The 57,671-nt window shown below is 59.4% G+C and carries 42 protein-coding genes and 3 pseudogenes (2 of these 45 running past the window's edge); 32 read left to right on the top strand and 13 right to left on the bottom strand.

Annotated elements, in window-relative coordinates:
* From rfbA to NCT03_RS11065, 6 genes are all read left to right on the top strand, one after another.
* Window positions 1-316 carry the end of a glucose-1-phosphate thymidylyltransferase RfbA gene (gene rfbA, locus NCT03_RS11090; RefSeq protein WP_250492660.1) on the top strand. The gene continues 578 nt to the left of window position 1, outside the view, so the window shows 316 of its 894 coding nt (coding positions 579-894); the start codon falls outside the window, past its left edge; it ends in the stop codon at window positions 314-316.
* Entirely contained in the window at window positions 301-852 is a 552-nt protein-coding gene (rfbC, locus tag NCT03_RS11085; RefSeq protein ID WP_250492659.1) for a dTDP-4-dehydrorhamnose 3,5-epimerase, read from the top strand. Before rfbA ends, rfbC begins: the two co-directional genes overlap by 16 nt.
* Window positions 849-1,733 carry a dTDP-4-dehydrorhamnose reductase gene (gene rfbD / locus NCT03_RS11080; RefSeq protein WP_250492658.1) on the top strand — a complete coding sequence of 295 codons (885 nt, stop codon included), beginning with the start codon at window positions 849-851 and terminating at the stop codon, window positions 1,731-1,733. The genes rfbC and rfbD overlap by 4 nt, the downstream gene beginning before the upstream one ends.
* A 21-nt stretch (window positions 1,734-1,754) precedes the next feature.
* Window positions 1,755-2,696: a glycosyltransferase family 2 protein gene (locus NCT03_RS11075; RefSeq protein ID WP_250492657.1), complete on the top strand. Its 942-nt coding sequence runs from the start codon at window positions 1,755-1,757 to the stop codon at window positions 2,694-2,696.
* A 235-nt stretch (window positions 2,697-2,931) separates the two neighbouring features.
* Window positions 2,932-6,420 carry a class I SAM-dependent methyltransferase gene (locus NCT03_RS11070; RefSeq protein ID WP_250492656.1) on the top strand — a complete coding sequence of 1,163 codons (3,489 nt, stop codon included), beginning with the start codon at window positions 2,932-2,934 and terminating at the stop codon, window positions 6,418-6,420.
* Window positions 6,421-6,439: 19 nt separating this feature from the next.
* The gene (locus tag NCT03_RS11065; RefSeq protein WP_250492655.1) at window positions 6,440-8,251 is read left to right on the top strand and encodes a glycosyltransferase family 2 protein; all 1,812 of its coding nucleotides are present in this window, start codon (window positions 6,440-6,442) and stop codon (window positions 8,249-8,251) included.
* 18 nt (window positions 8,252-8,269) lie between these two features.
* Here NCT03_RS11065 and NCT03_RS11060 read toward each other — a convergent pair whose 3' ends face one another.
* Window positions 8,270-8,671 (bottom strand): GtrA family protein, encoded by a 402-nt coding sequence (locus NCT03_RS11060; protein ID WP_250492654.1) that lies wholly within the window; start codon window positions 8,669-8,671, stop codon window positions 8,270-8,272.
* Between the two features lie 2 nt (window positions 8,672-8,673).
* On the bottom strand, window positions 8,674-9,621 hold the full coding sequence (locus NCT03_RS11055) for a glycosyltransferase family 2 protein (protein WP_250492653.1): 948 nt from the start codon (window positions 9,619-9,621) through the stop codon (window positions 8,674-8,676).
* A 150-nt stretch (window positions 9,622-9,771) separates the two neighbouring features.
* On the opposite strand from NCT03_RS11055, the gene NCT03_RS11050 reads away from it, so the two are divergent.
* From NCT03_RS11050 to NCT03_RS11030, 5 genes are all read left to right on the top strand, one after another.
* On the top strand, window positions 9,772-11,190 hold the full coding sequence (locus NCT03_RS11050) for a DUF2142 domain-containing protein (protein WP_250492652.1): 1,419 nt from the start codon (window positions 9,772-9,774) through the stop codon (window positions 11,188-11,190).
* Window positions 11,191-11,362: 172 nt separating this feature from the next.
* Entirely contained in the window at window positions 11,363-12,142 is a 780-nt protein-coding gene (locus NCT03_RS11045; protein WP_250492651.1) for an ABC transporter permease, read from the top strand.
* 1 nt (window position 12,143) lies between these two features.
* Entirely contained in the window at window positions 12,144-12,893 is a 750-nt protein-coding gene (locus NCT03_RS11040; RefSeq protein ID WP_250492650.1) for an ABC transporter ATP-binding protein, read from the top strand.
* 201 nt (window positions 12,894-13,094) lie between these two features.
* The gene (locus tag NCT03_RS11035) at window positions 13,095-15,977 is read left to right on the top strand and encodes a rhamnosyltransferase WsaF family glycosyltransferase (protein WP_250492649.1); all 2,883 of its coding nucleotides are present in this window, start codon (window positions 13,095-13,097) and stop codon (window positions 15,975-15,977) included.
* Window positions 15,970-17,151 (top strand): glycosyltransferase, encoded by a 1,182-nt coding sequence (locus tag NCT03_RS11030; protein WP_250492648.1) that lies wholly within the window; start codon window positions 15,970-15,972, stop codon window positions 17,149-17,151. The genes NCT03_RS11035 and NCT03_RS11030 overlap by 8 nt, the downstream gene beginning before the upstream one ends.
* 46 nt (window positions 17,152-17,197) lie before the next feature.
* Here the strand turns inward: NCT03_RS11030 and NCT03_RS11025 are convergent, their stop codons facing one another.
* The 3 genes from NCT03_RS11025 to NCT03_RS11015 all read right to left on the bottom strand — a co-directional run bounded on the left by NCT03_RS11025 (window position 17,198) and on the right by NCT03_RS11015 (window position 20,672).
* Window positions 17,198-18,322, bottom strand: coding sequence for a hypothetical protein (locus NCT03_RS11025; protein WP_250492647.1), 1,125 nt, complete (start codon window positions 18,320-18,322; stop codon window positions 17,198-17,200).
* 96 nt (window positions 18,323-18,418) lie between these two features.
* Window positions 18,419-19,504: a methyltransferase domain-containing protein gene (locus tag NCT03_RS11020; protein WP_250492646.1), complete on the bottom strand. Its 1,086-nt coding sequence runs from the start codon at window positions 19,502-19,504 to the stop codon at window positions 18,419-18,421.
* Window positions 19,505-19,673: 169 nt separating this feature from the next.
* Window positions 19,674-20,672: a glycosyltransferase domain-containing protein gene (locus tag NCT03_RS11015; protein ID WP_250492645.1), complete on the bottom strand. Its 999-nt coding sequence runs from the start codon at window positions 20,670-20,672 to the stop codon at window positions 19,674-19,676.
* A 555-nt stretch (window positions 20,673-21,227) separates the two neighbouring features.
* Here NCT03_RS11015 and NCT03_RS11010 point away from each other — a divergent pair.
* Together NCT03_RS11010 and NCT03_RS11005 are read left to right on the top strand one after the other, a co-directional pair.
* Window positions 21,228-21,445 (top strand): annotated as a pseudogene (locus tag NCT03_RS11010) (IS256 family transposase); the annotation flags it as partial.
* Window positions 21,438-21,704 (top strand): annotated as a pseudogene (locus tag NCT03_RS11005) (integrase core domain-containing protein); the annotation flags it as partial. The pseudogenes NCT03_RS11010 and NCT03_RS11005, both read left to right, overlap by 8 nt.
* Window positions 21,705-21,720: 16 nt before the next feature.
* Here the strand turns inward: NCT03_RS11005 and NCT03_RS11000 are convergent.
* The 3 genes and pseudogenes from NCT03_RS11000 to tnpA all read right to left on the bottom strand — a co-directional run.
* Window positions 21,721-21,993: pseudogene (locus tag NCT03_RS11000) on the bottom strand (IS66 family transposase); the annotation flags it as partial.
* 7 nt (window positions 21,994-22,000) lie between these two features.
* Window positions 22,001-22,378, bottom strand: coding sequence for an IS66 family insertion sequence element accessory protein TnpB (gene tnpB, locus NCT03_RS10995; RefSeq protein WP_250492643.1), 378 nt, complete (start codon window positions 22,376-22,378; stop codon window positions 22,001-22,003).
* A complete protein-coding gene (gene tnpA / locus NCT03_RS34375) occupies window positions 22,359-22,832 on the bottom strand; it encodes an IS66-like element accessory protein TnpA (protein ID WP_502800365.1) in 474 nt (157 codons plus the stop codon). The genes tnpB and tnpA overlap by 20 nt, the downstream gene beginning before the upstream one ends.
* 729 nt (window positions 22,833-23,561) lie before the next feature.
* On the opposite strand from tnpA, the gene NCT03_RS10980 reads away from it, so the two are divergent.
* The 12 genes from NCT03_RS10980 to NCT03_RS10925 all read left to right on the top strand — a co-directional run bounded on the left by NCT03_RS10980 (window position 23,562) and on the right by NCT03_RS10925 (window position 41,124).
* The gene (locus NCT03_RS10980; RefSeq protein ID WP_250492642.1) at window positions 23,562-23,777 is read left to right on the top strand and encodes a hypothetical protein; all 216 of its coding nucleotides are present in this window, start codon (window positions 23,562-23,564) and stop codon (window positions 23,775-23,777) included.
* A gap of 92 nt (window positions 23,778-23,869) precedes the next feature.
* The gene (locus NCT03_RS10975; RefSeq protein ID WP_250492641.1) at window positions 23,870-25,150 is read left to right on the top strand and encodes an integrase domain-containing protein; all 1,281 of its coding nucleotides are present in this window, start codon (window positions 23,870-23,872) and stop codon (window positions 25,148-25,150) included.
* 1,405 nt (window positions 25,151-26,555) lie between these two features.
* Window positions 26,556-27,212 (top strand): hypothetical protein, encoded by a 657-nt coding sequence (locus NCT03_RS10970; RefSeq protein ID WP_250465429.1) that lies wholly within the window; start codon window positions 26,556-26,558, stop codon window positions 27,210-27,212.
* A gap of 792 nt (window positions 27,213-28,004) precedes the next feature.
* A complete protein-coding gene (locus tag NCT03_RS10965; protein ID WP_250492640.1) occupies window positions 28,005-29,039 on the top strand; it encodes a hypothetical protein in 1,035 nt (344 codons plus the stop codon).
* 1,486 nt (window positions 29,040-30,525) lie between these two features.
* Window positions 30,526-31,101 (top strand): nuclease-related domain-containing protein, encoded by a 576-nt coding sequence (locus tag NCT03_RS10960; protein WP_250465427.1) that lies wholly within the window; start codon window positions 30,526-30,528, stop codon window positions 31,099-31,101.
* A gap of 691 nt (window positions 31,102-31,792) precedes the next feature.
* Window positions 31,793-32,266, top strand: a complete 474-nt coding sequence (locus NCT03_RS10955) for a hypothetical protein (RefSeq protein WP_250465425.1) — start codon at window positions 31,793-31,795, stop codon at window positions 32,264-32,266.
* A 763-nt stretch (window positions 32,267-33,029) separates the two neighbouring features.
* Window positions 33,030-33,986 carry a hypothetical protein gene (locus tag NCT03_RS10950; RefSeq protein WP_250465423.1) on the top strand — a complete coding sequence of 319 codons (957 nt, stop codon included), beginning with the start codon at window positions 33,030-33,032 and terminating at the stop codon, window positions 33,984-33,986.
* A gap of 1,123 nt (window positions 33,987-35,109) precedes the next feature.
* Window positions 35,110-35,952, top strand: coding sequence for a glycosyltransferase family 2 protein (locus NCT03_RS10945; RefSeq protein ID WP_250465421.1), 843 nt, complete (start codon window positions 35,110-35,112; stop codon window positions 35,950-35,952).
* Window positions 35,949-36,908 (top strand): UDP-glucose 4-epimerase family protein, encoded by a 960-nt coding sequence (locus tag NCT03_RS10940; RefSeq protein WP_250465419.1) that lies wholly within the window; start codon window positions 35,949-35,951, stop codon window positions 36,906-36,908. The genes NCT03_RS10945 and NCT03_RS10940 overlap by 4 nt, the downstream gene beginning before the upstream one ends.
* 125 nt (window positions 36,909-37,033) lie before the next feature.
* Window positions 37,034-38,083 carry an MraY family glycosyltransferase gene (locus NCT03_RS10935; protein ID WP_250492639.1) on the top strand — a complete coding sequence of 350 codons (1,050 nt, stop codon included), beginning with the start codon at window positions 37,034-37,036 and terminating at the stop codon, window positions 38,081-38,083.
* Window positions 38,080-39,996 (top strand): polysaccharide biosynthesis protein, encoded by a 1,917-nt coding sequence (locus NCT03_RS10930; protein WP_244826062.1) that lies wholly within the window; start codon window positions 38,080-38,082, stop codon window positions 39,994-39,996. The genes NCT03_RS10935 and NCT03_RS10930 overlap by 4 nt, the downstream gene beginning before the upstream one ends.
* A 15-nt stretch (window positions 39,997-40,011) precedes the next feature.
* Window positions 40,012-41,124: a glycosyltransferase family 9 protein gene (locus tag NCT03_RS10925; protein ID WP_250492638.1), complete on the top strand. Its 1,113-nt coding sequence runs from the start codon at window positions 40,012-40,014 to the stop codon at window positions 41,122-41,124.
* Here the strand turns inward: NCT03_RS10925 and NCT03_RS10920 are convergent.
* The 3 genes from NCT03_RS10920 to NCT03_RS10910 form a co-directional block, all read right to left on the bottom strand.
* A complete protein-coding gene (locus tag NCT03_RS10920) occupies window positions 41,048-41,980 on the bottom strand; it encodes a LysR family transcriptional regulator (protein WP_250465414.1) in 933 nt (310 codons plus the stop codon). The two genes, NCT03_RS10925 and NCT03_RS10920, sit on opposite strands and share 77 nt — an antisense overlap.
* A 125-nt stretch (window positions 41,981-42,105) precedes the next feature.
* Window positions 42,106-42,696 (bottom strand): phosphatase PAP2 family protein, encoded by a 591-nt coding sequence (locus NCT03_RS10915; RefSeq protein WP_244826057.1) that lies wholly within the window; start codon window positions 42,694-42,696, stop codon window positions 42,106-42,108.
* 68 nt (window positions 42,697-42,764) lie between these two features.
* Entirely contained in the window at window positions 42,765-43,838 is a 1,074-nt protein-coding gene (locus tag NCT03_RS10910) for a GlxA family transcriptional regulator (protein WP_250465412.1), read from the bottom strand.
* Between the two features lie 297 nt (window positions 43,839-44,135).
* On the opposite strand from NCT03_RS10910, the gene galU reads away from it, so the two are divergent.
* On the top strand, window positions 44,136-45,086 hold the full coding sequence (gene galU, locus NCT03_RS10905; protein WP_250465410.1) for a UTP--glucose-1-phosphate uridylyltransferase GalU: 951 nt from the start codon (window positions 44,136-44,138) through the stop codon (window positions 45,084-45,086).
* 67 nt (window positions 45,087-45,153) lie between these two features.
* Here the strand turns inward: galU and NCT03_RS10900 are convergent, their stop codons facing one another.
* Both NCT03_RS10900 and NCT03_RS10895 read right to left on the bottom strand, forming a co-directional pair.
* Window positions 45,154-45,606: a GDP-mannose mannosyl hydrolase gene (locus tag NCT03_RS10900; protein WP_244826052.1), complete on the bottom strand. Its 453-nt coding sequence runs from the start codon at window positions 45,604-45,606 to the stop codon at window positions 45,154-45,156.
* Between the two features lie 169 nt (window positions 45,607-45,775).
* On the bottom strand, window positions 45,776-47,971 hold the full coding sequence (locus NCT03_RS10895; protein WP_250492637.1) for a hypothetical protein: 2,196 nt from the start codon (window positions 47,969-47,971) through the stop codon (window positions 45,776-45,778).
* Between the two features lie 1,241 nt (window positions 47,972-49,212).
* Here NCT03_RS10895 and NCT03_RS10890 point away from each other — a divergent pair.
* From NCT03_RS10890 to gmd, 6 genes are all read left to right on the top strand, one after another.
* Window positions 49,213-50,226, top strand: coding sequence for a GlxA family transcriptional regulator (locus NCT03_RS10890; protein WP_244826049.1), 1,014 nt, complete (start codon window positions 49,213-49,215; stop codon window positions 50,224-50,226).
* A gap of 164 nt (window positions 50,227-50,390) precedes the next feature.
* Complete coding sequence (locus NCT03_RS10885; protein ID WP_244826048.1) at window positions 50,391-51,920, top strand: mannose-1-phosphate guanylyltransferase/mannose-6-phosphate isomerase; 1,530 nt, start codon at window positions 50,391-50,393, stop codon at window positions 51,918-51,920.
* A gap of 129 nt (window positions 51,921-52,049) precedes the next feature.
* Entirely contained in the window at window positions 52,050-53,429 is a 1,380-nt protein-coding gene (locus NCT03_RS10880) for an undecaprenyl-phosphate glucose phosphotransferase (protein WP_250465406.1), read from the top strand.
* A gap of 50 nt (window positions 53,430-53,479) precedes the next feature.
* Window positions 53,480-54,640 (top strand): polysaccharide biosynthesis/export family protein, encoded by a 1,161-nt coding sequence (locus tag NCT03_RS10875; RefSeq protein WP_244826045.1) that lies wholly within the window; start codon window positions 53,480-53,482, stop codon window positions 54,638-54,640.
* Between the two features lie 69 nt (window positions 54,641-54,709).
* On the top strand, window positions 54,710-56,938 hold the full coding sequence (locus NCT03_RS10870) for a polysaccharide biosynthesis tyrosine autokinase (RefSeq protein ID WP_244826043.1): 2,229 nt from the start codon (window positions 54,710-54,712) through the stop codon (window positions 56,936-56,938).
* An 88-nt stretch (window positions 56,939-57,026) separates the two neighbouring features.
* Window positions 57,027-57,671: the 5' portion of a GDP-mannose 4,6-dehydratase gene (gene gmd / locus NCT03_RS10865; RefSeq protein ID WP_244826041.1), read on the top strand. 474 nt of this gene lie beyond the right edge of the window; the window shows 645 of its 1,119 coding nt (coding positions 1-645); the start codon lies at window positions 57,027-57,029; its stop codon lies beyond the right edge, outside the window.

Here is a 57,671-nt window from a genome sequence, read left to right as displayed (position 1 = left end):
GCGTGGCGAGTACGAAATCACAGACGTAAATTCGCGTTATCTCGCGGACAAAAAGCTCGATGTCGAGATCATGGGACGTGGCTATGCGTGGCTCGACACCGGCACGCACGATTCGCTGATCGAAGCTGCCACGTTCATCGCGACGCTGCAAAAGCGGCAGGGACTCGTGGTGGCTTGTCCTGAAGAGATCGCATATCGCAAGGAATGGATTGGCGAAGAGCAGTTGCTGGCGCTTGCCAAGCCGCTCTCGAAAAACGCTTACGGTCAATATCTGCTCAATCTTCCGAAGGACCAAGTCGCATGGCCATCCAAGTAACTGCTACGGCGCTGCCCGAAGTCAAGATCATCGAACCGAAGGTATTCGGCGATGCACGTGGCTTCTTCTACGAAAGCTTCAATGGCCGTGAGTTCGCGGAACAAGTCGAAGCGGGCGTCGAGTTCGTGCAGGACAATCATTCGCGTTCGGCAAAGGGCGTGCTGCGCGGCTTGCATTATCAGATTCAGCACCCGCAAGGCAAACTCGTGCGCGTGGTCGAAGGCGAAGTGTTCGATGTGGCGGTGGACATCCGCAAGAGTTCGCCGAACTTCGGCAAGTGGGTAGGCGTGAATCTGTCGGAAGAGAATCATCGGCAGTTGTGGGTGCCGCCGGGGTTCGCGCATGGCTTTGTCGTGTTGTCGGAGACGGCCCAATTTCTTTATAAGACTACGGATTATTGGTATCAGGCGCACGAGAGAAGCATCGTCTGGAATGATCTGGAGATTGGTATTGAGTGGCCGATTGACTTTGAGCCGTTGTTGGCGGCGAAGGACGCGGCGGGGAAGGGTTTGAGCGAAGCCGAGGTGTTTGCGTGAGCGCCGATCGACGGACGATTCTTTTGACCGGTGTGAACGGTCAGGTTGGTTTTGAGCTGGCGCGTAGCCTTCAGGGGCTGGGTAAGGTGGTCGCGCTGGACCGCGCGGGCCTCGATCTCAGCGACCTCGGCCAAGTCCGTCGCGTCGTGCGCGATGTAAAGCCGTCGTTGATCGTGAACCCAGCGGCCTACACGGCAGTCGACAAAGCCGAGTCCGATGTCGGCGCTGCGATGCGCATTAACGGCGAGGCGCCCGGCGTGCTTGCGGAAGAAGCAAGGCGCCTTGGCGCGGCGCTTGTTCATTACTCGACCGATTACGTGTTCGATGGAACGAAAGACGGCGCGTATGTCGAAGACGATTCGGTGAACCCGCGGAACGTCTACGGCAAGAGCAAACTGGCTGGTGAGCAGGCTATCGCGGCATCGGGCTGTGATCACCTGATATTCCGGACTAGCTGGGTGTACGGCACACGCGGCAAGAATTTCCTCCTTACCATGTTGAGGCTCGGTGCCGAACGCGATGAATTGAACGTCGTCGCGGATCAGGTCGGTGCGCCAACGTGGTCGGTGACCATCGCGGCGTTGACGGCGAATGTGCTGGCTCAGGCTGTAGGCCAAGGCCAAGATTGGTGGGCACAGAAGTCGGGCGCGTATCACCTGACTGCCGGCGGCTCAACGTCGTGGCATGGCTTTGCGCAGGCAATCTTCGAACTATCGGCGCTCGACAAGAAGCCGAACGTGAAACCCATTCCGGCATCGTCTTATCCAACGCCTGCCGTGCGGCCATCAAATTCGAGATTGTCGGCCATGAAGTTGCGCGAAACCTTTGGAGTCGAAGCACCCGACTGGCGCGACGCGCTTTCGTTGTGCCTCGCCCGTTAGTGCTTCGCGCTGGATGCAGAGATGGCAATCGCGCAATCCGACGGTGATTTTTCTGCGCACGTGAACGTGAACTTGCGCGTCGGTGCGGTAGTGGTTTTCTACCATCCCGACGAAACCTGCATTCGTAATGCGAACGAGTTGGCGAAGCGCATTCGTTGCGTCGTGATCGACAACACGGAGCGTACGGCGCACGACTTCGGCAAACGGCTGGAAGCCGGAATCGATTACCTTCCCAGCGGCAAGAACGAAGGGATCGCCACGGCGCTGAACCGGGGCGTTGCGCGCTTGCTCCAATTAGGTTGTGACATGGCACTGCTGTTCGATCAGGACAGCGCACCTGATGACCACTTGCTGACCGAGCTGCCGCGCGCCATGACGGACATTTTGCGCGCCGATCCTCGCGTGGCGCTCGTCGGCCCCGCATATGTCGATGAACGTCTTGGCGGCGGCGTTCCCACGCCGTTCGTGCGTTTCGGCCTCGGCCGCCTGCTGCGGGTTCCCGCGCTCGGTCCCGCGCCGCTGGACACGGACTTTCTCATCAGTTCGGGTTCGTGCGTGAATCTGCGCTTCTGGCGGCAAATCGGACCGCTCCAAGATGATCTGTTCATTGATTTTGTCGATTTGGAGTGGTGCGTGCGGGCCAAGCGCAGGGGCTTCAGTCTCTACGGAATTCCGTGGGTTCATATGCGCCACTCGCTCGGCGGCGAACCTGTGCGCGTCTTCGGCCGGGCCTATCCGTCGCATAGCGCCACGCGTCACTACTACCTGTTTAGAAATGCGGTGTCGCTCATTCTTCGGCGAGACATTCCCTGGTCCTGGAAGTCCAGTGAACTCGTGAAGATGCCCGTCCGACTGGTCATCTATGCGCTGTTCTTGAGACCGCGCTGGCGCCATGTCTCGATGGCCGTCGCCGGGATCGCGGACGGTGTGCGGGGTAGGCTCGGACCGCTTCGGGCGCGCTGAGCGAAAGTGTCCTTGCTGCGTGTGGGGTCGCGTCGCCTAATTTACACAACTGTTTTGTAGCCGGAAGGGTTCCGGCTACAAATACGACTCAACTTACTTTGGGGATTGAAAAATGGAACGCCGGTCGCAGACGAAGAGTGTCGACCTGTTAAGGCCCGAGTCGTTCTGGTGGCCGGCGCGCATTGTTCGCTCGGCATGGCTGGAACATGCTCCTTTCGCATTCTGGTTAGTAAGCGTGCTGCGACCGAGAACGCTTGTTGAACTGGGCACGCATAACGGCTTCTCGTACGGCGTGTGGTGTCAGGCCGTCGAGCGACTCAACTTGCTGACGCGTTGCTATGCCGTGGACACGTGGCGCGGCGATTCTCACGCTGGAAAGTACGACGATTCCGTTTTCCTGGAGCTCTCCCAATACAACCAGGAAACGTATCCGACTTTTTCGAGTTTGATCCGCTCGACTTTCGATGAGGCTCTCGAACACTTTCAGGACGGCTCCATCGACCTGTTGCATATTGACGGCCTGCACGACTACGACAGCGTGCGTCACGACTTTGAAACCTGGCTTCCGAAGATGTCGAATAAGGGCGTTGTTCTGTTCCATGACACGAACGTCCGCGAACGCGATTTCGGTGTCTGGCAATGCTGGGCCGAACTGAGCCGGCGCTATCCGTCCTTCGAGTTTCTGCATGGATTCGGTCTCGGCGTGCTCGCTGTCGGTACCGAGATTCCGGGTGGGCTGCGCTCGCTGGTCGATGCGAAGGACGTCGCGATCAGCGAGACTCGTGAAGCGTATTCGCGACTGGGCCGTGCCATCACGCTGCAGCAGATGCTGAACGAAACGTGTGCCGCGCTGGACCAGCACGTCGATGAATTGCGCCGGACGACGAGCGCGCTGACCAGCGTGAGCGCCGAACACGATCGGCAGAAGGCCGAACATGACCGGGATAAGGCCGAACTGGCGGATCTCGCCGAGGAGCAGGGCCGTCTGGAACACAGCCTGAACGACGAAACCGAACGCGCCGATGATCTCGAAAGAGAACTGGACATGGAGCGGGACGCCCGCAAGCTCGCGACCGAATCCTACCGGCGCGCGAACGACGATGTGACGGCGCTGCGCGCTTCCACGTCGTGGCGGCTGACTGCGCCCGTCCGGGCCGCGGCTATGTCGATGCGCCGTCCGCGCACCGCGCTGGGACGCGTGGGGCAGCTTTCGGCAATCGTCCTCAGTTCTGTGAATCAGAACGGCTGGCAATCCACGCTTCAGAAGATCATCGATATCTCGCGACAGCGCGGCGTCGCGGGCATGCTTCGCGGAGGATCCGGGCTGGGCACCGCGCTGGTCACGCCGCGGTTCGAATTTAGTTTGCCGCTTCGCCCGGCGCTTGAGCAGCTTTCTTTCCGCGTGCTGATCATCGCCGAGACCAGCATTCCGCAGTGCTTGAAATATCGAGTGACGCAAAAGCAGCGGATGGTCGAGAGCCTTGGCGTGGACTGCTCGGTCGCGAGTTGGACAGATACACAGACGTGCATGGATCTGCTGCAGACGCACTCGATGGTGATTTTCTACCGCGTGCCCGGGTTTCCTGGTCCGATGGCCATGATCGAACAGGCCAGGGTGCTCGGTCTTGTGACGTTCTGGGAAGTCGACGATCTGATCTTCGATGCTGAAAAGTACATCCTGAATTCGAATCTGAAAGACGTCGGTCTCGAAGCAAAACGCGGCGTGCTTTCTGGCGTGCCGCTGTACCGATCGGCCATGCTGGCTTGCGATTACAGCATTGCTTCGACTCAGGGTTTGTCGGAGGCCATGCTTGAGGCCGGCGTGAAGAAGACTTTTGTGATCGAGAATGCACTCGACGCTGAAACGGTCCGCACGGCAAACACGATCAATGCATCCACGCGGCGCAAAAAGGACAAATTCCTGCGTATCGTCTATGGCTCGGGAACCAAGACGCACGATGCGGATTTCCGCGTCGCGGCAGCGGGCATCAAGATGGTGTTGCGGCAGCGGCCTGATGTAAAGCTGCGGATCATCGGTGAACTGGGATTGCCGGAAGATTTCGCGGAAGTCGCGTCGCAGATCGAGCGCCTGCCTTCGTCGAACTATGCAAATTATCTTGGGCGTCTTGCGGAATGTGACGTCAGTATCGCACCGCTCGAAAACAGCATCTTCAACGATGCCAAGTCGAACATCAAATATCTCGAAGCATCGGTCGTGAAGCTGCCGTCCGTTTGCTCGCCCGCCGCCGCATTCAAGACCGCGATCCGTCATGGCGACACCGGATTTCTCGCGGGCACGCCCGCAGCCTGGAGCGAGTCACTGCTCGCCCTGATCGGTGACGCCGGGCTGCGCCGCGACATGGCCGAGCGCGCCTACGATCACGTCATGTCCGACTACTCGCCGCAGGCGATCTCGGAGCGGCAGGTCGCGCCGGTGCTCGCGCCGTACCAGCCGCAGCAGCAACAGAAAAAGCTCCGCGTGCTCGGCGTCAACGTGTATTTTGAGCCACGCAGCTTCGGTGGCGCAACCATCATCGCGGAAGCGATGGCTTCGCGCATCAACGCCACGGCAGACATGGAGTACTTCATGTTCACGTCGCTGCCGACGAGTCAGGTGAAGGCGTACACGCTGGTGCGCTACGAAGCGCATGCGGGCGGGGTGTTTGGCATGGGCCTTCCAGTCGAAGGCGATCCGGCCTACGGGTTTGAAAATCCGAAGTCGGTCAGTTCGTTCCGCGAGGCGGTGCGTGCAGTGCGGCCGGACGTGGTGCATCTGCACAGCATTCAGGGCATCGGCGCGAGCATTGCCGAGGTGTGCCAGGACGAGAAAATCCCGTATGTCGTGACGCTGCACGATGCCTGGTGGATCTGCGGGCGACAGTTCATGATTACTGGCGAACGGCGCTACTGCTTCCAGCGCAAGATCGATCTGAATGTTTGTTCGACCTGCGTCGACGACGCCGGCCTGAATACGTATCGGCAGTTCCGTCTGCACGACATTCTGAAATCTGCGTCCATGCTGCTGGCGCCGAGCGAATTCTTCGTTGGCCTGTACACTGAAAACGGTTTCGATCCGGCGAAGATTGTACTCAACAGGAACGGCATCATGGCTCCCGCCAAATGGGTCGCACACACGCCGACATCGGGGCGGCCGCTGCGCTTCGGCTACGTTGGCGGAGAAACTTCCATCAAAGGATCACAACTGCTGAAAGACGCCTTCAAACGGCTGAATCGATCGGATTACGAACTTACCGTCGTGGACAACGCAAGCAATCTGGGTCTGCGCACGATCGAGGTGCACACGTGGAAAGTGCAGGGCAAATTGCACGTGGTGCCTGCGTATACGCAGCAAACCATCGACGAATTCTTCGGCAGTATCGATGTGCTGCTGTTCCCCACCCAATGCAAAGAGAGCTTCGGCATGACGGTACGCGAAGCGCTCATCCGTGATGTGTGGGTCATCTCGACGGACGCGGGCGGGGCGGTGGAAGACATCGTGCCGGGTGAGAACGGACAGATCATCCCGCTGAACGATGATCCGGCGGAATTAGTGGCAGCGATGACGGCCTTGCTCGACGATCGGCGCAGGTTGGAGGGTTATCAGAACCCGTACAAGGACAAGATTCGCGTTTTCGACGAACAGGCAACTGAGCTGCACGCGTTGCTCAAGAGCGTGACCGAATGCGCGGAACAACCGCTGGTGGCCGGGACTTCGCCGTTCTGAGTGCGTGCGAGGTGTAATCATGAATAAACGGAATAACAACCGCCTCTTGCGAGTCGGGCAGCGTCTGCATGGCGCATTGACCAAGGTGCGCGATTCAGGTGGTATGGCGTCGGCGGTGCGCGCGACGCTGCGCATGGTTCGCCGCGAAGGATTGCGCGGCGCGGCGTGGCGCATCCGCGGCATGACCCGCGAGGCCGTGCGCTATCCGCAGTGGGTAGCTGCATATGACACGCCCGACGATGCCGCAATGAAAGCGTTTTCGCTCGAACTGGAAGATGCAGGCATCAACACGCTCATTTCGGTGGTCGTGCCGGTGTACAACGCGCCGGAGCGGCACTTGCGAGAGATGATCCAGTCAGTGCTGCGCCAAAGCTATCGGCACTGGGAGCTGTGCATTGCAGACGATGCCTCGACCGCTGTGCACGTGCGCGCCGTGCTGGAAGAATTTGCCCGCCGCGACGAGCGGATTCGCGTGACGTACCGGCCGGTGAATGGCCATATCTCCGAAGCGAGCAACAGCGCACTCGAGCTTGCGCGTGGATCGTTTGTGGCCTTGCTCGACCACGACGATATCTTGCCGCGTCACGCCCTGGGCACGGTAGCGAGGTACATTCGTGCGCATCCCAACGCGCGGCTTTTCTATAGCGATGAAGACAAGGTTTCTGAAGACGGACGCCGCCACACACCGCATTTCAAACCGGACTGGGACCCGGAACTGATTCTTCAGTACAACGTGTTCTCGCATCTCGGCGTGTTCGAAACACGTCTGATGCGCGAGGCCGGCGGTTTTCGTCGTGGCCTCGAAGGCAGTCAGGACCACGATCTGATCTTGCGTTGTTTGCGAGTGGCGGGCAACGCGGCGGTCGCGCACATTCCACACGTTTTGTATCACTGGAGAACGATCGAGGGCAGCACGGCGGTCAGCGTGGAAGAAAAGCCGTACTCCGTCGTGGCGAGCCTGCAGGCAGTCACGGACCATCTGCGCGAAACCGCTGTGGATGCCACGGCCATTGCGCCGCAGACCGATTTTCCCTTTGTGCGGATCGACTATCGCTTGCCCGCTGCGCTGCCGACGGTTCACGTGCTGATCGAACATGCCGGTGATATCAATGCCTTGCGCCGCTGTGTGGCGAGCATCGTGTCACGCACCGCGTATGCGACGCTGCGCGTGTCGATCGTGGCGGACGCAGATCTCGAGCGGCTGGCCGCGTTGTTTCCGAATGTGCAGTGGGGGACATCGCTTGATCATATCGTGAACAGCATCTACGACGACTACGTTTGTTTTGTCGACGAACGTGTGGAAGTTGCGGACTCCACGTGGCTGAATGAACTGATGAAGCTCGCCACGCGCGAGGGCGTTGGGGCCGTGGGAGCGTCGTTATGGAAGCCAGATGGGATGCTCTTTGCTGGCGGTCTGGTGCTGACCTCCAAAGATAGCGGTGTGCCGATCCACGCAGGGATCGCGCGCCGCAGCCTCGGTTACTTCGGCCGCGCGATGCTAATACAAAGCGTATCGGCTTTGTCGTGGTCGTGCGCGGTAGTAAGGCGCACTCATTTCCTTAAAGCGGGCGGCTTCACTGTGCCGGGCGGCGGGCGCTTCGACCGTGATGTCTCGTTGAGCCGGCGCATCGCTGGGCTCGGGCTGCGCAATGTGTTCGTGCCGCGCGCCGCTGTGACCATTCACGCGCATGAACGCCCTTCCGGCGATGCACATGCGCTGGTAACACCGATTCGCGATCCTGCCTATAACCCGAATCTCGCACTCGACGCTCAGAAACCGGGCGCGACGTTTGATCTTGCATTTCCGCCGCGCGTCGGTCTGTTCGGGTAAGCCGGAACGCTTGCACGGTCAGCGCGGTTTGGCCTCGCCGTGCCGGAAGACCCACAGCTTCGCCAGCACGAAATTCACCACCATGCCGGCGACCGATCCGGCCGCGACGGCTGCAAGCGGCGTCAATGCATGCGCGGGCAACAGACGGAGGGCGAGCACGTAGGCTGCATAGTTGCACGCGCCTCCGCCGATCATCGCAAGCAGATACTGATAGAACTCGCGCAGGATCGAACGATGCGCCCCCGGTGTGAACGTGATGCGCCGGTTGATCTGCCAGGTCGCGACGACCGCGCACAAGAAGGAGACGACACGTCCGAGATAGGGACCCGCACCAAGATGCAGCATGACATAGAGTACGCCTGCATCGACCAAAAAACCGACGCCGCCTGCGATCGCGAAACGCAGAAACTGTGAACCCATGATCAGTCCTCTTTCGTTTCCCAAGCCGGAATCGAAAGGTAAGCGAGATGTTTGGTTTCGTTGCGCCCGTGTGTGACGGTATCGAGCACGATGCCGCAGATCAGAAGGATGGCGCCGATCATGGCCAACACGCTGCTCAGAATGACTGTCGGAATGCGCGGGACAAGGCCGGTCTCAATGAAGGTTTCGAACACCGGAATGGCGAACGCGATAGAGAGAAGCGAGCAGATTGCAAAGCCCGTCGTGAAGAAAGCGAAGGGCTTCTCGGATTTGAACAGCCGCATAATGGTCATCAGGATGCGGAAGCCGTCGCGGTATGTATTGAGCTTACTCTCCGACCCTTCCGGACGCGACTTGTAATCCGTGACGATCTCCGCAACGGGCATGCGCATGCTCAGTGCGTACACGGCGAGTTCCGTTTCGATCTCGAAGCCCTTCGAGTGCGCGGGAAAGGTCTTTGCATAGCGGCGCGAGAATACGCGATAGCCCGATAACATGTCCTTGAAGGTCTTGCCGAAAATGGTCGCCGCGCATTGCGTCAGCATGACGTTGCCGAAGCGATGCCCCAACCGATACGCCGTCTGTTCGTCGCTCAGACGCGAGCCCACGACCATGTCGAGCTTGTTGCGGATCAGAGTGTCGATGAGTTCGGGCGCGACGGTGGCATCATAAGTGGCGTCGCCATCGGCCATGACGTAGACGTCTGCGTCGACGTCTGCGAACATGCGCCGCACGACATTGCCCTTGCCCTGAAACGGCACCGTGATGACCTCCGCTCCGGCAGCGCGTGCGATGTCCGCGGTGCCATCGGAGGAGTTGTTGTCGAACGCAATGATGGAAGCGTCGGGCAAGTGCTGCCTGAAGTCGCGCACGACAGTTGCGATTGCGGCTGCTTCGTTATAGCAGGGAATGACGACGGCCACGCGCAGGCCCGGATAACGATCGAGCATAATGTCTGGAATGTTCGTCATATTGGCGAGGGGATTGACGCGTATTGTATACGCAGGTCATCGCGAACTAGTAGCCGGCGGTTTCGGTACAATCCGGGTCTTTTTCAAGCCTACGGTGCGGCTGCGAAGCCGCGTCCGCCTGAGTGAGACATGCAATCAATCAAAACGCTTTTCGCTGCATTCGAACGGCTTCCGTTGTGGAAGGTGTATGTCTTTTTCGCCATGCCGATCGGCTTATTTCTGGTCTTTGCAACGCCGCCTTTCCAGACGCCCGATGCCGCAAATCACTTCTATCGGGCCATTCAGATATCGGAAGGCCAGTGGCGAGCCTATCGGTTTGACGGCACCTCGGGCGGGCAAATCGATGCGAACGCCGTCAAATTCGCGGTCACCTACGAGCCGATGGAAGCGCGCGCCGACATCAAGGCGAGTCGTGCGATGGCTGACGCCATTGCGCCGCTCCAGTGGAACGGCGAGCTTGTGAATACGGGCTTTCCAAATACAGCGATTTATCCGGTGTTCGCCTATCTGCCGCAGGCCCTTGCCGTCGTGGCCGGCCGCGCCCTTCACATGACGGTCGTCAACACCTACAAACTGACCTGCCTGGTCGGCTTGTTAGTGAGCATGCTAATCACAGCGACGTCGTTAGGCGTTGCGCGCCGGTCGGCGCGCTTCATCTTATTTGTTGCATTGCTTCCGACTACGCTGATGATCTCGGCGTCCGTCAGCCAGGAAGTCGTGATGATCCCGCTGTGTTTCCTGGTCATTGCACATTTCGAACGTTTCGTCGCTCTCCAACAAGCATTTCAGGGCCGTTGGCGGTGGATCTTCGGTGCTGCTGTTGCAGTTTGCGCATCAGCGCGGCCGCCCTATGGCGCGCTCGTACTTCTGCTTTTCTACCCGGGAATGTGTGTATCCACGGACGGCACTTATCGTTTCTGGACACGCTTCGTGGTTGCGGTGGCAACCGGTGCAGCCAGCCTCATTGCGATGAAAGTGTTTCAGTCACCCGCATGGACGCCGGCAGCGCCGCCGCGCTCGGTGCCCGGCCAGCTCGATTTCTTGGTACATCACCCTGCGGCGGTGTTTAAAATCGCGTTCGACACAATGCACGCGAATGCGTCGTTCTATCGTGATAGCTTCATCGGCGTATTGGGCTGGCTCGATGCGCCACTCGCTGGAACGTTCTATTCGACGGCTAGCGTCGCAGGTGTCGTTGCGCTGATTGCGGGGTCGCTGGATCGCGATCCGCTCGACCGCGGCAGCAACACAATGCGACTGATGTTGATCGTACCCATGTTTGTGGGCTTTGCATTGACTTTCGCGGCGCTCTATTTGACATGGACTCCGGTCGGGCAGATGGTGGTCGAGGGCGTGCAGGGCCGCTACCTTACAGCGCTCGTGCCGCTGCTGGCGCTCGCGATGCCGAAGCTTGTTGCGACCAAGGGGCGCGAGTGGAAGGGCATGGTCATCACGCGGCAGCTCCTGACCGTCATCGTGCTAGCCTTGCCCTTCTTTACGTTTGAGCAGATCGTGACGACGATCATCAACCGTTTCTATCTGCAGTGATCGATCGAGGACAAAGGATTAGCTCGTACGGACCCTGGACGAGGGGCGGTGATAGGTTAGACGTGTAACCTCCTGCAACGGGGTGGGCTTTGGTGCACAAGCTTCAGATACAATGCGCGTTTGTCGCGCGTTCCGCTGCGGCATCGCTTTTCCTTTAAGAGAAAAATCACGCATGTACGTCGCAATCTCCGATCTGCGCGAAAGCCTAGTCCGATGGCGTCTTTGGATGCTTCTCGGCTGGCTTGAAATCCGGCAGCGGTATGCCCGCTCACGCCTTGGGCCGTTCTGGCTCACGGTCAGCACCTGCGTCATGGTGACGTCCATCGGACTTGTGTACGGCACCTTGTTCGGTCAGGACATGCACGATTACCTGCCGTTTCTGGCGGTGAGCCTCGTTTTCTGGACAATGTTTTCGTCCGTGATCAACGAGGGTGCGCAGGCCTATATCAATAGCGCGACATATATCCGGCAGATCCGCACGCCGCGCCTCGTTTTCGTTCTTCAGGTGCTGTGGCGCAATATCATCATTTTGGGACACAACTTCATAATCGTCCTGGCGTTGCTGGCTATCTTTGGAGTGCGCGACTACCGCGCGCTGCCACTAATCGTGCCGGGCTTCCTCCTCTTCGTTCTCAATGCCACTTGGATCGCCATGCTGGCGGCGCTCATATCGGCGCGGTTTCGGGATCTGCCGCAGATCATTGCGGCGCTGCTGCAGGTTGCATTTTATGTAACGCCCATCATCTACAGACCGACGTCGCTGAATCGATTTGCATGGATCGTGGAGTTCAATCCTCTTGCCTACATGATCGAACTCGTGCGCGGTCCTCTCATCGGCGTCTTCCCGAGTTTGCTGACCTGGATAGTCAGCGCTGGAATGGCTGTGATCGGCTGGCTCGTCGCTTTGTTCTTCACTGGCCGTTACGAGAAGCGTATTCCTTACTGGGTCTGACATGGCATATATCCATTTGAAAAATGCGTCGCTGGATTTGCCGATCTACGACGTTCAGAGCCGTTCATTAAAAAAGAGAATCTCTTCGCTTCGCAATCGTGAACCGAACGCTGATCTGCAGAGCAAGACGGTCATGCTCCGCGCACTCAACGAGTTGTCGTTTCGCATCGAAACGGGTGACCGTCTTGGACTTGTTGGACATAACGGAGCGGGGAAGTCAACTCTCCTTCGCGTGCTTGCGGGCATTTATGCGCCCTCGTCCGGTGTGGTGGAAACGCATGGAAAGATTGTTCCGTTGCTGGATATCAGTCTTGGCATGGACGAGAATTCGACGGGCCGTCAGAACATCCGGTTGCGCGGTCTATTGCTCGGAATGAGCGATGCGGAAATCGCCGAGAAAGAGGAAGAGATCGCTCAGTTTTCGGACCTCGACAGCTTTCTCGATCTTCCGATCCGCACCTACTCCAGTGGAATGCGGGTTCGACTTGGCTTTGCCATCTCCACGGCTGTCGACGCGGACATTTTGCTGCTGGACGAGGTGATGGGGGTGGGCGACGCGTCTTTCAAGGAAAAAGCCAACCGCCGACTAGCTGAATTGCACGAACGCTCTGAGATCGTCGTCCTGGCGCTTCATGATAATGCCGTCATCCGCAAGACCTGCGAGAAAGCGCTTTGGCTGGACCGTGGCCACGTCCGCATGTTCGGCGCTACGGATGGAGTGCTGGCAGCGTATGAGGCGAGCGTGAACTAAATCGTCGAGGTGTCTTGCCGTGTGAGAGCGTGCGCTTGCGTTAGCTCTCTCTTGGTTTGAACGGCAGGGCAAACGTTGTCGCGAGGTTTTTCGCAGAATGCTTTGACTTTCGAGCGAGTTGCGCGAGCGGCTGCCGTAACAAGAGAGCGCGAGCGTGCACAAAGGCTCGCTAGTATTAGTTGGTTTCCACGCAGGAAAACAATGCACACAAATCTTATGCCGGCCTCCGTCGCCGGTGGTTCCGATTTCCGCGATGCCGTCGATGCCATCATCGACCCGAAACTGGCGCCTCTTTTCTGGCGCGCAGACCGGATCGATGCACGCAGCGCCTGGTGCGGGCACATCCCCTTCGCGCACTGGTTGATTGGCGCGACACGACCCAGTACGCTTGTGGAGCTTGGTACTCATGCGGGTGTATCGTATGCCGCGTTTTGCCAATCGGTGGAACGTCACGGATTGACTACGCGGTGCTACGCGGTCGACACCTGGGCCGGCGACGCGCATGCGGGCAACTACGGCGAGCGTATCTTCGCTGAGCTTTCCCAGTATCATCGCGCGCGCTTCTCGACGTTTTCAACGCTACTGCGCATGACCTTCGACGAAGCGTCCGCGCACTTCGCAGACGGCGGCATTGATCTGCTGCATATAGATGGCTTGCATACATATGAAGCTGTGCGCCACGACTTCGAGACCTGGAAGCCGCGTCTGAGCGAGCGAGCTGTGGTCCTTTTTCACGACACGAACGAGCGTCATGACGATTTCGGCGTGTGGAAGCTGTGGGCGGAGCTGCGCGACGAGTACCCGTCCTTTGAGTTCGTGCATGGTCACGGACTGGCCGTATTACTTGTGGGGCAGAGCCAGCCTGAGTCTCTGCGCCGCCTCGCTGAGTTGAACTCGGAAGATGCCTTTGCGGTGAAACAGCGCTTCTCACTGCTTGGCGAACGCTGGGAGGCGGAGCAGCAGTTGCTGCAGCAGCATCAGGGAGCGCTTGAGTATCTGCAAGCGACGAGTGAGCGACATCAGCAGCAGCTGGCTCAAGTCAGGTCAGAGCATGAAGCCGCGATCCGAACGCTGCGTGAACGGAGCGCCGCCGCCGCGCAGTCCGCACACGATTCGAATGCCGATCGGCCCGATCTGGATCTCGCCGTTGAACGCCTCACCGCGCAGCTGATTGAGGCCCAACGCAGAACGCGCGAAGCTGAGCGCACGCTCTGGCTCACGCGGCAGGACGCGGATGCGCGAGCGAGTGCGCAGGACGCGCAAGCGAGCGCGCAGTCAAATGCGCAGGTAAGCGCGCACGCCCATGCCATTGCCTTATTGCGTGACGAGGTTGCCTTGCTCGACGGCACGCGCGCGTCGCTCATCGATGAGCGCAATGCCGAGCGGTCGCTGCGCATGCAGATTGAAGGAAGCAGCTTCTGGCGCGCGGGAAGGCCGCTGCGCGTATTTTTCACGAGACACGCCCGACTAAGGAGATTGCTCCGCACTTCCGCTCGTCTGATGGTCTGGACCGCAAGCGGCAAGCTGGGCCGTCAGTTCGCGGCGCGGCGGGCCACGATGGCGAATGCCGCGGTCATTGCTCAATCGCCTTTCTTCGACGCGAACTGGTACGTGCAGCAGTATGACGACGCTCGTCATTCGGGGCTTGCTCCGGCGGTGCATTATGCGATTGTGGGCGTGCATGACCTCCGAAACCCGGGCCCTTTGTTCGACGCGAAGTGGTACGCGGCGAATTGTCATGGTCTGAGCGGCACGGGGCTCAATCCGCTTGTCCACTTCGAGCGCTACGGTCGCGGACAAGGGCAGGGCACGCAGCCCGTTTCGGCAGGCGCCGCTCCGGTCGCATTTCAGGCCGCACCAGTTCCGGCCATGGCAGTGGTGATCGCGACGCCCATTCCGCTGGCGAAGGACCTGATCGAACAACGCTTTAGCTCGCTGCTTCCGCTCAACGTCTATCCGGAACGCGGCACACAAAAGCGCGTCACGATGGTGACCGACAGCATCAGCGCGGGCAGCCTGTTCGGCGGAGTGGGAACCGCAATCGTCTTTAGCACGCTGCTTGCAAAGCGATTCGCGACATCGCTTCGCCTGGTGACACGCACGGAAGCGCCCGATCCTTCGGCGTTCGGGACGATTCTTAAGTTAAACAACATCGAATGGGACGGAAACATCGAGTTCATTTTCTCTCCCTCGAGTGATGGATACGGGGTGCCGGTCGGCGAAAACGAACTGTATGTGACGACATCGTGGTGGACCACGCGAGCGGTCCGGCAGGTCTGCAAACCTTCGCAGATCGTTTATCTGTTGCAGGAGGATGAGCGGATGTTCTACCCTCATGGCGACGACAGACTTCGCTGCATCGAGACAATCAGCGATCCCGATATCTCTGTCGTGGTCAACTCGGAGATCCTGTTCGATCATCTGACAAAAGGGCCTGAGCCTTTACCGAATCTTCGGTCCAACGGAACCTGTTTCGAACCGTCGTTCCCGTTCCTGGCTGGCCGTTCTGCCAAGGTTATGGTGGAAGATCCACAGGAGAAGCGACGCTTCTTTTTCTACGCGCGCCCCAATAATTTGCGAAATCTGTATTGGCGCGGCCTCGAGGTGCTTATCGACTGCCTCAACGACGGAACCTTGAGTGCTGACGAATGGGAGTTTCATTTCGTGGGCAAGGATATGCCCGATGCGGCGCTGCCCCACGGGATTCGTCCTTTTCTGCACCGTAACTTGCCATGGAGGGACTACCTAGATCTCGTCTCGGATATGGATATTGGTCTGTCGCTCATGGATACGCCGCATCCTAGCTATCCGCCATTCGATTTGGCGGCGACCGGCGCTATCGTGGTAACGAACCAGCACGGCTGTAAGCGTTCGCTTCACAAGTACTCGGACAACATCATTTGTGTCGAGCCCGGTGTGGAGTCGCTGAAGGAGGGCGTGAGGCGCGCGGTCGCGCTGGCGGGCGACAAGGCGCGGCGCCAGTCGAATGCTGCCTCGAACGCCATCCCGTTCGACTGGTCAAATTCGTTAAGCACGGTGTTCGCCGCGCTCGGCGACAGACTAAAAAAGAGTGATCATGTTTGAGTCGGCGCTGATCGATCCAATTGCCTACCGTGATCCATGGGACATGCCGTTCGAGCGACGCATGTCCATGCTGTGCGCACGAAAGACACGAATCGCGTACTTCTACGATCTTCCGGACACCAGCACGTTCAGGTATCGCGCTTTCAACATGGTCGAAGCCGTAAACGACGACGCACCTGGCGGGGTGTCGGCGTCCTGGTTTCACCTGGGCGATTTTTCGCAGATGCATTCCGTTATCGCGGCAGCAGACGTGCTTGTGTTCTGCCGGGGCAAATATTCGCCCACACACGCGCGCGTGGTCCATGCGGCCCGACAGCGCGGCATTCCCGTAGGATTCGATATCGACGATCTCGTCTTTGATCCTCAGTACGCGCATATGGTGCTGGATACGCTGGATCAGGACACGAACAATGACGGCGCGCTGACCGAATTCTTCGGATTCATGGCGCGCCATGGCGTGCTGCTAAAGCTGTGCGATTTCGCGGTGACGACCAATCGGTTCCTCGCCGACCGTATTTCGGATTTCGCGCCGGACTTGCGCGTGGGGATCGTGCCGAATTTCTTGAATCGCCGTCAGCAGGAACTTTCGGAAGAGTTGTTCTTGCGAAAGAGCGCGACCGGATTCGAAACGTCGCGGCCTTATAGCATCGGCTATTTTAGCGGCACACCCACGCACAGAAGAGACTTTGCGGTGGCGTCGCAGGCGTTGGCACAGCTTCTTGAGCGCCATCAGGACTTGCGCCTGACCGTGGTTGGCTTCCTTGAGTCCGGACCGTACCTCGAACGCCACCTCGACAGGATCGACCGATATCCGCTGCAAGATTTCCTGAATCTGCAGCGATTGATCGCCTGCACCGATATCAACATTGCTCCGTTGATCGACAACACCTTCACGAACTGCAAGTCGGAACTGAAGTATTTCGAGGCGGCGATTACCGGCACGCTCACCGTCGCGACGCCGACCTTCACCTTCAAGGACGCCGTTAATCATGCGCGAAGTGGTTATCTTGCGCGTTCCTTCGAATGGCGCGACGTTCTCGAAGCTGCGCTTTGCGTGCTTAACGACCGTGACCGCTATGCAGAAATCGCCCACACTGCCTTCGAGCAATGCAGTTCCGCTTATGGATGGAACCGGCAATCGAAGAGGATCAGGAGTGTCATACTCGGCTCTTGACGCACCGCAGGCGCGAGTCGGGCGCGGGTGACGCTGCCCGGCGCGATCAACCGCTTCGTCGGCCGAGAACGGCGCTCATGAGCGATCGAATCTGCGCTTTGATTTGCGCGAAGCCCGGTCGTCGGACCGCGTTGATTACGTATTCGAGTTCTTTGCAACGCGTGTTGGCCGCTTCGAGCGCTTTTTGCAGTCGCTCATTCTCGGGGCCGTGCACCATGCGTTCATTATTTGAAGGCAAAATCTCCGGGTCTATGGGCTCCGCCAAACCGATACCGAAACAGAACACCGGTTTGCCTGTGAGGGTCCGAATCTCCCTCGCCTGAGCAGGATCGCTTTCGACGAAAAGCATGCCGCCAAGCGTGCGGTAGGCGTCTGCTTTCATTTTCGCGTGGGCTTTGACCCGCCTGCGTTCCGCGCCCGTCGGGAGATTGCACATGATCAGGCGTTCGTACCGAATGCCCTGTCGCTGCAACCATGTTTCCGTCTGGGCCCTGTACTTTTCGAGGCGGGCCGTGACAATCGCGCCAAGCGGAACTGTGGGAATTAGTCGTGGCGTCGCGCCGAGGCAGAAGGCTTCGTACGCTGGGCCGTCGTCGTTTTGCTCGGGCGTCGGATCCACACACAACACGCCATCCAGATCGACGCAATAAAAGCGCGAGTTGTCGTGATGCATCATGTTCCATTCGAACACGCGAGGAAACGGAACGAGTTCAAGATGCAGATCGACGCGCGGAAGCGCTGCCGGCAGGCAAAAAGCCGCCATGTACTTGATATTAAAGGCAGTGTCGAAACCTTCATCGGCGAATCGCCTGCGTAGATCCGCGAAGGTGACACCGTTACCTGATGAGTCGTCGACGATTAGGACGCGGGAATTCGCGTGTCGACCATCTTCGAAGAGCCTATGCTTGCTGCTTTTGCGTCGTGTATAGGTATGGTCGAAGCGTCCGTTAAGGAAATCGTGGAGATGAAAAAAGGGGAGATTCAAATGTAGTGCGAGCATCGTTCCGACCAGCAAGCCACTGCGCGGGACGCCGACGATGCAATCGAACTCCTGAAAGGCATCTAAATTACGTAGCAAGGCGGTATTGAGATCCGAAATCGTCCTTACATTCAATGCCGGGTCATGCAGACCAAGACGGCCTTCGTCACCTTCCACCGCGTTCCAGTACATTGGTACGTCCTCTTCCTTGGGTCGGCGCAAACTTGACCCAGTAAAAGATCTCATTAGCCGCCCACGCAGGCGTTCGCGTGTGCGGCGCGCTGCCGTCTATCTCGACCAGCGCCGCGCCATGGTGACGACGGAACGCAATGGCGCGGTTACGCGCCACGAGTTCGAGTGCTCCATTTCCGCGACGCGAATCTGTGCAGACTCGCCGTGTGTGATCGCTACTCGCGCTTCGGCGAGTTGATGGCGCGTGACCCGCAGTTCTTCGCTTACTTCGCGTAACGCTTGCGCCTGCTGATTCAGCGATTTTTCCTGGGCGCTAATGATGTCCTCCCGCTCGCGCCGTTCCCGCTCAGTGACCTCAAAAGCGTCTACGGGCAACTCCCGCGCCATCGATTGAACTCGTTTCCAGCTCTCGATGATCTCCACTTTGTCCTTCGATGGACGAAGGCCGACGAAAAACTCCAGCGTGTACTTCTGCGTGTCTTCGAAACGCTCGCATGCGAAGTCGATCAGCCCCGATTCCGCCAGAGCCAGGAACAGCGTCGCGAACGATCTGGGCGTGAAGACCCAGCAATGGCTGTCGTAATAGGTTCCTTGCTCCAGAGCGTCGCGGGCGACGCGAAGCGCCTCCGAGACGCTTCGGTGCGGTTTGAGGTTGGCCAGGTCCAGAGCACCATCCCACGCGCGCCCGCAATCCACTGATGCAACATTGAGATGATGATCAAGAATCTCGTGCGTCTGTGGAAGACGCGCCCTACACAGAAAAGCAGTGAGCACATCGCTCAGCCGCGTCTCCTGCCGCAGAAAATCGAATGTGAAGCGACGGTCGGGAACGGCCAAGCGCACAGTTCCGGAGTCTTTCAGGATGCTGCGTAATTCCCCGAGCCAGGTGACGAGGTCGGGCACATGCTCGATCACGTGCGAAGCAACGATATAGTCGACCTTTCGGTGTTTGACGGCGTCTGCGAGCGTGTTTCGTCCCCAGATGGCATCGACATCTACGATCTCGGCCACGTTAACGTTGGGATCGTTTCGGTACTTCTCAACCAGAGTGGGCCGATCCGTATAGTCTACGTAAATAATTTCTCCGTCCACTCGCCGGACGAAAGGTCGATGCAACGGTCCAATCTCGACGCCGGTCAGTTGCGAAGGGTTTAGGCCTGCTAGTATGATCGATCGATCCATCGTATTCCTATTGGTCGATAAAGCGAGAGAATCAGCCAAGCGAACTCAGGAAGAGAGCAAAGTATAGCCAAGGATCAATGCATACGTCGCCGAAGACGCCGTCCATGTATCCGCGGGTCTGCGCTTGGGCCGCGCGCTTTGAGCTAATGTGGCCCCGGCGGATCCAAGCTCAAATCGGCAAGCGGCCTTCTTTTCTGCCGTGCGCTTCATAGTGAGCAAGCCCTGACGGAATGTGCCCTCTAACAACGGCCTCCGCGACATCTGGATAACGAGCCAGATAGGCTGCCTCATTGAAAGGCACCTTTCGGCTCAGTTCAAGGATAAACTGCTCCTTTTTCGCGATATCCTGTGATAGCTCGGCCACCTGCGCAGAAAGCTCGGCTATGGTCCTTTCGCGGTCGCCGATTGCATCGTCCTGGACGTCGAGCGCTTGCGCACGATACTGCGCGAGTAGTGGCGCGCCGGACATTGCTATGTCGTATTGGCGTTTGCGCTGGTTCCTGCCCGCGACCACTGGCCATTCGTGAAACCACGAAGAAAGAATGTCCGTATCGAATGTACTGATCGCCAAACCGGGCGCCGACAATGCTAGATTGACGGACAACTGATCGCGGCGGGAGTAGCGCATCACTTGATTGTACCAGTCGGTCATGGCGCCAAGTGCGCGGTGGCGGTCGTGCCGCCGGATCATCACGCCAGTCCAGTAAGGGCGCTGCAAGAGCAGGTCGAAGTTGAGCAACTGGTAATGCGAAAGCTGCTCGAACACGCGCGCCGGCTCGTCGAGCCCTTCACGCGCGACCGCAATAAATTCATCGAGCAGCGTGCCACGGAGTGTGTGCCAAGGAAGAGCGATGTCTGCGTCGCCTAGATAACGAGCAATGATCTGTTCTGCCGGGACTTTTAGTTGCACCGTGTTGTCCACATAAAGCGACACGTCGAACTCGGAGAGATACTCCTGGGCAAGGATTTTTATCCGCCGCTGGCTGCGCACCGAGTCCATCGGGAATGCCGGGCAGACGACTCGAATCTCCCAGGTGTCGCTTTGGAGAGATGGGCTGTCTGTGAAACAGATGTGCGGAAGGCCGCTTTCTCCACTTGCTTGTACTTCATTGAGCGTTTCATATTCACCAATGAGGCATGTATAGACGCAGGCTTTCTTTAGATTCATGGCGCTTTGATGGTCTCGTCGCCCGACGATGAGCCGGGAACTAAAGGAGAGTGACACTTGCCGTCTTCCGCGCTAGAGTCCGCTGCCTATGATTACAGCGGTCGGAAACAGCACCCGCAAATTGCAGTGAGGAGGGCTTCAGATTCGGCCGACGGATGATTCTTGAACAGGTGAACAAATACTTGCAGATGTTCGTGATAATGAACCAGTCGCAAGTGTACCCGGGTTGCGACCAGGTTGTTATCCGCGTTTGCTGCGATGCGCAAGATATTACCGATGACTGTAACGGGTCAGGTATGACTGTGACGCTATTCCGTGCCGAAAGTCTTCTTCGGCACCTTGCTGCAACGCAATTTGGGTGAGTCATGGCTGTCGTTCCGACGTTCGAGCGAATCTAGATAGAGCGATATAAAAAATTTTTAAGACGGCGAACTGAGAAACAAGGGCCGTTCATAGTAACGTTCATTTGCGCGGCAACAATTCATCGGGTGTAGGTGAGGCCGTGAGATTTAATGTGTGCCAAAGGTCCTGGGACGATAACGGAAATGACGTTTTGTGACCGAAGCAACCGTGACGAACAAAGCAAGAGCTCAAAGGCACCGAAGATTTTCGCTGATGAACTGCTCGCGCAGGCACAGAACAAGGATGCCGATCGGTCCTAGGCGAATCGGGGCTGGCAGACCAACTCGAGAAACAACTGGCCGAGCGCATGCTCGCAGCCGAATTGCGCACTAACTAAAAGCGAAGCAGAGCAAGGCTTGCCTGGGTGTCACGCTGTCGTTCATCCGGCCCGGCAGGCCTGTGGAAAACGCCTACATCGAGAGTTTTAACGGGCGATTCCGCGACGAATGCCTGAACGAGCACTGGTTCGTTTCCATCCACCATGCCAGGCATTTAATCGAGAAATGGCGTATCGCGTACAACACCGAGCGGCCCCACAGCTCGCTCGGTTATCTGGCACCGATGCAACTCGCGCAGGCGCACGAGGCGAAGGAATTATTAACCTCGGACTCTAACTCCACTTCGTACTAAAACCGGGGGCAGTTCAATGCGCGCCGACTTCGACGCTCTGCTCTGTTTCGGTCCCTCGCGCGGGCTCGCTTCCCGTTGCGAGTGCTTCTGCTTCGTTCAGGAAGAGGTTGCGTTGCTCAGCACCGCGCACTTCGCTTCTGGAAGCAAACAACTGCCGCTGATAGGCCTTAAGTCTCACGCGCAGCAAATCGCGTTCGACTGTCACCACACGGAACTCGCCCTTCATGGGCGCGAGATCTGCGCGCAGCGCCTGCAGTTCGTCGGTAGAGGAAGAGGATGATGGCGGCATCGCTAAATTAGACCAGCGATGCCGGTTCTCGTTTCAGGTCACCCGCTGATAATAACGCCTCCGGATGCGCGCGCATCGCTTCGATGTCGATGCCCTCCAGTCGCCAGTGAAGTTGCTCTGTTCGCAGCATGAGCACCGCTTCCATGCGCGGCCATACGAAGCGGTCCTGAACGAGGCGTTCCACAAGAAGCCAGAAGCCGTTACGGTCCCACAGCAGCATCTTGATGCGGTCGCGCCGCTGATTGCTGAACACATAAACCGCACGCGCGAATGGATCGAGCTTCATTGACTGCTCGACGATGGCTGCGAGACCGTTGATGCTCTTGCGGAAGTCAACGGCGTCACGATGCACATAGACTTTCAGTTCATCGTCCAGGCGGAACATCGCACCGTGCTAGCGTCTCGATCATGGCCGATAGCAACGGCGCGTCATTGCCGCTGCATTCAAACCGGAGTGTGACGCCGTTGGGCATCTGCACCATCAACCGCGCCGAAGGGGGCGACGACGTCCTTGCTGCGGGGGTGTGGCAGGGTGCCTTCGCGGATGCGGGCGCGACCACCGCTTCGTGACTATCGACTTCGACTACCGGAACGAAAGCTGTGCCAGTTGGCGCCGGCTTTAGGGACGTGCCAGCCAGTCGCTGATGATGCACCTTAATCCACTTGCGCAGCAAGTTGGCGTTGACTCCATGCTTGAGTGCGAGTCCGGCGACTGAAGCACCCGACTCAAGACACGCTTCCACCAACTTCTGTTTGGTTTGCCGGTCATATCTGCGCTTGCCGTCCCGACCGACGTTGACGAACTTCAGCCGAGTCGTTTCTGAGTGCTCTGTTGTCATGAAAGGTGTCCACTGATTCGAAACAGTGGACATAGCCTGCACGCTCAGATCAAAAAGTTCCAGACGTCCATTTCTGCGCGCTTACTATTGAGCCGGCATGCCCGACTGCAGCTCCAGGGCAAGCGCGAATAACAACTAGCACGAATCACTGCGGACTATAGGATAATCAGTGCTCGATCACATTGACGCAGATAGGTCGTTCCGCCCTTAAGCGGTCGCGAACACTTCCACTCTTGCACATTGATGCCTTCCGGTTCCAGAGGGATGCAAATTCCGATGGCGCTCCTGCTACAGCTTTCAATTGTCATGAAAGAGCGCGGCGTTCACACCATCTTTCTGAAAAAGATTCCTTCGGGGCAAGCCAAATCGAAAGACCTATCAAAATCGCGAGCTTTCCGCCCACATAGGGCCAAGCTGAAGCGCACTATCCTATTCACCTATCCGCGTTCCAACGCATCGACCTGAGTGCAATGCGCTCCATCTCCGTGTTCCCGCGCGCCCAACGGACGCTACGTTCTTCACCCGCAGGACCCTGCGATCCTGCCATGTGCGCCGTGGGGGAGACTGAGTTCTCCAAAAACCGCATTGGCACTGGCTTGTAAAGCGAAACGCAGTTTTGCATTGTCTGAGAGCAACTTCGCACGGACAGTGCGAACGTCAACTATGCCTTTCGTCGAAGGCGACTTTCGCCAAGCTTGACTCGCGCAGTTCCAAATCGAGGCGACCGTGATGAGCAAGCTCGCAAGACGGGAAATCATTTGCACCGTGTGTGCGGATTTCTATATCCCATTCTGTCGGCTCGCGCTGCCGATACAAAAAGCGCAAAAGGAATTGCTTGGCTCGACGGGCTTACGCCTGCGGTCAAGTAGCCATGCATCGGTTCGTCCCGGCGCATGGATCATCAGGCGGCAGTGCTTCCCTGCGCCGGGTGAATCGAAAATCTGATCTCTAAGATCCCGGAAAGCAAAGCGTGCAGTATTCCAACAACCCGGGACGTTCTTCTGATAGGTGAGAACGTCGCCTTTGATGCGACGGCCATGAAGATCCAATTCAATTTTTCACCCCTGTTAGACAATGCGGGGCTGCCTCAGCGGCTCACCAAGGAGCTCGCCGAACTCTTCAATCGGCACCTTTCGAAACCCCATAGCACGACGCGCGTGACGTCGAACGCAATTTCCATCAAGACGCAGAGCTATCGCGTGCGGCATCTGATTGCCGGCTTCCGCGAACTGCGAAAGGGCGGCTTCGCACTGCAGTCGCCTTGGAACCTTTCAGAAAAGCACATCGCCTTTCTCGTCAAGCTTTGGGTCGCCGAAAAAGACCAGGCACCCGGCACGGTCGAGAACAAACTGACCTATTGGCGCACGCTTGCCGCCTGGATGAAAAAGCACCAGCTCGTGGGCACCGTCGATGACTACATCAAGCGTCCCGACGGTTATCGCCGCTATTACGTCGCGCAGGAAGATAAATCCTGGGAAGCGGCTAACGTTGACGTCAACGAAGTCATCTCCCGTCTCTGCGAGCATGATCGGTGGGTCGCGATTCAAGTCGAATTGCAAGCGACGTTCGGCTTGCGCGCCCAAGAAAGCATGCTCCTGCGGCCACTGCAATGCCTGCGCGTTTCGGGCCACCTTCACGTCATCGATGGCACGAAGGGCGGCAGGCCCCGGCTCGTGCCGATCGATGCTGAATGGCAATACGAAGTCCTTATCCGTGCAGCGAGGCTCGCAAATCCGCGCACCGGCTCAATGATTCCGGAGCCATGGTCGCTCAAGCGGTGGTACCGCCATTTCTATCACGTCCTCCAGAAAGAGGGCATCACGCGTAGCGGCTTGGGCGTCACGGTGCACGGACTGCGCCACGCTTACCTCCAGAAGATGTACGAGGATATAACCGGGGTACCGGCGCCGATCAAACTGCCCGATCATCGGCCCGATCCGGAACTTCATCAAAGGGCCATGCAACAGCTGGTCGAAGCCGCGGGGCATAGCCTTGCAGCGAAGGCGACGGCCTACATCTCGACCTTCGCGACGGCGGAGCGCCTGTCGCGACCTGTGGTGACCTTCGAGCAGGCGATCGCGGCTCTTGATGCGGCGAACGGCGTCAAATCGGAGGCGGCTAAGCGCCTGAAAATCTCACGGCAGGCGCTCTATCGGATACTTGCAAAAGGCGGCCCGATGCCAACTGTAACGCCCACATACGTCGCCGAAACGGAAGCACTGCCGACATCCGCGCCCAACGAGGTCTTCCAAGATCCACCGTTGGCTCTGACGATCAACAACGCCACACCGGACCAGCTTTCACTGCTCGCCGAGTAGGTTTGCCGTCGCCATCCGACGACGTCGCGGTCGTCATCATCCGCGACGGCTTCCAGCCCCGAGGTGCAGTTGACGGTCGATGGTGGTCATGATGAACAATCATCAGCACAGGACTCTGCGCAAGCAACGAAGATGTTGTACGCTTGGTCACACCCCGTGTCACTCGTCGTCGGTGGTAGTCGGCCGAAGTGTCACCAACGCGCTTGCCGCGGATTTCGGTGAACTCGATGCTTATGGGATCGCCTGGCCATGCTCGACTCGGAACATGCCGTGTAGGTGCGTCTCTAAGAGCGTGTCGTTTGCTCCGGTCGAAGTTCTCGTGCACAGCTATTCCTTTGACTCGCAAGCGACCATTCCCCACCCAATAGAGTCATTTCACGATGTGAAAAGCTTGCCGAATAATGGGGAGGTGAATATTCGGCACGTTTTTGTAACAGGCAAATTTACTCTTGCATTCAATCGGTTGCCTCGGCCGAAGAAACGTAACGGGACGCTCTCCGGAGAGCGATTGCTCGCGGCCAAACAACTGCGGCTCACGTTGCTAGCCGCCCGCCAAGCTAAGGACGTCGGCTAAGAACAAAACGCACCACCGCGAAGGTATGGTCTACCTTGCACTATATTGGCCAACAAAATTCCCCGGCACTAGACCTAGACACGCGTAGTGACAATGCCTTGATACCGCGATTTCCGCAGCGCAAAGCGTGACCCCGTCAAGGCTGCTTGTTCCAGACAACGCATTTATCCGCAAACAGACAAACCGACGCCAGTTTTTTAACCGGGGAACGTGCCCGAGGACGACTCCACCGTCAAGACGTCCACCACTCGTCCGTCGAATTGATAAGGGATACTACATGAAAAGTCTGCCCGCGCCAGCGACTTCGTGGAAAGAGCGAAGCCTGCTTGAATCTCGCGGATCGCCCCAAAAACGCCATCCGTTTCAAACTCGAAACTTCCGATAGCGTTTCCAGGAAGTGCTACGACCGGAACACACCGCGGCGATTCAATGAGCGCGTTTCCGCAGGTTCAGCAGCGTAAGCAACGAGGACATACGGCTATACACGCGTGAGCCGGCCTACGTGACAAACAGAGCCTGGGCTTAATCGAAAGGGTTGAGCACATTCGGTTCACGCCAGCAATTCACTCGCTTCGACGGTCATTTGCGACGCGTTGAACGTCACGTTTGCGCTACGCAGACCTGTGCGCACTGCACGTACATCCCGCCTCGAGACCGTTTCGAGCGGCATGCAAGCCTGACGAGCGATATTTCTTCCTTTTTATTGAAAGAGCTAACGAAATCGTGGCCTTTGCGAACTCCTGAAGTGCGACGTCGAACCTAAGATTGGTTCTGCAGCACCCGAAACGATAAATCGAAACCTAGTGACCACCGCAGACCTGGAGCTTTGCAATGTCAAGACGATCCCGCTCGCACGCGCAAACGCAGCCTACCGCCTTTTTTCCAACGCAGGCGTACCTAGGGTACCCCGAGGGTTACCAACAGGAACCGTCGCTTAGGCAACGCCGGCGCGAATACGCCGACTTCTCACGCAAGCTTCGCGCAGTCTTCGCTCCGTTGCTGCTCAACCGCTATGCATTGCTCGAACACATGATGGTTCAGACCAGCCTCGGATTCTCCGGCGGGGCGGCAGGCGCGGACTGCGTGGCTGTTACTCGCTTCGGGGTGTTCGTCATCACGCACATTCGGTCGGTCGGAACGCTAAGCTTGACGACAAAAGCAAATGAGCTGCTCGTCACCGAGTCCGCCACGGAGCACGCCATTCGCTGTCCCCTTTGGCAAGCCGCGCCAGTCGTGCATTTCCTGTCCGCGCTATTGGCCGATATTAAGTGCCCTGTCGAGGCCATCGCCATTACTACCGAGGACGCATGCAAAATCGATTTCGACCTTCCCCCTTCAATTATGAAACTTCACGAACTCGACCAGTTCCTGCGCCAAAGGTATGCGCCGTTCGTTGGGGTGCAGTGGTCCTTCTTCGATGTCAACCAGATCAGTGCACGCATCCGGCAGGGGTGTCGTGATTGGGACAAGGAAGTGGCTGAGGCGTAGGCATGGACCGGCTTGGCGCCTAATGAGAGCCGTGCGCGCAATGGTTGGCCAAGTCGGTTGCTTCGATCGGCGCAGTCCCGCCACCGGTCGACTGCCCAACCATTGCATCAGCTCCCAGATTCGCGAGGCCCCGCCGGGACGGTGGCATCAGTCACAACACGGCGGGCATTTGGAACTTTTTTGCATCCCGCCCAAGAATCTTATGCGGCCACATGCGTGTGAAAAAGCAATTTGTAAGCTGCCGATGCGAAATTTGAGCGTCTGAGTGCACCGAGGCGATTTCGCAATATTCGCTCTTTACCCGCTTGAAATCACAGGGTTGGAGCCCGCGCGAGCGCGAGCGAAGGGGCGTTCTCCGGATGAACTCTTTCAGCCCAGGTCTTACGGTTCAACTTGAGAAGTGGGGGTGTGCAACGACGAAAGCGGAGGGGGCTGTGACGGCGCCGCTACGATACAAGCGTGCCATTTGAGAACTGCAGTTGGCGAAATCTAACGCGACTCGTAGCTGAGTGCAAGCTGCATGCGTAAAGCCATCGCTCGCACCCACAGACTAATACGAGCGCTTTGCGTCCGCGTCAACCTGCGTCGGGCTATTTGAAGTGAAGTGCAGTGACTGACATCAGTTGAAAGGGCGGGTTTATACCTCTTTTCACCGGTTCGAAGCGAAAGACGCGTGATTTTAAGCGCCTTTCGCCTTTGATTATGGAATTCCGAATTTAATTGGAAAAATTAGTTGCGCATTGATGCTTCCAGTATGCAATGATCCGGTCGCTTGATCCAAAGGAGACCATAATGAGCCGTCCAAAAAGGCCGTATCGATTGATCAGCCGTCGAAGTTGCTTGCGCCTCGCGCAGCTTTATCGCGAAGGACTAACTGAAGGAAAATGGACCACACAACTTGGCGCGTTGAATGCGCTCGGCGTCAGTCAAGGCGACCTGTCAATGGCGATGCAGCTTCACGAACTCCCTGAAAGGATTATTGACCTGTTCGAAGATAACATCGACATCAGCAGCCATACAGTCCGCGTTATTAGCTACGCGATCCGTCGCGATGGCCTTAGCACGGTCCTACGCCGTATCGAGCAAAGTGGGGCTTCCGGCGCAAAACACTCTAAAAAGACGGTGTTGAGTATCGTCAAAGGGCAAGCACTGGAGTCGAAAAAAATGCTGCGATGGTCTGGACAAAATCCAGAGAAGATCGTGTCCCGCACCTTAGATCTCCCGAAAAACATCTCTGACCGCTATCACTTAGGGGTGACACAAGGAGAATGGAATTCTTTCAGTGCATGCGCGAAGACACTGCATACACCGCGACGCAACATCAGCGACGCCGTTGCCATCCGGGCGCTGCCCGATGCGATCCGCCATCTATTCCATGAGGAAGCGTTGACCTTTTCGGTCGGCCGAAAACTGCTTGCGCTCAAGCGCGAGATCGGCCTTGACGAACTACTTTCGCGGGCGCGATTTAAGGACTCTATGTACGACGTAGGCGGGCGCACTTCCGACAACATCTTGTCCGAAATAAACGACGAGAATATTCGGCCGGCGAGCTCCTTCAGGCGTATCCAAATCAAGAAGGGACGAGGTGCGAACCGGCTTGTTATCGAATGTAAAGATCCGAAATTGATTCTCAGATACCGCCGCGAGATCGAGAAGGCGATCTGCAAGGTCTTGAAGAAGCGTGTCACAGATGTGGAGTTTGTTGCGTTCATGCGCGGAATACGTAGCACTCAGCGCGCGGCTTTGCCTTTTGTAGACCGGCTGCCAAGTACATTCCGCCCTTCCGCCCAGGTCCATCCTGATCCATCCGGCGTGCTTCGAGGGTAGGGTCTTTCGGTGCAACGAACTCACCTCGGCTGGCCTAGCGGCTTCGCGCGCGGTCGCTGTCGCAAAGGCACAAGAAGCGGCTACACCCGTCCTCGCCGTCGCTTTGGCGGCTGACGAACCCGCGTCCATCTTCGCTTGCGTTCGAATCGTTCGCGAGATCGGTGTGTTGCCCGACAATTTGTCGCATCCCCCGCTCAATGGCTGCCGTCGTAGCTCGATATCCGCAGGAGAAGGCGCGTGGATTCATGTAACTCGCAACCACCCTCTGATATTGCGCTCTACGTCATCAACCTCTCGGGCGTCTACCACGGTGCCGAACGGTCCGTGCGCAGTCTAGAATGTAGTTATGCTAACGGTGTAGTGATGGCGCGCGGCGCTTGTCGATCCCAGACTATCACACCATTGGGACAATGGAAGGATTTTGGCCTTCTGAGCAAGTCATCGCGTATCTATTTTTCGGAACGTGCGTCAAGCAAGAAGTGCGTTGAGCAGTTTTTTCGAAGCAACGTCGGGCACGCCGCCGAACTGCTAAGCGCGGCCCACGTTCCTTGTACGCTCTTAGGGAAGGCAGCCTTGGCATGGCACGGCATCGCGTCGTTTCGACGATCAATTCATAAGGCGAGGGCTTTCTGCTGTGTGCTACCGCGCTTGGCAGGCGCCATTTCGACTTCCTGAAAACGTCTGTCGCCAAGCCGAGGCGTTGCCTTGACTTTTCACGGGAGTAGGCATGCTGGATTTGTCCCAACCAAATCCATTGCAGACATGCCAATACAGAAACGTTTGCGCCACGCGTATTCCCCCCAACGAGCAAGACTCATTGATAGTCGCGGTTCGACGGAACAGCCGTCCGAACGCAAACGCACTCACACGCCAGTGCGCGTCGCGCCCGGGCATTCCCTCCGGCAACGCCTAGCAGGATTAATAAGTCCGCCCGCCCTCAGCGTACCGTCCCCGACGGTGCGTCTACCCGCGCGGTGCGCGGACACCGAAATCCGACATCTTGAAGCGATGATTCGTCACGTCACTGGCACTCACGGCCCGTTTTTACCTGAGTATTTGCCTCAGTCTTATTGGCTCGCACGGCTCGAGCGAATCGAGCGAAAAACTTGCCTCATTCCAACTCAGCAGCAACGCGTCGCGGCATTGCGAAGGTTGCTGCTGCAGAGCGAGCCGCGCGAGTGTCAGTGCGCGTAGATTCGCCCGGCGGTGGTTCCGTAACACAACCTACCCACCTTCTTATTCGCCTAGTACCGCTCGCCTCACTCAATGACGCTCGGTCGAGCTATGCCGACAGACGTGGCGGCGCGGTAGGCGGCGTGACTTGCAAATGAGATCGCAGTGGCATGCGATGACTCTTCTTGGAAGTCCATCCCATGAACGAAAGCCGAGGGACTAAGTGAGAAAGCACAACCACGACGGAATGCCGACGCACGACCTACCGAACGAGACAGCCTGCGCCGCTGACGAAACCTTCAGCCATTCCCGCATGACAAGGAAAGACCCGACCAACGGAGCGAAAAACCGTCAACGCGTGAGCCGCGCGTTGCTGATGCGCATTGCGCCGATCTTTCAGCATGCGTGCGATGGCTGGGCGCATGTGCGTCATTCAATCGAACTCGAACATGCACCGGGCACCAAGAACCCGACAACACAGGTTGATTGCCTCGCGATAACCCCGTTTGGCGTCTTCATCTTGAACCACTTCCACTGGACGGGCCTGGTCAAACCGGGCACCAACGAAGATGAACTGGCCGTTGTCGATGACCGCGGCGATATAACGATTCATACGTCGCCGCTGCGCCGAACGAAGCCGGCCGTGCGGCATTTGCGCTGCGTGTTGGCTCAACACGACTGTCCGGTCGAGAGTATCGCCGTTCTAGGCGAAGCGGGCTGCAGCCTGCATCCGACCGTGCCGGATGGCGTCTTGACCCTGCCAGACTTGCACTACTTCCTGCGCATGAGGTTGAACCGCTTTCGTGCAACGCATCGGCGCTACTTAGATGCGGACAACGTCGCTTCCCATATCGACTGGTCTTGCTCTCGCAGGCGCACGCGCCCGTGATACCGGCGCCCGAATCGCTGTTTCGTTGTATCGCAGCGCTGTGGCAGCAACGTGAAAACCAAGCCAACCCTCGAAAGTTGCCCGTGGTGCGGCGTCGGGCCAACCGAGCTCTATCGCCCTCGAACGGCAACCGCCGCTCGAGCCGCCCGCTCCGTGACATCAATATCCGCTATCAGACTGAAAAGACGCCGTCTTTACGAAGCTTTCCAGCGGAAACCGTCCACTGGGCGCGCTATATTGGTTGGACCCACCGCGTATTTACGCATCGACCTTAGCTGAGCGCACGGCTGACGCGCGCTTGCCACTTCTTTTATACCTGGCCTCTCGGGGGAGTCGCTCTCCCGGTTCGCACGCGAGCTCGTTGAGCGACCCTCGATCGTTTCCCATCGTTGCATTCGAGCGCTGGTCTCCGTGCCCCGTCGTCCTTCGTGTTCTCGTGCAAGTCGAGGGCGCTTTGTGCAGGAACGAACGCCTTGCCTCGGATGAAAACAGACATCTGTGCAACGGCCACGCTTGCGCACGCGCGGTCGCAGAACGTTGCTCGTTGTCCGTTTTCAGCAACTCCCCGTCACGCTGGCTCTCTGCGCGACCGGTCATACGTCGCGCACGATCCACCGCTGTCCAATTTCACCACCGTAGTCTGGCTCGGCACATCGCCGAAGGCCGCTACTTTCTTAGCCAAGGAGGCTTTATGAAAATCGCCGTACTAGAAGTCCGCTATGCAGGGGGCTTGATCCTGACCGACCGCGTTGTCGTTCAGCCGTCATTCCGCATTTTGCTGCCGCCGCGCTTGAGCGCGATGCTTACCGAACTCGAAAAGACAGAGCGCCGCACGTCAATTCGAGTTTCGCTAGACGGCGTCATCTATCGCGTTACAGGCGCCCCCGACGGCGAATTTGCCGTGGGGGACAAGCTGCCTTTCGGTGAGCGTCTAGTGACGATTCTCAAAAGTGTCGCAACTCCCAATCGCGCTCAACGGCGACTCAACCGGCGCTTCGCCCATATGCTGAGTGCCCTTTCGTTGATCGGCGCGTGCTACCTCGTTCAGTCAAGCAAGGACTGGGACGCAGGTGTGATCGTTGAAACCGCGTTGCTTTGCCTCACGTCCGCGGCTTTATTCATCATCGGACATATGTGCTTTCCGGGTGATCACGAATCGACGTGACGATGATGCTGAAGCTCGTCTTATTGGCTTCTTCTTAGCAGTGCTTCGCCCGTTCGTCGACGCGACGTTGACTTCAGAGTCGATCGACGTTGTTTATGCAGACCACGCCGCTTGGCGTGGTCTGCCTCATTAGCGACTGGCGATTCCGCTCGCGCCACTTACGCGTCCAATCAATCTGGACACTCACGTCTTGCTGAGAAATCCGGACGTCATAACCGTCGGGCCCTGCGCGGCAGTGCGCCCTTCGTTACCCCAGCGAAGAATCTTGTAAACGTCAATCTCTAAGGCGTTGTCCAGCCTCGGTCGTCGGCGTACTTAAGCCGGGATGCTCTGCTTTGCCCGGCCTACGAAGGCAGGGATTACAAGACCGACGCACATTGAGATCAAGGGCGAGGGTGCCTCCGGTGCCCACGAATTCAGTGGTCATTGTTGGCGAGCGGCGTTCGTGTGCAGCGGGACGCTCATCACCGTCACTGCTGCCACAGCCGAAGAGCAGCAACGCGAACCTCCGTGAAAACAGCATCGCGCGGAAAAAGATGGGCGCCGGGTCAGAGCGTCCGCTTTCTGAAGGTGCCAGCCAAGGCTTCACCAAGCGAGCTGTCTCCCGCACTTTCGTATCCGCCCCTCGATTCCGTCTTGGGGTCAGTGCACGCAGAGACGCCAGGGTTGACTTGCGTGCGCTGAAAGAAAGGAAGTGGCATCAAATCATCGCGTCATTGCATGGTCTTCACCGTGTCTAGCAAACGAACAAGGAGGGGAAAAGATGGCTGCAAGAATGTGGGTGGCTAGAACAATGGACGGGCAAGAAATCTCCGCCGAGACGATCGATTCTCTCCAAGAGGCTCCGCCGTTGAAATGTGTGTATTGCAGCGCGCCCGTCAGTTACGTTCCGCAGCACGCACGCGAGAGTCGGGGCAAAGCCTGCACGGTCAAGGCGTATTTCCGCTTATTTCCGAAGGTGGCGCATAACAAGCGCTGCATGTTCAACGTCGAGGAACAACTGAAAGTGATAGCGCGTCGTTCCTTTGGTCTTTTGCAGGCCATCGAACGGGGACAATATCGCTTTCGTCTGCTCGCGATCGCTGATATACGCGACGTGGACCAGCATTCAAAGCGTTCGAAAACATCTTGCAAGGCTGATATGGCAGGAAACGGCAGTGCGTTCTTTTCAAGCGACTCCCGCCGTTTTCTGTCGGCGTACATTAGCGCGGCGAAGCGAGTGATACAACTTCGAAGTTTGTGTGCGAGCGATTCCGGTCTTAGAGACCGTCTGGAATTCGTCTTCAATGGCATGTCGGTGAATTGGGAGGATTTCTACTACGAGGAAGCGCGATTTCTTGCAGCCTATCGTTGGCTCGGTAAGACTGCAACTTCTTTTCCAGTCGCGCTGGTGGGTACGGTAACAAAAATTGAGGCTATCAAGAGACATGGTCGATCGTTGTATGTTTTGCATATGAAGTCGTCTGCAGCGCATTCATATTCTCGTGACCCGATGGTAGGAGAACTCGCGCACGCGACGGCATGGACCAATCAAGCTGAATGGTTGCATTCGCTCAAGCGAAACGACACTGTGCTTATTTTCGGCCATTGGCGGCATGCGACAGCCAATACAGTTACTACCTTCGTACTAAATGGCGACAGGAAGTTTCGCAAATATCTCGAACGGCAGTTGTCAATCTGGCTACACGTGAAGTCTCAGATATCCCGACTGGGTGCGTAGTGTGCGATTGGGTCGCAGTTCAACATTGCTGCTTACGTGACGTGTGTTGTTGCTTAACGATCGTTCCGCGTTTAGCGGCGCGCATGCCTCGCCATCGACTTGTCCGTATGTCGCTCACTGCAGTCGGGATTATGCTAGTTGGATGCGCGGGCTTATTGGCAAGCTGCCCTTCCCGGCTAATTTGCTTGAACAGATTGCGATCGGTCGTGACGGAAAAAAGGTGATCGGTGGCGTCCGCGCGGACGTATCCTCAGTCGCTCCTCCTTTTCGTTAAGGGCTGCCAGTCATAGCACGTGTGTGTCCAGCAGCACTCAGGCTCCGCAGGCTCTCGCGGAAGCAGCATCTAAAAGTCTTAGGCATTAATTCAACGAGGTTACGCTGCACGCTGTTAGAGAAGAGCAAAGAGAGAGCGCGGGCTGCGGCGTTAAACGCTGATAACAACGGCGCGTGTCCCCTTCGTTGATTGCATGAGGTTTTGTGGTGCACCAGTAATGGAGTCATTGTGCGTACATTTTCATCGTGAAAGGGAAACAATGCGTACCGGTCACAGCACCGAAGCTACTTTGTGATAGAACCCAAGGTATCTTGCTGTCTGGGAAAATGCCAATCCTTACTGCGGAAAAAATGGCCGGGATATGCCGGGTGTATTCCTCGCTGTGATTGACCATAAAGGAACTGAAATAGAGATGACGTTGACGCAGCGAGTACGTCGAGGGACCCGGTACGTCAACAGTTGGGCTTACCGGTTCAGAATCGTCCCTCAACATCGGAGCGCCGAGGCAGACGTCGTTTCTTCAATGCTATGGTGACGCGGTGAAAGTTCGCGTTATGCCAATCAGAGAGAGCAGGCCGTGCGCTTGCCATAGCAGCCACAACCTTCAGGCGCTGCTTATTCCCAAGCATCTGCTCCGCGGAAGAGTTGAGTAACATTTGGAAGAGCGTCGAGTCGAGCACCTTGTGGAAAATACCGAGGTTCGCAGGCTTTCACAGGGGCGGCGCAACCATCCCGCCAGCATAAACCGCGTTTGATTATTTCCTACGCACGACGCATTTCAGGGAAAATGTCGGCTGCGTCGTCCGACGGTAGGGTGGCGCGTTCAGAACTCAGTCGCTAAGGATGCAGTTGAACTCCCTATACGCCAGCGCAAGCTCAGCTCAATTGATAAGCGTATCCCTCGTTGTGTACCGGCCGCATCGGCAGCTTCTTGAACGCACGCTGACTACGCTCGATAACGCGTTGCATTGTGTGTTACCCGCCGAGCTCAGCGTCTCTGCGCCGCTGTATCTGATCAACAACGGAGCGGACGAAGGGTTCAACCTGTCCGAGGTTGCCGGCGAAACGGCGCTTCAAACGCACGTCATCGAAGGCCAGGGCAACGTCGGCTATGGCCGGGGCCATAATCTCGCGATAGAACGCACATCGAGCCGTTACCACCTGATCCTGAATCCTGACATCGAACTGGAAAGCGACGCGCTCGTTCAGGCAATCGCCTTCATGGACGCGCATCCGGAAGCCGGTCTGCTTTCCCCGTTCATACTTGAAGACGACGGCAGCCAGCAATTCCTCTGCCGCCGCTACCCGACCGTCTTCGACCTCTTCATCCGAGGCTTCCTCCCCGAAAGCCTGAGAAAGCCATTTGAAGCGCGGCTGGCGCGATACGAAATGCGCGACCTCATCGGCGATAAAAGCATCCTCTGGGACCCGCCCATCGTCAGCGGCTGCTTCATGCTATTCCGCACCGAGGTTCTCAAAAAACTCGGCGGCTTCGACCCGCGCTATTTCCTCTATTTCGAAGACTACGACCTGAGCCTGCGTACCCACGAAATTGCCCGCGTGGCCTACGTGCCCTCGGTACGCGTGCTGCATCATGGTGGCGACGCGGCGCGCAAGGGCTTCAAACACATCAAGCTCTTCGTCACATCGGCGTGCAGGTTCTTCAACCGCTTCGGCTGGAAATGGCTATGAGCGAGCGCATCGGCGTGACCGGAGCAAACGGGTTCGTCGGGCGGGCCGTGTCGCGCTTGCTGCTCGATGCGGGCAAAGAGCCTGTAGGCATCGTGCGCGAGGCTGCAGCGGTCGAGCCGGGCGTCACGCCCGTGCACATCGGCTCGCTCGATGCAATCACGCCCACATCCTTCGAAAAGTGCGCGTCGGTGATTCATCTGGCCGCGCGCGTCCACGTCATGAGCGACGCGGCCACCGACCCGCTCGCCGCCTTTCGCGCAATCAATGTCGATGGCACCCTCAGCGTCGCCGACGCGGCACATCGCGCAGGCGCGCGGCGCTTGGTCTTCGTGAGCAGCATCAAGGCGCTCGCCGAACTGGACGATGGCCGTCCGCTAAAGGAAACCGATACGCCGCATCCACCCGATCCATACGGCGTCTCCAAGCTCGAAGCGGAGATCAGGCTGAAGGAGTTCGGCGCGCGCACCGGGCTGGAAATCGTGATCGCGCGTCCGCCGCTGGTCTATGGCCCCGATGTGCGCGCCAATTTCCTGAGCCTGATGGACGCGATCGCCAAGGGCATGCCGTTGCCCATCGGCGCGGTGGAAGCACGCAGAAGCCTTTGCTACGTGATGAATCTCGCCGATGCGCTCGTCACCTGCGCCACGCATCCGCGCGCCGCGAATCAGCTATTCCACATCACCGACGGCGAAGATGCCGGTGTCGCAGACCTCGCCCGGCGTCTAGGGCATCATCTGCATAAGCCCGCGCGGCTGGTCTCCGTGCCGGTCGGCGCCTTGAAACTGGCAGGCAGACTCACCGGCAAATCTCCTCAAATCGCTCGCCTGACCGGCAGCCTCCAGATCGACTCGACTCACATCCGCGATGTGCTAGGCTGGCGCCCGCCGTACACGCTCGACGAAGGCCTCGCCGCAACGGCGGACTGGTATCGCGCGTATCGTCTGCGGAAAACATAATTCCGAGCTAATTATGTCGAGTTAACGTCCGGTAACAACGGATAAGCCCCGGTAACACGCGCACCGCGTCGAAGAGGGCATGATTTGTCACAGTCGAAAGAACCTCACCTTGCAACTTCCGGGAAATGACCCAGCCGCTGTCACCCTTTGTCGTCAGTTCTCCATGGATTGCCGCTGCTTTAGTCGCGGCGGGATCGCTCGCAGCATGCGCCGCGATCCTCTCAGCCTTGCTTCGCACGGGCTTGGCCTGGCGCCTCGCCACTGATATTCCGAACGAACGTTCGCTTCATAGCCGTCCGACGCCGCGTGTCGGCGGATGGGGAATCGTTCCGGTTGCCGTCATCGCCATGCTGGTCGCCACGCCCACGCTGTGGCTTGCCGCGCTCTTGACCGTGGTGCTCGCGGCTGTATCGCAAATCGACGATCGTCGCGGCTTGCCCGCCCGCGTGCGCTTCGGCGCGCACGTGGCCGCCGTTGCGCTGCTCATCGCGCTGAATCCCGCGCCGGTGCCTTGGTGGGCGCTGGTTGCGGTCGGCTTCCTCATGGTCTGGCTCGTCAACCTCTACAACTTCATGGATGGCTCCGACGGCCTTGCAGGCGGCATGGCGCTATTCGGTTTCGGCGGTTACGCCGTCGCGGCGCTCTCCGGGCCCGTGCCGCAGATCGATTTAGGCGTCGCGAGCGCGGCGCTCGCCGGTGCCGCAGCGGGCTTCTTGCTATTCAATTTTCATCCGGCTAGGATTTTTCTGGGAGATTCGGGGTCGATTCCCTTAGGATTCTTGGCTGGAGCACTCGGATATTGGGGCTGGCTCAAGGGCACGTGGCCCGTTTGGTTTCCGGCGCTGGTGTTTTCGCCGTTCATCGGCGACGCGTCGGTGACGCTGCTCAAGCGTCTCGCGCGCGGAGAAAGGTTTTGGCAGGCTCACCGGGAGCATTACTATCAACGCATGGTTCAAGCCGGCGCCGGCCACGCGCGGACGGCGCTTGCGTGGTATTTGCTGATGCTCGCGGGCGTCGTGCTCGCCATCTCGGCGCTCGCGTGGTCTCCCGCGAGCCAGTGGCTGGCGGTCGCAGTATGGGTGGTCGTTGTCGTGGCGGCAGGCTCAGTCGTCGATGTTTGCTGGCGCCGTCATCAAGCGCTTCACTCCGGACAACCTAGAGGTACACGCGGATGATTCGATACAAAGCTCCTTGGCTTTCCGCCGGAGCCTTCGCGTTCGATCTGTGCGCGGTTGCCGCGACATGGCTCGTCGCCTACATGATCCGCTTCAACGGCGCGGTGCCACCCGAGTTTCAGCACGGCGCATTCATGGCGCTCATCTGGGTGCTGCCTGTCTACGGCGTCATGTTCCGCGTCTTCGGTCTCTATCGCGGCATGTGGGTGTTCGCGAGTCTGCCCGATCTGATGCGCATCTCGAAGTCGGTCGCCGTCGGCGCGCTCGTCGTCATGATCGGCGCGGTCATGGCGCAACCAACGCCGGTCATTCCTCGCTCGGTGCTGATCGTCGAGCCGCTGTTGCTGTTTCTCGCAATGGGCGGCGCGCGCGCGCTCTATCGTGCGACCAAGGAGTTCTATCTCTATGGCGGGCTCGTCGGGCAGGGCAAGCCTGTGATCGTACTCGGCGCGGGCACTGCGGGCGCCATGCTGGCGCGTGAACTTGCGCGTTCGAGCGAATGGCGTCTGGTCGGCCTGCTCGATGACGACCGCTCGAAGCAAGGCCGCGAAGTGCTCGGCCACAAGGTGCTCGGCAGTTTCGGCGACTTGCAGCAGGTCGCGGAGCAATACAAGACCGATTACGCGATCATCGCGATTCCCTCGGCATCGGCGGAAGAGCAGCGCCGCGTCGCCACGCTGTGCGTGCGCGCGGGCGTGAAGGTCATGGTGCTGCCCGCGCTTAGTCAATTGACGCAAGGCGAGGGCGGTTTCCTGTCGCGCGTGCGGCAGATCGATCTCGAGGATTTGCTCGGCCGCGAGCCCGTCAAAATCGACATGCCGCACGTCGAACAGTTGCTGCACGGTCGTGTGGTGATGGTGACGGGCGCGGGCGGTTCTATCGGCTCGGAACTCTGCCGGCAGATTCTGCGTTTCTCGCCGGCGCAACTCGTCGCCTACGATCTGAGCGAATACGCGATGTATCGCCTGATCGAGGAGTTGCACGAGAAATTCACGGATTGCTCGGTGATTCCGGTCGTCGGCGACGCCAAGGATTCGCTGCTGCTCGATCAGACCATGGCGCGCTTTGCGCCGCATATCGTGTTTCATGCGGCCGCCTACAAGCACGTGCCGCTGATGGAAGAGCAGAACGCCTGGCAAGCCGTGCGCAATAACGTGCTCGGCACGCTGCGCGTCGCGCGCGCGGCGATTCGCCATGACGTGCGCCACTTCGTTTTGATTTCCACCGACAAGGCCGTCAATCCGACCAACGTGATGGGCGCCAGCAAGCGGCTCGCCGAGATGGCGTGTCAGGCCTTGCAGCAGGCCGCGCCGCACACGCAGTTCGAGACGGTGCGCTTCGGCAATGTGCTCGGCAGCGCGGGCAGCGTGATCCCCAAGTTCCAGCAGCAGATTGCGAAGGGCGGCCCGGTCACGGTGACGCATCCGGAAATCACGCGCTTCTTCATGACCATTCCCGAAGCCGCGCAACTCGTGTTGCAGGCGTCGAGCATGGGACGTGGCGGCGAGATTTTTATTCTGGATATGGGTCAGCCCGTGAAGATCGTCGATCTGGCGCGCGATCTGATCCGGCTCTACGGTTACAGCGAAGAACAGATTCGCATCGTGTTCACCGGCTTGCGGCCGGGCGAGAAGCTTTACGAGGAACTACTCGCCGACGACGAAACCACCACGCGCACGCCGCATCCCAAACTGCGGATCGCGCAGGCGCGAGGTGTGCCAGAAAACTTCATCGACGAGTTGTTGCCGTGGCTCATGCAGCATCGCGTGCTCGCGGATGACGAAGTGCGGCGCGATCTGCGTCGCTGGGTGCCGGAGTATCAGACGGTGACCAACCCCACGCTGCAGAGCGTGCCGGTTGCGAAAGTGGCGAAAGTGGCGAAAGTGGCCAACGAGCGCGGCGCGTCGCTCTGACGGAGCCAACAGCGCATGACGACTTTCGACGAAGTCCATGCGCTGACCCATGCGGGTTCGTTGTTATCGAGGCACGGCGAGATCGTCGCGTCCTACGATCTCGAAGCCACCGGTAGCGATGCCTCCGGCTTCACGTCATTACATGACGCGCGGCGCGACATTCTCTGCGCCGTCTCCACGCCCTTCACGGCGAACTATGCAGCCGCGCGCCGCGTTCATCTCATCAACGCGTTCGGTGTGACGCTGGGCGATTCGATCATCGGCCTGTCCGCGCTCTTCGCGATCAAGCGACACTGGCCGCATCTCACGTTTACGATTTATCGGCCGGCTCATGCGCCAGGCTACGTGAAGCGCTTGTATGAACTGGCCGCGCCGCTCGTCGGGGGCGATGTGATCGATCTGCCGGTGCCGCTCGCAATCCTGCCCGCCGATGAACCGAAGATCGACCTCGGCAATCATCTCTTCTGGCCGAGCTTCGCCTCGATGCCGATGATCGATTTCTTCATCCGCGCGTTAGGCGTGGACCCGCTAAGCGTAGCGCCGGAAGACAAGCGCAATCGCTGGCTGCGTGATCTGGCCTTGCCCTTGCCCGCGCGTCACGCAGCCGACGCGGCGTATGTGCTGTTCTGTCCCAACGCGAGCACGCCAGTGCGCAGCGTGCCGCAGGCGGCGCGTGGGCGCATCGTCGCGCGTCTGTGGGACGAATTCGGCTTGCCCGTGTATGGCTTCGGCGCGATCGATCACCCGCACTATCGCGACATCGCGGCGCATTCCAGGGATACGGCGGAATTCATCGCGTGGATCGGACACGCCTGTTATCTGGCGACGCCCGATACCGCCGCGCTGCATATCGCAGCGGGCTTCGACGTGCCGACGACGGCTTTCTTCACGACCATCGGCGCAGCGTTACGCTCGCGCGATTACGCCAACTGTCATGCAGTGGAGTTCAAACTGAGCGAGCTGCAAGGGATTCACGCGAGTGCCCGAGCGCAGGACCTTCGCGCGCTCGAACGTGTGTATGGCGCCTACGACTGGCGCACCATGCCGATCGTCACGACGGCGAGACCGTTTTGCCGCTCGCCTGAAACGCGGGCAAGCGTCCATACAGCTCCGCCACCCAGTCGATGAACACGCGCACGCGCCGTGGCTGATGCCGGTTCGCCGCATACAGCACCGACACCACGCGCGCATACGACGGATACTCGTTCAGCACTTCCACGAGCGCGCCGCTTTTCACATAAGGGTCGAGCGTGTAGCTCGAACTCTGGATGAGTCCGAGGCCCGAGACGCCGCACGCAATGTACGAATCGCCGTCGTTCACCGCGATCTTGTGCTTCATCGCGATGGTGCGCGTTTCGTTATCGACGACGAATTCCCAGTTGCGCACGCGCCCCGACTTGTTGAGCACGTAGCCGACCGCGAGATGCTGTTCGAGATCGTCGAGCGTGCGCGGCGTGCCGTACTTCTCGAGATAGCCGGGCGATGCGCACGTGATCTGCGAATACGCGCCAATGCGCTTGGCCACGAGGCCGACATCGCCGACCGCGCCGACGCGCACCACGCAATCCACGGCTTCCTCGACGAGATCGACCGAGCGGTCCGTCAAAAGCAATTCGACGCCGATATCCGGATAGGCCGCGAAGAATTCCGGCAAGGCGGGAATGATGGTGCTCTTCGCCATGACCTGCGGCAGGCTGACCTTGACGTTGCCCTTGGGACTGAGCTTCGAATGCGAGAGCGACGCTTCCATGTCGTCGATCTCGCCCAGCACGCGCACGCAGCGATCGTAGTAAGCCTCGCCGTCTTCGGTGATGCTGATGCTGCGTGTGGTGCGATTGATGAGGCGTGCGCCGAGATGCGCTTCGAGCGCTTGCAGCGTGCGCGATACGCTCGCGGGCGGCAGGCGCAGCGCATCGGCGGCCTTGGAGAAGCTGCCCGCCTCGACGACGCGCGCAAAGACCTTCATGGCGAGAAAGCGATCCATACTCGTCTGCAATCACGGCCGCGCGCGCAAAGATGCAGGCATGCACGGCGGTCGAACTGTTGATCAAGCGGGGATCATACTTTGGAACCCGCCAGCCGCGCAGCAACCGTGGCCGGCGCGCACGATCACGACAGTCCGAGTCCGCGGCACAGCCACCACGAGTAGTGTTCGATCATCCGCTGGAACGGCGCGTGATGACCGTAAGCGATCGAAGAGACGGCGAGCAGCCCGAGGCCCGCCACGAGCGCGCGCGGCATCTTGCGCGGCACGGCAAACACATGGCGCAACAACAGGAAGGCGATGAGGCCGCCGAGCAGCCAGCCAGCCACGACTTCGGCGGGCGTGTGCGCGTCCTGCAGAATACGACTTGCGCCGATCAGCGCCGCGAGCACGAGTCCCGCTGCCGCGCCCAGCAGATACCACGCTCTTCCGAGCCCGCCCGCGAGCAAGCCTGCGGCGACCGTATAGATCGATGCCGCGAGCATGGTGTGCCCGCTGATCATACGAAATTCGATGGCCGGCACTTCGAGGCCGCAGCCTGCATAGAGAATCTTCGAAAGGCCGACCAATCCCATGCCGGCCGTCAGCAGCACGGCCCAGCGAATGGCGAGCCGCATGTCCACCGAGCGCAACCACAGTGCGCAAACGAGTGCGAGCGGCAAAAGAAGCGCCGCGTCGCCGAGATTGGAAAAAATCCAGAGTATTTTCGTTTCCATGCTTTTTTGTTACCCCGTCCTGGCGCGCATCGGTCCATGCGCTGTTTAAGCTTATGTCGCCATAAAGTCTATGTCGTGTCGGCCGCTTGCTTGCGCCGTCCCGCCATGCGGTATTCCGTCGGCGAGATAGACAGCCGCTTGCGAAAGATCTTCGCGAGGCCGTCGCCACTGCCCGCGCCGCATCGGCGCGCAATCTTGTCCACCGGTAAATCCGTTCCCGCAAGAAGCATGCAACTCGCGTCCAGTCGCGCGCGCAAGAGATACTCAGAAGGCGTGAGCCCGATTTGCGCCTTGAAGCGGCGCAGGAAGTTGCGTTCGCTCATGGCCGCGACGCGCGCCGCATCGGTGATCGAAATCGGCTTCACGTAGTTCTCGCGCATCCAGCGCGCGGCTGCGTCGATCTTCTGGCGCACGCCGCCGCTGTCGGTGTCTTCCAGCACGGTTGCCAGCTTATGCCACGCGCCCGGCAGCGTGCGCTCCGACACTTCGCGCGCTACCGCCGCGCCGTGATCGCGCTTGATGATGGACAACGCCGCCGCGATCGGGCCTTTAGGATCGTCCAGCGTAAGCGTTTGTTCCGCGATGAAAAGTGCGTTCGACAACGCAGGCGACAAGGCCGAGGACAACGCGTCCTGCGCGGGTTCATCGCCGAAATCGAGCGAACGGTTCTGCAGCGTGAGATTCGCCGCCGCCAGAATGTGCGCGCCTTCGCCGATAGCCTTGATGAACGGGATCTTCGGTGCGATACGCCCAAGGCGTTTGCGCAACATGACGTCGTGCCGCGCGTGCCGCGCGCCTTCGCCGCCCGCGATGAAAAGGGCATCGCACTCGTTCATCCAGCGGTTTTCGAGGCTTTCGCTCCAGATGCGCATGGAACAGCTGCTCGCCACGCTCCCGCCTTCACTGGACACGAACATCAGCGAATAGTTCGGCGCCGCAGCGTTCGAGCCCGCATGAGCAGGCAGGCGAACCTGGTTGGCAAGCGAAAAGACTTCGGAAATAGAACTGACTTCGACGAGCGAGAAGTCCTCGAAGATCAGAATGCCGATTCGCTTCGCCATGCTGGCCACATCGGCGGGCGGCGCGTCGGTTTCGGGCGAGCGCACGACCTGCAGCCGGGCCATACCGTTGGCATATACCATCGACTTTCTCCTGTTCATCCCCTGTGTCGTAATCTCCCTGGTGGAGCGAAAAGCAGAGGGAAAACCAAGCTATATGCGTGGCACTATACGCGGCAGGCAGCAAACGCCGTCGCCATCGTCGGATAATGGCGAACTGTTGGCAGATGATTTCGATATTCGGACGATAAGCTGGCATCACTCATGTCGTCTGATAAAATCGGGCGATTGATTCCACTACATATCCCACAACAAGAGGCGGCCGCGAACGCTCCAAGACGCGTCGCAACGCCTCGTGCAACCGACAACCGAGGTGAGCCGATGCTCAAGGTACGCAAGGCGGTATTCCCAGTAGCCGGTCTCGGCACGCGCTTCCTGCCCGCGACGAAGGCGAGTCCGAAGGAAATGCTGCCCGTCGTGGACAAGCCGCTGATTCAGTACGCGGTCGAAGAAGCGATGGCCGCTGGCATCACGGAGATGATCTTCGTGACCGGGCGCAGCAAGCGCGCAATCGAAGACCACTTCGACAAGTCCTATGAAGTCGAAGCCGAACTCGAAGCGCGCGGCAAGGACAAGCTGCTCGAACTCGTGCGCGGCATCTTGCCGAGCCATGTCACCTGCATGTACGTGCGTCAGGCCGAAGCGCTCGGTCTCGGTCACGCCGTGTTGTGCGCGGAAAAGCTCGTCGGCGGCGAACCGTTCGCGGTCGTGCTCGCGGACGACCTGCTCGACGGCAAGCCGCCCGTGCTCTCGCAAATGGTCGATGTGTTCGACCACTATCATTCGTCGGTGATCGGCGTCGAGGAGATCGACCGCAAGGATTCGCGCTCGTATGGCGTGATCGAGGGCAAGCCCTGGGACGACGGTCTCTTCAAGCTCTCGCGCGTGGTCGAAAAGCCGGAACCGGCGCTCGCGCCTTCGAACTTCGGCGTGGTCGGCCGCTATGTGCTGATGCCGCGCGTGTTCGACTTCCTGCGTGAGCAGAAGCCGGGCGCAGGCGGCGAGATTCAACTGACGGACGCCATTGCCGCGTTGCTCGAGCAGGAACAGGTGCTCGCGTATCGCTATCATGGCAAGCGTTTCGACTGCGGCAGCAAGCTCGGCTATCTGAAGGCGACGGTCGAATTCGCCCTGCGTCATCCGGAAGTGCGCGATGAGTTCGCCGCCTACCTGAACGCGCATTTCGGCAAGCTGGAAGCGGCGCAAGCAGAAGAAGTCCGCACCGATGTGGATGTCGACGACACGAGCGAAGATTCCACGGTCATCGCCTGAAGCATCATCTGTTTCGGTTCGATGAGAACGGCGCGCAGCGATGCGCGCCGTTTTTTTGCTGCACGGCTTAGCGGAAGTAAGCCTTCGTGTTCTCGTGCACGTCTTCGCGTGCGAGCAGTTCATCGGGCAGCAGCCATCGATAATCGCTGTGCTGATCGAAGCGGCCGATGGGCACCGTGCCGCTCAGGTTCATCGCGTAGGCAAGCACGATGTAGTGCGTGCCGAAGCCGGGCTCGCCGGCGAAGTTATCGTCGTAGCGATGCTCGAACACGCCATAAAAGCGCGACGACGAACGCTCGACGCTCGCCACGCCCAGTTCGTTACTGACGACGCGCTTGAACGCGGCATCGAGCGATTCGTCCTTGTCCACGCGCCCGCCCGGCACGAACCACGTGCCCTGTGCGGGTCGATTGCGGCGATGACCGACCAGAACCCGGCGGTTGCCGTCGGTCACGATCAGGTCGATCGAAATGAGCGGCGTGAGCCGGACCACCGTCATGAAATCGTCCACGTTCAGCATTGCTGCTCCATTGGTCTTTGCTTTTAATCGTTATGGATGCTGCTCGCGCGATATGCACGGCGCGCGTTCAGTGTAGCGCGCGAATTCTCGCGACAGGCATGAACGACACTGGCGAAAAGCGCCGAAAGATCGTCCGCGTGTGCCACGGGTTTTTCCGCTCGCCAAGGGCTCATTGACCCGTGTATCCGGCGGGCTTCGTGACGTTGGCGCGCATGGCATCGGCGTTATCGGAGACGACGTATATGGGCGCCTCGGTCAGCACGAGCGGCAGGCGTCCGTCGCTGTACTTCATGGCCGATGCATTGCCCATCATGTCGAATACCGTCACCGTGCCGGACTTCGCGGGCGCATCGACGATGAGGCTGTAGTTCGCTCCATGCGACGCATCGAAGCCCTTCGGTCCCGGCCATACCGCATTGCTATGGGTCCAGAGCGCGGTGACCACCTTGCCGCCATTCAGCCGCTGGAACGCGTAGGCGTAGACGCCTTTGGGCGTGCCGTTCACATAGCCGAGCGTGGTCGTGCCGTCGATCAGACGCGTCATGGCGGCCACGGCCATCGCGGCGGGCTTCGGGCTGATCTGCGTCTGCCCGTAGCCGCCTTGCGCATTCACGAGATCGAAGAACACGCCATAGCCCACCTCGGGCGGATCGGCGGAATAGAACACGAAGCTCACGTCCGCGCCTTCGCCAAGCAATATCAGATGCGCGCGCGCCGTCACCGCGCCTTGTGCATAGAGCACGTTCCAGTTCGGCGTCGCCGGGCCGTACTTCGTGTTCAGGTCGTAGCTGATACCTGTCTCGGTGACGAAGAGCTTTGCGCCCGGCTTCACGACTTCGGTCATCGTGCGGCGCAGCTCGCGCATCGCGGCGGGCATCGCTTTCGATGCGGTGGAGGCGTCGGCATCGAAACGTTCCGGCGGGTGCGACGGCGACGTGCCCACGTCGTAATAACCATGCGCGCTCACGCCATCCAGATACTTGCCGATGCCAAGCGGCGCCAGACGCTTGAGCCACGTCGTGTTTGAAGCCAGATTCGACAGCGTCAGGCCCATTACGACGGCGTTGGGGTCGCCCGCGTGAATGGCCTCGGCGGTGGCCTTGTACATCGCGACGAGATTGGCGTCCGTGTCGCGCCAGGGCAGACCGCCTTCGTAGTCCGGTTCCCATGTTACCTGGTAGTAGTTGTGCGCTTGCTGCGGGAACCAGCGCCTTCTCACTGCATTCGATTCCACGCCGACACGTTTCATGTAGGCGCTGTATGCATCGAGCGAGGAAGGCGCGTAGCTGTGCGTGCGCTCGTGCGTGGGGCTCGCCCATGCGGGAATGCCATCGAGCTGGATGAGGCGCAGCAGATCGCCCGGCTTGAAGTAAGGCGCGAGGTTGTCCGCTGCCGCGTTGAACGTGTTCGGGCCTTTTTCCTCGGTCATGTACCAGTTGCGGTTGTCGTTGACCCAAGTGAGACCTAGCTCGGGATAGAGCGGACGATAACCGTCGCCGGAACAGCAGCTTTGACCCGGCTTGAGATATGCCGCGCCTTGTCCGCCGAAGCGATGCTGATCCGGATGCTCGAACGCCACGGGCGGCAGCACCGGAGCCACCACCGGCAGCACACCGAAGGTGGCGATGCCGGTGGGCCGTGTGCCGCGCGTTGGCAACGCGCTCTTACCCGACTTGAGCGATGCGCTCACCGCGAAGTAACCCGCCGCCTCCGACGTGCAGACGATCGTAGTAGTCGCGGGGCGCGCATCGACGGCAAACTGGCCGCTCGCCTTGACCGTGTTCCATACGTCGCGGATCTGCCATGTGACGGTATCGGCGCCCTTGGCGCGCGTGGTGATGGCCACGCGCACCGGCGTCTTCAGCGCGAACATGCGCGTGCCGTCACTGCCGGGCGTGTCCGCTTCGAGCATATCGCCGCTCACTGACGCCGATACGGGCGGTGTCGGCGCGCTGCAGCGAAGCGGCGGGGTATCGGCGGGAGCGGTTTGTTGTTCGGCCGCGGCGGACTGCGCGCGGGGCGCTGCCGTCTTGGTCGTGCTCGCATACCAGCAATGTTTTTCGACGCCGGGAGCGGGGTCGTCGAAGGCGCTGTTGTCGCAGCGTGCGCTGCCCGTGAAGGTCTTGATCGCGTGTTGCGCGGGCGTGCCGTACAGCACGCGCGTGGCGCCTCCGAATGTGCAGACGCCGTATTCGGCGGCGCAGGGAATCCACGCGGCGCCGTCGATGATCACCGCGCTGGCGGCAGGCGCCGCTTCCTCGGACGCGGCGTCGTCGCAGCCGGTCATCGACCCAAGGAAGGCGAGCGCAAACGCGAGGCAGCCAACGCGAAGGGCGGTGAAGCGGGGTGCGAGTAATCCGTTCATCGTTCGCGTGACCTTGGCCGTATGGGAGATATGAGGAGCAAGCCGTGACGCCAAGCGCCGCCGATGCTACGAAACTGAAACGTTTCTAGCGCGCGCGTGGTGCCGTTCGCAAGCGATGATGCCGTCCACTTCTTCATCCACTGCGTGCGCGCGCGCACGTGCAAGCCCGCTTCGTCCGATGAATACAGGCCACCGGCGTGCGATAGCAGCTTCATCGTGTCGAAAAGACCGATCTTCGAGCACGACCGCGCGCTTATCAGGAGTGAAACACCCGAGGCGTTCCAAATCGTAACGAAGGGCCCGGCCGGCGCGGAAAAGTTGACCGCCGGCGCGGGACTCGGTGCGAAGAATTCGCTGATCAGTCAAATACGCGATTACGCCCATTAATCGTGAATCGAAGATTGCAGATTACAGATTCTTTCAATCGGTCATTCAAAAAGGGGCTCAGAACAGAAACCGCCGCAAACGACTAATCATTGGCGGATAAGCACGCTGCGCACGTCTAACGTGCACGGTGGTTTGCGGCGAAACGCGGCCTTGCAATGCAGCAGGATAGGTCTTAGGAAATGTTTCAAAAGTTAATTAATTTCGGCTTTTGATTCCCACGTCCAAAGCGTTTTTGATAATCCGAATTGGCGCGCTCATATAATCCAGGAAATATTATTAGCGTTCCAAAACTTATCTAATTCAAGACAGCTAATTAATCAATTGGAGAATAGGCGCCGGATCGAGGATTAACCAAAAATTTCCGATTTCGATGAAACGTCTGAACAGTCGTCAAGCCTTCGATGTTGCACGGATGAATCAGTTTCGACGCTTCCCCCACGAGGGCCCAATCGTCTGTGAGCCGCACAGGGCCGTGCGCTAGGGCTTGGCGGGAGTTTCTAAAGCGGTTTCTACGATACGCGAATTCTTTTCAAGCCGGCGCTTTGCATAACGTTTGTATGATGAATCGCGGTATTTGTTTCGTCAGTCTTTGGACGATTGCGCTAAAAGAATTTGGGGATAGATATCAATGTGCGGTCACCCTCACAACCGAACAGATTTTGTGGTTTAAGAGCGAAAATCCGCACCACAAAAAACTTTGTCTGCTTATTATTCACACCAACGGATCGATTCCGCCAACCTCTCGTTCCCATCGGTCACGACAACCCGGCGCAGTTCGGGAAAGTCCTTGATGCAATGCAATGGCCGAGAACGCAAGCCGTACTCCTGGAACAAAAAAGCAGCAGAGGATGACCATGCCTTACGCCACTCTCGAACCCGCAGTGATGGGTTGGATGCCGCCCGCGACGAGACCGTCTCAGACCGAGGTGAAACGCATCGCGATTTTGCTGTTCGACGGATTTTCGCTCCTCGGCGCGGGAATCGTCGCGGAAGTTTTTCACATGGCGAACGAACTGTCGTCGGTGAAAGCGAAGGCCGACTGCAAGTACGACGTGCGCTTTCTCTCGGTGGAGGGCGGCAACGTCGCGTGCTCGTCGTCGGTGCGCGTCTGGACCGACGGTCTCGATGCTCGTCACTACGGCGGTTTCGATGCGCTCTTCGTGGCCGGCGGTCGCGGCGCGGATGAAGCGGCCCGCGACGACCGCATCATCGAATGGGTGCGCCGCGTGAATTCGAAGACCACCGTCGTCAAGGCGATCTCCGAAGGCCGCAAGGTGCTGGAAGCCGCGGGTATCGGCAGCGTGCATCCGGGCCTCAACGACCCGCAGGCGCGCTACGGCAACAGCATGATCCACCTCGTGCGCGACGAACCGTCCGCCGATGGCGGCGATCGCTACGAATCGATGAAGGGCGCGCTCCTGCTTGTCAAGCGCGACCTCGGGCTGGACATCTCGCGCAACGTGGCCGAACGCCTGATGCCGGGGTCCGCCGCCAAGCTCGTGTCCATCCTGGGCGACAGCGGCGCGGCATCCGCGGGCGACAAGATTCGCGCGGCGGCGCGCTGGCTCCAGGACAACTGCGAGCGGCCGATCTCCGTCGTCGATGCGGCTCAGGTCGCCGCCATGAGCGAGCGCAACTTTCTGCGCCGCTTCAAGATCGAGATGGGCATCACGCCGTCCGATTATCTGTTGCAGGCACGCCTCGCCGTGACCTGCGCGCTGCTCACCGACTCGGAACTGCCGGTGGACAAGATCGCGCGCAGAAGCGGCATGGGCAACGGCGACCGGCTCGCCAAGATTTTTCGCAAGCGCCTTCTGATCTCTCCGACCGAATATCGGATGCAGAGCCGGCGCGAAGCTAACGGTTGATCCACTCGGACTGGACGCCGGTTCGACAGACCCCGCCTTCTGTGGGGTAGCGGACAAGGATGGCGTTTAGCGTCGAACATTTGGCCGGACCAGATTGGTCCGGGACTCAATCATTCTCGGGCGGCAGATGCTGCGCGTTCGAACTTGCAGGCAGGAGTCCTGATATGAGCAATGATGCACGCACGGAAAGCGAAGTGACGGTGAACGCAGCGAACGCAGAAGCGTCTTCGGCCACGACGGCCGAGGCATGCCGGCGCCTGGTGCCCGTCATTCTCGCCGGCGGCTCGGGCACGCGCCTGTGGCCGATGTCCCGCGAGCAATTCCCGAAGCAACTGATCGGCATCGTTGGCCGCGATTCGCTTTTGCAAGCCACGGTCGGACGCCTCAAGGGCTTCTCCGGCAACTTCAAGGTCGAAGCCGATCCGATCATCGTGTGCGGTGAAGAGCATCGCTTCACGACGGAAGAGCAGACCCGCGAAAGCGGCGTGAACGCACGCATCATCGTCGAACCGGCACGCCGCGACACGGCGCCCGCGCTCACGCTCGCCGCGCTGCAAGCCGTGAAGGGCGGTCAGGACGCGATCATGGTGGCGATGCCCGCCGATCACTCCATCGCCGATTTGCCGGCGCTGCATCGCGCAATCGCGATTGCCGCCGAACACGCTGAGCGCGGCGTGATCGCCACGCTCGGTATTCCGCCGACGCGCCCGGATACGGGCTTCGGTTATATCCGTATCGGTCAGGCGCTCGAAGACGGCGCGCATCAGATCGACCGCTTCGTCGAAAAGCCCGCCGCCGAACTCGCCGCGCAGTACGTCGCCGCGGGCACGTACTGGTGGAACAGCGGCATCTTCGTCGTGCGCGCCAGTGTCTGGCTCGCCGCGCTCGAGAAGCTCAACATCGACATGCACTCGGCCTGCTGCGCCGCGATTTCGGAAGGCAAGGACGACGGCAAGTTCATCCGTCCGCAGGCCGCGCAATTCGGCCGCGCGCCGTCCGATTCGATCGACTACGCGGTCATGGAACACATCGGCACGCCGAGCGCGCCGTGCGAAGGCGTGGTGGTGCCGCTCGTCGCGGGCTGGTCGGACCTCGGTTCGTGGGACGCCGTGTGGGACGCGATGGACAAGGACGACTCGGGCAACGTGGCAAGCGGCCGCGTGGTGTTCGAAGGCGCGACCTCGAGCTATGCGCGCTCCGAGGGCGGCCGTCTTGTGGCCTGCGTCGGCACGACCAACATCATCGTCGTGGAAACGGATGACGCCGTGCTCGTGGCCGACCGTTCCCGCGTGCAGGACATCAAGGGTCTCGTCGCGCGTATCCGCGAGCAGCATGCGCCGGAAGCCGACACCCACCGCAAGGTGCGCCGTCCGTGGGGCTTCTACGACTCCATCGAACATGGCGAGCGGTTCCAGGTGAAGCGCATCGTCGTGACGCCGGGCGCACAGCTCTCGTTGCAGATGCATCACCATCGCGCGGAGCACTGGATCGTCGTGAGCGGCACGGCGCTCGTCACGCGTGGCGAAGAGCAGTTCCTGCTCTCGGAAAACGAATCGACCTTCATTCCGCTCGGCGTGCGTCACCGTCTGGAAAACCCGGGCAAGGTACCGCTCGAAATGATCGAAGTGCAGTCCGGCAGTTATCTCGGCGAAGACGACATCGTGCGCTTCGACGATACGTATGGCCGCAGCTGATCGACGGCGCATACGAACAAGGCAGTCTTCTTTGCAGCGGTAACCAACGACATAAAGACCGTTACGCGAAGGGAGGACAAAAGAGGCAGGTGGTGTCAGGCAACAAGCGATTGCGTTCGGGGGAATGACATGCGCGATTTACAAGGATTGCTGGCGCGTCTTTTTGACGTGGCCATGATCGTCGGCGGCGCCGCTGTGGCGTCGCAGATCCGGTTCGAGTACATAGAGGCACACGCCTATTCGGTGGCGTTCGTCGCCTTTGCGGCGGCTTTCTCGCTCGCGCTGTTTCCCGGCTTCGGCGTGTACGAATCGTGGCGCGGCCGTAGCAAGCTCATGCTCGCGTGCCAGGTCTCACTGGGCTGGCTCGTCGTGCAGGGCTGCGCACTTGCGCTGATGTTCTCGCTGCATCGCCTCGACTACGTCTCGCGCCTCTGGTTCGCCTACTGGACCGCGATGTCCGGCGCGCTTCTGATCGCCGGCCGTCTGCTCACCCATGCGGTCCTCGCCAATGTACGCAACGCCGGTCTCAACCTGCACCAGGTGGCGATCGTCGGTTGCGGCAAGCATTGCGATTCCATCGTCAGAAAGATCGACCGCACGACCGACGCCGGCTTTCGCGCCAGCGCCGCGTTCAACGCAACGCCCGGTCAGGGCCGTCTCAACACGCGTGTGCCGGTGTACGAAGACTTCGACGCGTTCGTCGACTACGTGCGTACCCAGAACGTGCATGAAGTCTGGCTCGCCTTGCCGCTCTCGGAAGAACGCACCATCCTTCGTTTCGTGAACGAGTTCCGCAACGACCTCGTCAACGTGCGTTTCATTCCCGACGTGCGCAGCCTCGCGCTCTTCGAAAGCGGTGTGACGGATCTGCTCGGCGAACCCGCCATCAATCTCGTCGCGTCGCCGTTGTCGCCCAGCGCGCTTCTGCAGAAAGAACTCTTCGACCGCGCCTTCGCGCTTGCCGCGATCATCGCCGTCGCTCCCTTGCTGATTGCCTGCGCCATCGCCGTGAAGCTGTCTTCGCGCGGTCCGGTGCTCTTCACGCAACGCCGTAAAGGCGCGGATGGCCGCGTCTTCAACATCTACAAGTTCCGTTCGATGCGCATGCACACGGAACAGGCCGGAGTGCTTCGTCAGGCCACGCGCAATGATCCGCGCGTGACTCGTGTCGGAGCGTTCCTGCGCCGTACCAGCCTCGATGAGCTGCCGCAGTTCTTCAACGTTCTGCGCGGCGACATGTCGGTCGTGGGCCCGCGTCCGCACGCACTCGAACATGACGACCTTTATCAAAAGGTCGTGTCGGGGTACATCCATCGTTACCGGATCAAGCCGGGCATCACCGGCTGGGCTCAGGTCAACGGCTTTCGCGGGGAAACCGACCGCATCGAAAAAATGGAAGGACGCGTCGCTCATGACTTGTACTACCTCGGTAATTGGTCGTTCGGACTCGATATGAGAATCATCGCCGCTACGATCTTCAAGGGACTACGCCACACCAACGCTTACTGATGCAGGGGACGACCTACATGCACAACCAACAACAACCAGGCAGCATCTCCATGGCCGCCAATATCCAAATGTCGAAGTCGTCGGGCTTCCGGCTCAGCAGCCTTGCGGCGGCAGCCACGCTTTGCGTCGTGATGGCAGGCTGCGGTCTCGCACCGGGTATGAAAATGGAGAAGCCCGCGGCTCTCGTCGAAACTTCGACGGACCAGGGCGACCCGGCAACCACGGTCAACATTCCGATCACGCCGATCGATCTCTCGCTCGTGCGCAAGTTGAAGGCCGCGCAACCGTCGGCCACCGACGATCCGAACGCGAGCCTCTATGGCAAGGCGACGCCGTACAAGCTCGGCGTGGGCGACGTGCTGCAGATCACGGTATGGGATCACCCGGAACTCGTGGCCGCGCTCGGCCAACCGGCCCAGCAGACGCGTATCGCGGATGCCGCTCCCGGCTTTATCGTCGATGCGGACGGCAACTTGCAGTTCCCGTATGTGAACCGCACGCTGCACGTCGCGGGCAAGACGGAATCGCAAGTGCAGCGCGAGCTGTACTCGGAGTTGTCGAAGGTTTTCGTGAAGCCGCAGGTGACGGTGCGCGTGGCTTCGTTCCGCGCTTCGCAGGTGTATATCGACGGCGACGTGCGTACGCCCGGCTCGCAACAGATCAACGACATTCCGATGACGTTGACCGAAGCGATCGGACGCGCGGGCGGTTTCGCGACGACGGCGGACCAGAGCCGCGTCACGCTGATCCGCGATGGCGTCACGTATCACATCAACATGGCCAGCATGACCTCGAAGGGCCGCAGCCCGTCGGACATCATGCTCAAGCCGGGCGATGCGCTGCGTATCGATTCGCGCGACGAGAACGGCGTCTACGTGATGGGCGAAGTGACCAAGCCCGCCACCGTGATCCCGATGCGCAACGGCAAGCTGACCTTGTCCGACGCGATCTCGCAAGCCGGCAGCTTCAACGCCGAGACTTCGGATCCGAAGGAGCTGTACGTGATCCGCAATGGCCAGACCGATACGCCTGAAGTCTACAAGCTGGACGCGCGTTCGCCTGTGTCCATGCTGCTTGCGAACAGTTTCGAATTGCAACCGAAGGATGTCGTCTACGTGGATAACAACGGACTCGTCCGTTTCAGCCGCGTGCTTAACCTGTTGCTGCCGGCGATCAATGCAGGCCTGACCGCGGCCGTGATTACAAAGTAAGCCTCAAGACCGGTGCGCAGGGGCGCGCCGGTCCACCTTGTGCGACTTAAAGAAAGAGCGAGCGAGACCATGGCCATGAACTTTGATACACGATACTCGGACGTCTCGACCGGCGACGAGTTGCGATTATCCGACTACCTGGCCGCTGTACTGGGCAACTGGAAGCTCGTGATGACCGTGATGCTCGCGGTGGTCGCACTGGGTGCCGCGTACGCTTTCATCGCGCCGCCTACTTACAAGGCCGACGCGCTGATCCAGGTGGAAGAGTCGAATAACGCGGGCAACGCTCAAGCGAACCCCAACGCATTGCAGGCCGTCTCGCAGATGTTCGACGCGAAGTCGACCACGGCCGCGCAGATCGAACTGCTGCGCTCGCGCCTCGTCGTCGACGACACGGTGCGCCGTCTGCACCTCGACATCAGCGCGCTTCCGCACACCATGCCCTTCGTGGGCGGTGTGGTTGGCAGCGTGTTCAACATGTTCAACATGCCCATTCCCTCGGGCTACCTCTCGCGCTTTGCGTGGGGCAATGAACAGATCGACGTGCCGCTCTTCGACACGCCGAAGGAACTCTACGAAAAGAAGTTCACGCTGGTCGCCGGAGAAAACGGCACCTACGTGCTGAACGACCCGGACGGCGTTTCCATTCTCACGGGCAAGGTCGGCCAGGAAGCCGCGGGCGTGACCGCGTTCGGTCCGGTCAAGCTCAAGGTGGACAAGCTCGAAAGCCCGGCAGGCGTGCAGTTCGAACTGCAACGCTTCTCGACGCTCACGACCATCGACAATCTCCAGAAGCGTCTGACGGTGGCGGAAACGGCGCTGCAATCGGGCATCATCGGTTTGAGCCTCGAAGGCGGCAACCCGAAGGAAATCGCGCAGATCGTCAACAACATCGCTAATCGCTACGTCGCGCAGGACGCCAACAAGCGTTCCGCCGAAGCCGAGAACACGCTGTCGTTCCTCGATCAGCAGTTGCCCATTCTGAAGAAGCAACTGGACGAAGCCGAGCAGAAGTACAACACGTTCCGCAACAAGCAAGGCACCGTCGACCTTTCCGAGGAAAGCCGCCTGCTGCTGCAACAGATCGTCGATAACAAGACCAAGCTCACGGACCTGCAACAGCAACGCGCCGAACTGTCGCTGCGCTTTACGGCCAACCATCCGTCGGTGCAGGCGCTCGATGCGCAGATCGCATCGCTCACCGGCGCGCAAACGCGTCTCGGCAAGAACGTCTCGACGCTGCCGGATACCGAGCAGACCGCGCTGCGTTATCTGCGTGACGTGCGTGTCAACACCGAGCTCTACACGAACCTCCTGAACAGCGCGCAGCAACTGCGCATTGCGAAGGCCGGGCAGATTGGCAACGTGCGCGTGGTCGACTATGCGCAAGCGCCCGATGATCCTGTCCGTCCGAAGCGCGTGATCGTGATCCTGATCGCAGCCGGTATCGGCCTCGTGCTCGGCATTCTGATCGCCTTCGTGCGCAAGTCCCTGTACGGCGGTGTCGAACGTCCGGAAGAGATCGAAAAGCAACTCGGCGTGCGTGTGTTCGCCATCGTGCCGCGCAGCACCCAGCAACTGCGTCTGCAACGCAAGGTGGGCATGCGCCGCGAAGGACTGCACGTGCTTGCCGCGCAAGCGCCGGAAGATGCCGCTGTCGAAGGCATTCGCGGCCTGCGCACGTCGCTCAACCTGCAACTGGCCGATGCGCGCAACAACGTCGTGATGCTCACCGGTTCGCGTCCTGAAGCGGGCAAGTCGTTCCTTTCGGTGAATCTGGCGACGCTGGTTGCATCGACGAGAAAGCGCGTGCTTCTGATCGACGGCGACATGCGCCGTGGCGACATTCACTCGCATTTCGGCGTGCGTCATTCGCCGGGTCTGTCGGATGTGCTGATGGGCGCGGACGTGACGAGCGCGATCCTGCACGATGTCCTGCCGGGCGTGGACCTTATCACCAAGGGCTCGCTGCCTTCGCATCCGTCGGAACTGCTGGCAAGCGATCGCCTGGGCGAAGTGCTCGAGCATTTGAAGCAACTGTATGACCTCGTGATCGTCGATACCCCGCCGGTGCTGGCGGTGACCGACGCAACGGTGATCGGCAAGCATGCGGGCACGAGTCTTCTCGTCGTGCGGCATGGCAAGAATCAGGTGCAGGAAATCGGGGAAACGATGAAGCGCCTGCATCACGGCGGCGTGAACATGAAGGGCGTACTGCTCACGGATGTACCGCAATCGAAGATGTTGATGGGCAGCACCTACGCTGGCTATTACGGCTACGAAAGCATCGCAGAATAAAAACCGGACGCCGCCTGTAAGAACAATGACCGGCGCGCACCATGTGCATGGGCGCGCCAACACTCAGACCGCATACGAGAGGTTAAGCATGGACCGCAAAGTCGCTTTGATCACGGGCATCACGGGGCAAGACGGGTCGTACCTGGCCGAATTGCTGCTCGAAAAAGGCTATGAGGTGCACGGCATCAAGCGCCGTAGTTCGCTCTTCAACACTGACCGCATCGATCACCTGTATCGTGATCCGCACGATCCGGACCAGCGTCTGTTTCTGCATCACGGCGACCTTACGGATTCGACGAGCCTCGTGCGTATCATCCAGCGCGTGATGCCCGACGAAATCTATAACCTCGCGGCACAAAGCCACGTTGCGGTGTCGTTCGAGGAACCGGAATACACGGCCAACGCCGACGGTCTCGGGGCGCTGCGTATTCTCGAAGCCATCCGCATTCTCGGCCTCGAAAAGAAGACGCGTTTCTATCAGGCATCGACTTCCGAACTCTATGGTCTCGTGCAGGAAATTCCCCAGCGCGAAACCACGCCGTTCTATCCGCGCAGCCCCTATGCGGTCGCGAAGCTCTACGCCTACTGGATCACGGTGAACTACCGCGAAGCGTATGGCATGTATGCATGCAACGGCATTCTGTTCAACCACGAATCGCCGGTGCGCGGCGAGACTTTCGTCACGCGCAAGATCACGCGTGCCATCGCGCGTATCGCGGTCGGCATGCAGGAC

It is taken from the genome of Caballeronia sp. GAWG1-1 (genome assembly GCF_023631465.1).
In the GTDB taxonomy this organism is placed as follows: Bacteria; Pseudomonadota; Gammaproteobacteria; order Burkholderiales; family Burkholderiaceae; genus Caballeronia.
This window is presented reverse-complemented; position numbering and strand designations above follow the sequence as displayed.

Coding starts and splice junctions, on each gene's coding strand:
- NCT03_RS11045 (WP_250492651.1), top strand. CDS start 11,363: ATGTACGTCGCAATCTCCGATCTGCGCGAAAGCCTAGTCCGATGGCGT.
- NCT03_RS11055 (WP_250492653.1), bottom strand. CDS start 9,621: ATGCTCGATCGTTATCCGGGCCTGCGCGTGGCCGTCGTCATTCCCTGC.
- NCT03_RS10955 (WP_250465425.1), top strand. CDS start 31,793: ATGAAAATCGCCGTACTAGAAGTCCGCTATGCAGGGGGCTTGATCCTG.
- NCT03_RS10950 (WP_250465423.1), top strand. CDS start 33,030: ATGGCTGCAAGAATGTGGGTGGCTAGAACAATGGACGGGCAAGAAATC.
- NCT03_RS10870 (WP_244826043.1), top strand. CDS start 54,710: ATGGCCATGAACTTTGATACACGATACTCGGACGTCTCGACCGGCGAC.
- NCT03_RS11030 (WP_250492648.1), top strand. CDS start 15,970: ATGTTTGAGTCGGCGCTGATCGATCCAATTGCCTACCGTGATCCATGG.
- NCT03_RS11065 (WP_250492655.1), top strand. CDS start 6,440: ATGAATAAACGGAATAACAACCGCCTCTTGCGAGTCGGGCAGCGTCTG.
- NCT03_RS11035 (WP_250492649.1), top strand. CDS start 13,095: ATGCACACAAATCTTATGCCGGCCTCCGTCGCCGGTGGTTCCGATTTC.
- NCT03_RS10940 (WP_250465419.1), top strand. CDS start 35,949: ATGAGCGAGCGCATCGGCGTGACCGGAGCAAACGGGTTCGTCGGGCGG.
- NCT03_RS10925 (WP_250492638.1), top strand. CDS start 40,012: ATGACGACTTTCGACGAAGTCCATGCGCTGACCCATGCGGGTTCGTTG.
- NCT03_RS11075 (WP_250492657.1), top strand. CDS start 1,755: ATGGCAATCGCGCAATCCGACGGTGATTTTTCTGCGCACGTGAACGTG.
- rfbC (WP_250492659.1), top strand. CDS start 301: ATGGCCATCCAAGTAACTGCTACGGCGCTGCCCGAAGTCAAGATCATC.
- NCT03_RS10890 (WP_244826049.1), top strand. CDS start 49,213: ATGCCTTACGCCACTCTCGAACCCGCAGTGATGGGTTGGATGCCGCCC.
- NCT03_RS10895 (WP_250492637.1), bottom strand. CDS start 47,971: ATGAACGGATTACTCGCACCCCGCTTCACCGCCCTTCGCGTTGGCTGC.
- NCT03_RS10915 (WP_244826057.1), bottom strand. CDS start 42,696: ATGGAAACGAAAATACTCTGGATTTTTTCCAATCTCGGCGACGCGGCG.
- NCT03_RS10975 (WP_250492641.1), top strand. CDS start 23,870: ATGAAGATCCAATTCAATTTTTCACCCCTGTTAGACAATGCGGGGCTG.
- NCT03_RS10900 (WP_244826052.1), bottom strand. CDS start 45,606: ATGCTGAACGTGGACGATTTCATGACGGTGGTCCGGCTCACGCCGCTC.
- NCT03_RS10960 (WP_250465427.1), top strand. CDS start 30,526: ATGACAAGGAAAGACCCGACCAACGGAGCGAAAAACCGTCAACGCGTG.
- NCT03_RS11060 (WP_250492654.1), bottom strand. CDS start 8,671: ATGGGTTCACAGTTTCTGCGTTTCGCGATCGCAGGCGGCGTCGGTTTT.
- NCT03_RS10980 (WP_250492642.1), top strand. CDS start 23,562: ATGAGCAAGCTCGCAAGACGGGAAATCATTTGCACCGTGTGTGCGGAT.
- galU (WP_250465410.1), top strand. CDS start 44,136: ATGCTCAAGGTACGCAAGGCGGTATTCCCAGTAGCCGGTCTCGGCACG.
- tnpA (WP_502800365.1), bottom strand. CDS start 22,832: ATGACAACAGAGCACTCAGAAACGACTCGGCTGAAGTTCGTCAACGTC.
- NCT03_RS10970 (WP_250465429.1), top strand. CDS start 26,556: ATGTCAAGACGATCCCGCTCGCACGCGCAAACGCAGCCTACCGCCTTT.
- NCT03_RS10885 (WP_244826048.1), top strand. CDS start 50,391: ATGAGCAATGATGCACGCACGGAAAGCGAAGTGACGGTGAACGCAGCG.
- NCT03_RS11020 (WP_250492646.1), bottom strand. CDS start 19,504: ATGGATCGATCGATCATACTAGCAGGCCTAAACCCTTCGCAACTGACC.
- NCT03_RS11015 (WP_250492645.1), bottom strand. CDS start 20,672: ATGAATCTAAAGAAAGCCTGCGTCTATACATGCCTCATTGGTGAATAT.
- NCT03_RS10920 (WP_250465414.1), bottom strand. CDS start 41,980: ATGGATCGCTTTCTCGCCATGAAGGTCTTTGCGCGCGTCGTCGAGGCG.
- NCT03_RS10935 (WP_250492639.1), top strand. CDS start 37,034: ATGACCCAGCCGCTGTCACCCTTTGTCGTCAGTTCTCCATGGATTGCC.
- NCT03_RS11040 (WP_250492650.1), top strand. CDS start 12,144: ATGGCATATATCCATTTGAAAAATGCGTCGCTGGATTTGCCGATCTAC.
- NCT03_RS10910 (WP_250465412.1), bottom strand. CDS start 43,838: ATGGTATATGCCAACGGTATGGCCCGGCTGCAGGTCGTGCGCTCGCCC.
- NCT03_RS10965 (WP_250492640.1), top strand. CDS start 28,005: ATGAGCCGTCCAAAAAGGCCGTATCGATTGATCAGCCGTCGAAGTTGC.
- NCT03_RS11025 (WP_250492647.1), bottom strand. CDS start 18,322: ATGTACTGGAACGCGGTGGAAGGTGACGAAGGCCGTCTTGGTCTGCAT.
- tnpB (WP_250492643.1), bottom strand. CDS start 22,378: ATGTTCCGCCTGGACGATGAACTGAAAGTCTATGTGCATCGTGACGCC.
- NCT03_RS10875 (WP_244826045.1), top strand. CDS start 53,480: ATGGCCGCCAATATCCAAATGTCGAAGTCGTCGGGCTTCCGGCTCAGC.
- NCT03_RS11050 (WP_250492652.1), top strand. CDS start 9,772: ATGCAATCAATCAAAACGCTTTTCGCTGCATTCGAACGGCTTCCGTTG.
- NCT03_RS10930 (WP_244826062.1), top strand. CDS start 38,080: ATGATTCGATACAAAGCTCCTTGGCTTTCCGCCGGAGCCTTCGCGTTC.
- NCT03_RS10880 (WP_250465406.1), top strand. CDS start 52,050: ATGCGCGATTTACAAGGATTGCTGGCGCGTCTTTTTGACGTGGCCATG.